The organism is Burkholderia sp. Bp8994 (genome assembly GCF_003853805.1).
In the GTDB taxonomy this organism is placed as follows: domain Bacteria; phylum Pseudomonadota; class Gammaproteobacteria; order Burkholderiales; family Burkholderiaceae; genus Burkholderia.
Genome location: NZ_QTQH01000004.1, coordinates 57,077 through 113,052 on the forward strand (window position 1 = coordinate 57,077; position 55,976 = coordinate 113,052).

General features: G+C 68.2%; 57 protein-coding genes (2 of these 57 running past the window's edge). 37 read left to right on the plus strand and 20 right to left on the minus strand.

The window, feature by feature from the left end; translation table 11 throughout:
- The 3 genes from DIE04_RS05160 to DIE04_RS05170 all read left to right on the plus strand — a co-directional run.
- Window positions 1–176, plus strand: the 3' portion of a protein-coding gene (locus tag DIE04_RS05160; RefSeq protein ID WP_044844206.1) for a ribonucleotide-diphosphate reductase subunit beta. Its footprint begins 1,036 nt before the window's first position; the window shows 176 of its 1,212 coding nt (coding positions 1,037–1,212); its start codon lies beyond the left edge, outside the window; its stop codon occupies window positions 174–176.
- 83 nt (window positions 177–259) lie between these two features.
- The gene (locus tag DIE04_RS05165; protein ID WP_082088468.1) at window positions 260–586 is read left to right on the plus strand and encodes a hypothetical protein; all 327 of its coding nucleotides are present in this window, start codon (window positions 260–262) and stop codon (window positions 584–586) included.
- 28 nt (window positions 587–614) lie between these two features.
- A complete protein-coding gene (locus DIE04_RS05170; protein ID WP_124520267.1) occupies window positions 615–1,322 on the plus strand; it encodes a histone H1-like DNA-binding protein in 708 nt (235 codons plus the stop codon).
- A gap of 215 nt (window positions 1,323–1,537) precedes the next feature.
- Here DIE04_RS05170 and DIE04_RS05180 read toward each other — a convergent pair whose 3' ends face one another.
- From DIE04_RS05180 to DIE04_RS05225, 10 genes are all read right to left on the minus strand, one after another.
- Window positions 1,538–2,011: a glycine zipper 2TM domain-containing protein gene (locus DIE04_RS05180; RefSeq protein ID WP_011883213.1), complete on the minus strand. Its 474-nt coding sequence runs from the start codon at window positions 2,009–2,011 to the stop codon at window positions 1,538–1,540.
- A 19-nt stretch (window positions 2,012–2,030) separates the two neighbouring features.
- A complete protein-coding gene (locus tag DIE04_RS05185; RefSeq protein ID WP_044844204.1) occupies window positions 2,031–2,969 on the minus strand; it encodes a carbohydrate kinase family protein in 939 nt (312 codons plus the stop codon).
- Between the two features lie 94 nt (window positions 2,970–3,063).
- Window positions 3,064–3,567: a thiol peroxidase gene (tpx, locus tag DIE04_RS05190; protein ID WP_044844203.1), complete on the minus strand. Its 504-nt coding sequence runs from the start codon at window positions 3,565–3,567 to the stop codon at window positions 3,064–3,066.
- A gap of 72 nt (window positions 3,568–3,639) precedes the next feature.
- Complete coding sequence (locus DIE04_RS05195; RefSeq protein ID WP_124520007.1) at window positions 3,640–5,031, minus strand: DUF3426 domain-containing protein; 1,392 nt, start codon at window positions 5,029–5,031, stop codon at window positions 3,640–3,642.
- A gap of 45 nt (window positions 5,032–5,076) precedes the next feature.
- Complete coding sequence (gene prmA / locus DIE04_RS05200) at window positions 5,077–5,979, minus strand: 50S ribosomal protein L11 methyltransferase (protein WP_124488236.1); 903 nt, start codon at window positions 5,977–5,979, stop codon at window positions 5,077–5,079.
- Window positions 5,980–5,981: 2 nt separating this feature from the next.
- Window positions 5,982–7,349 (minus strand): acetyl-CoA carboxylase biotin carboxylase subunit, encoded by a 1,368-nt coding sequence (accC, locus tag DIE04_RS05205; RefSeq protein ID WP_044844200.1) that lies wholly within the window; start codon window positions 7,347–7,349, stop codon window positions 5,982–5,984.
- An 85-nt stretch (window positions 7,350–7,434) separates the two neighbouring features.
- Complete coding sequence (gene accB / locus DIE04_RS05210; RefSeq protein ID WP_044844199.1) at window positions 7,435–7,908, minus strand: acetyl-CoA carboxylase biotin carboxyl carrier protein; 474 nt, start codon at window positions 7,906–7,908, stop codon at window positions 7,435–7,437.
- A gap of 64 nt (window positions 7,909–7,972) precedes the next feature.
- Entirely contained in the window at window positions 7,973–8,425 is a 453-nt protein-coding gene (aroQ, locus tag DIE04_RS05215; RefSeq protein ID WP_040143361.1) for a type II 3-dehydroquinate dehydratase, read from the minus strand.
- Window positions 8,426–8,619: 194 nt separating this feature from the next.
- Window positions 8,620–9,174 (minus strand): TlpA disulfide reductase family protein, encoded by a 555-nt coding sequence (locus tag DIE04_RS05220; protein ID WP_124488238.1) that lies wholly within the window; start codon window positions 9,172–9,174, stop codon window positions 8,620–8,622.
- Window positions 9,175–9,181: 7 nt separating this feature from the next.
- A complete protein-coding gene (locus DIE04_RS05225) occupies window positions 9,182–9,826 on the minus strand; it encodes a UDP-N-acetylmuramate--alanine ligase (RefSeq protein ID WP_124488239.1) in 645 nt (214 codons plus the stop codon).
- A gap of 232 nt (window positions 9,827–10,058) precedes the next feature.
- Between DIE04_RS05225 and mpl the strand changes: the two genes are divergently transcribed.
- The 18 genes from mpl (at window position 10,059) to DIE04_RS05320 (ending at window position 29,968) form a co-directional block, all read left to right on the plus strand.
- Window positions 10,059–11,444 carry a UDP-N-acetylmuramate:L-alanyl-gamma-D-glutamyl-meso-diaminopimelate ligase gene (gene mpl, locus DIE04_RS05230; RefSeq protein ID WP_059689100.1) on the plus strand — a complete coding sequence of 462 codons (1,386 nt, stop codon included), beginning with the start codon at window positions 10,059–10,061 and terminating at the stop codon, window positions 11,442–11,444.
- Window positions 11,441–12,010 (plus strand): YqiA/YcfP family alpha/beta fold hydrolase, encoded by a 570-nt coding sequence (locus tag DIE04_RS05235; RefSeq protein WP_044844196.1) that lies wholly within the window; start codon window positions 11,441–11,443, stop codon window positions 12,008–12,010. Before mpl ends, DIE04_RS05235 begins: the two co-directional genes overlap by 4 nt.
- Window positions 12,011–12,091: 81 nt before the next feature.
- Window positions 12,092–14,182: an RNB domain-containing ribonuclease gene (locus DIE04_RS05240; RefSeq protein ID WP_124520005.1), complete on the plus strand. Its 2,091-nt coding sequence runs from the start codon at window positions 12,092–12,094 to the stop codon at window positions 14,180–14,182.
- Complete coding sequence (gene aroE, locus DIE04_RS05245; protein ID WP_124488241.1) at window positions 14,179–15,045, plus strand: shikimate dehydrogenase; 867 nt, start codon at window positions 14,179–14,181, stop codon at window positions 15,043–15,045. Before DIE04_RS05240 ends, aroE begins: the two co-directional genes overlap by 4 nt.
- 14 nt (window positions 15,046–15,059) lie before the next feature.
- Window positions 15,060–15,797, plus strand: coding sequence for a monofunctional biosynthetic peptidoglycan transglycosylase (gene mtgA / locus DIE04_RS05250; RefSeq protein WP_124520003.1), 738 nt, complete (start codon window positions 15,060–15,062; stop codon window positions 15,795–15,797).
- Window positions 15,798–16,225: 428 nt separating this feature from the next.
- Window positions 16,226–17,836, plus strand: a complete 1,611-nt coding sequence (locus DIE04_RS05255; protein ID WP_124520001.1) for a S10 family peptidase — start codon at window positions 16,226–16,228, stop codon at window positions 17,834–17,836.
- A gap of 84 nt (window positions 17,837–17,920) precedes the next feature.
- Window positions 17,921–18,325 carry a hypothetical protein gene (locus DIE04_RS05260; RefSeq protein ID WP_044844191.1) on the plus strand — a complete coding sequence of 135 codons (405 nt, stop codon included), beginning with the start codon at window positions 17,921–17,923 and terminating at the stop codon, window positions 18,323–18,325.
- Window positions 18,326–18,672: 347 nt separating this feature from the next.
- Window positions 18,673–19,572: an IclR family transcriptional regulator gene (locus DIE04_RS05270; RefSeq protein ID WP_044844190.1), complete on the plus strand. Its 900-nt coding sequence runs from the start codon at window positions 18,673–18,675 to the stop codon at window positions 19,570–19,572.
- On the plus strand, window positions 19,569–20,594 hold the full coding sequence (locus DIE04_RS05275) for a 2-dehydro-3-deoxygalactonokinase (RefSeq protein ID WP_124519999.1): 1,026 nt from the start codon (window positions 19,569–19,571) through the stop codon (window positions 20,592–20,594). Before DIE04_RS05270 ends, DIE04_RS05275 begins: the two co-directional genes overlap by 4 nt.
- 22 nt (window positions 20,595–20,616) lie before the next feature.
- The gene (locus DIE04_RS05280; protein WP_044844188.1) at window positions 20,617–21,294 is read left to right on the plus strand and encodes a 2-dehydro-3-deoxy-6-phosphogalactonate aldolase; all 678 of its coding nucleotides are present in this window, start codon (window positions 20,617–20,619) and stop codon (window positions 21,292–21,294) included.
- Window positions 21,294–22,073 (plus strand): SDR family oxidoreductase, encoded by a 780-nt coding sequence (locus tag DIE04_RS05285; protein WP_124520043.1) that lies wholly within the window; start codon window positions 21,294–21,296, stop codon window positions 22,071–22,073. The genes DIE04_RS05280 and DIE04_RS05285 overlap by 1 nt, the downstream gene beginning before the upstream one ends.
- A 102-nt stretch (window positions 22,074–22,175) precedes the next feature.
- Window positions 22,176–23,171, plus strand: coding sequence for an arabinose ABC transporter substrate-binding protein (locus DIE04_RS05290; RefSeq protein WP_044844187.1), 996 nt, complete (start codon window positions 22,176–22,178; stop codon window positions 23,169–23,171).
- A 67-nt stretch (window positions 23,172–23,238) separates the two neighbouring features.
- Window positions 23,239–24,759: an L-arabinose ABC transporter ATP-binding protein AraG gene (gene araG / locus DIE04_RS05295; RefSeq protein WP_044844186.1), complete on the plus strand. Its 1,521-nt coding sequence runs from the start codon at window positions 23,239–23,241 to the stop codon at window positions 24,757–24,759.
- An 80-nt stretch (window positions 24,760–24,839) separates the two neighbouring features.
- Window positions 24,840–25,856 carry an L-arabinose ABC transporter permease AraH gene (gene araH, locus DIE04_RS05300; RefSeq protein ID WP_044844185.1) on the plus strand — a complete coding sequence of 339 codons (1,017 nt, stop codon included), beginning with the start codon at window positions 24,840–24,842 and terminating at the stop codon, window positions 25,854–25,856.
- A gap of 23 nt (window positions 25,857–25,879) precedes the next feature.
- Window positions 25,880–26,695, plus strand: a complete 816-nt coding sequence (locus DIE04_RS05305; protein WP_124488247.1) for an SDR family NAD(P)-dependent oxidoreductase — start codon at window positions 25,880–25,882, stop codon at window positions 26,693–26,695.
- Window positions 26,696–26,769: 74 nt separating this feature from the next.
- Complete coding sequence (locus tag DIE04_RS05310) at window positions 26,770–27,834, plus strand: aldose 1-epimerase (protein ID WP_124519997.1); 1,065 nt, start codon at window positions 26,770–26,772, stop codon at window positions 27,832–27,834.
- A gap of 39 nt (window positions 27,835–27,873) precedes the next feature.
- Window positions 27,874–28,701 carry an orotidine-5'-phosphate decarboxylase gene (pyrF, locus tag DIE04_RS05315; protein WP_124488249.1) on the plus strand — a complete coding sequence of 276 codons (828 nt, stop codon included), beginning with the start codon at window positions 27,874–27,876 and terminating at the stop codon, window positions 28,699–28,701.
- 208 nt (window positions 28,702–28,909) lie between these two features.
- Window positions 28,910–29,968 carry a haloacid dehalogenase-like hydrolase gene (locus tag DIE04_RS05320; RefSeq protein ID WP_124519995.1) on the plus strand — a complete coding sequence of 353 codons (1,059 nt, stop codon included), beginning with the start codon at window positions 28,910–28,912 and terminating at the stop codon, window positions 29,966–29,968.
- A 42-nt stretch (window positions 29,969–30,010) separates the two neighbouring features.
- Here DIE04_RS05320 and DIE04_RS05325 read toward each other — a convergent pair whose 3' ends face one another.
- Genes DIE04_RS05325 through thiL form a run of 3 tightly spaced genes read right to left on the minus strand, consistent with a single transcriptional unit; the run spans window position 30,011 to window position 32,112 of the window.
- Entirely contained in the window at window positions 30,011–30,511 is a 501-nt protein-coding gene (locus DIE04_RS05325) for a CinA family protein (protein WP_044844180.1), read from the minus strand.
- Window positions 30,512–30,542: 31 nt separating this feature from the next.
- Window positions 30,543–31,088, minus strand: a complete 546-nt coding sequence (locus tag DIE04_RS05330) for a phosphatidylglycerophosphatase A (protein WP_124488251.1) — start codon at window positions 31,086–31,088, stop codon at window positions 30,543–30,545.
- Entirely contained in the window at window positions 31,078–32,112 is a 1,035-nt protein-coding gene (gene thiL / locus DIE04_RS05335; protein WP_124519993.1) for a thiamine-phosphate kinase, read from the minus strand. The genes DIE04_RS05330 and thiL overlap by 11 nt, the downstream gene beginning before the upstream one ends.
- Window positions 32,113–32,212: 100 nt before the next feature.
- On the opposite strand from thiL, the gene DIE04_RS05340 reads away from it, so the two are divergent.
- The 3 genes from DIE04_RS05340 to DIE04_RS05350 all read left to right on the plus strand — a co-directional run bounded on the left by DIE04_RS05340 (window position 32,213) and on the right by DIE04_RS05350 (window position 35,942).
- The gene (locus DIE04_RS05340; protein ID WP_311766318.1) at window positions 32,213–34,555 is read left to right on the plus strand and encodes an NADP-dependent malic enzyme; all 2,343 of its coding nucleotides are present in this window, start codon (window positions 32,213–32,215) and stop codon (window positions 34,553–34,555) included.
- A 375-nt stretch (window positions 34,556–34,930) separates the two neighbouring features.
- Window positions 34,931–35,362, plus strand: coding sequence for a ribonuclease (locus DIE04_RS05345; protein WP_124519991.1), 432 nt, complete (start codon window positions 34,931–34,933; stop codon window positions 35,360–35,362).
- Between the two features lie 16 nt (window positions 35,363–35,378).
- On the plus strand, window positions 35,379–35,942 hold the full coding sequence (locus DIE04_RS05350) for a barstar family protein (RefSeq protein ID WP_044844247.1): 564 nt from the start codon (window positions 35,379–35,381) through the stop codon (window positions 35,940–35,942).
- A gap of 191 nt (window positions 35,943–36,133) precedes the next feature.
- Here DIE04_RS05350 and DIE04_RS05355 read toward each other — a convergent pair whose 3' ends face one another.
- The 3 genes from DIE04_RS05355 to speE all read right to left on the minus strand — a co-directional run bounded on the left by DIE04_RS05355 (window position 36,134) and on the right by speE (window position 38,408).
- Complete coding sequence (locus tag DIE04_RS05355; protein ID WP_124519989.1) at window positions 36,134–36,901, minus strand: 16S rRNA (uracil(1498)-N(3))-methyltransferase; 768 nt, start codon at window positions 36,899–36,901, stop codon at window positions 36,134–36,136.
- 17 nt (window positions 36,902–36,918) lie between these two features.
- Window positions 36,919–37,335, minus strand: coding sequence for a glyoxalase/bleomycin resistance/extradiol dioxygenase family protein (locus DIE04_RS05360; protein ID WP_044844175.1), 417 nt, complete (start codon window positions 37,333–37,335; stop codon window positions 36,919–36,921).
- 215 nt (window positions 37,336–37,550) lie between these two features.
- Window positions 37,551–38,408, minus strand: a complete 858-nt coding sequence (gene speE / locus DIE04_RS05365; protein WP_044844174.1) for a polyamine aminopropyltransferase — start codon at window positions 38,406–38,408, stop codon at window positions 37,551–37,553.
- A 215-nt stretch (window positions 38,409–38,623) separates the two neighbouring features.
- Between speE and tkt the strand changes: the two genes are divergently transcribed.
- Both tkt and gap read left to right on the plus strand, forming a co-directional pair.
- Complete coding sequence (tkt, locus tag DIE04_RS05370; protein ID WP_044844173.1) at window positions 38,624–40,696, plus strand: transketolase; 2,073 nt, start codon at window positions 38,624–38,626, stop codon at window positions 40,694–40,696.
- 87 nt (window positions 40,697–40,783) lie between these two features.
- Complete coding sequence (gene gap, locus DIE04_RS05375; RefSeq protein WP_006485712.1) at window positions 40,784–41,794, plus strand: type I glyceraldehyde-3-phosphate dehydrogenase; 1,011 nt, start codon at window positions 40,784–40,786, stop codon at window positions 41,792–41,794.
- Window positions 41,795–41,873: 79 nt separating this feature from the next.
- On the opposite strand, the gene DIE04_RS05380 is transcribed toward gap, so the two are convergent.
- On the minus strand, window positions 41,874–42,764 hold the full coding sequence (locus DIE04_RS05380) for a LysR family transcriptional regulator (protein WP_124488256.1): 891 nt from the start codon (window positions 42,762–42,764) through the stop codon (window positions 41,874–41,876).
- 150 nt (window positions 42,765–42,914) lie between these two features.
- Here DIE04_RS05380 and DIE04_RS05385 point away from each other — a divergent pair, with 150 nt between their 5' ends.
- Together DIE04_RS05385 and DIE04_RS05390 are read left to right on the plus strand one after the other, a co-directional pair.
- On the plus strand, window positions 42,915–43,688 hold the full coding sequence (locus DIE04_RS05385; protein WP_124519987.1) for an SDR family NAD(P)-dependent oxidoreductase: 774 nt from the start codon (window positions 42,915–42,917) through the stop codon (window positions 43,686–43,688).
- Window positions 43,689–43,703: 15 nt separating this feature from the next.
- Complete coding sequence (locus DIE04_RS05390) at window positions 43,704–44,762, plus strand: L-idonate 5-dehydrogenase (RefSeq protein ID WP_124519985.1); 1,059 nt, start codon at window positions 43,704–43,706, stop codon at window positions 44,760–44,762.
- Between the two features lie 95 nt (window positions 44,763–44,857).
- Here DIE04_RS05390 and DIE04_RS05395 read toward each other — a convergent pair whose 3' ends face one another.
- Window positions 44,858–46,057 (minus strand): MFS transporter, encoded by a 1,200-nt coding sequence (locus DIE04_RS05395; protein ID WP_124519983.1) that lies wholly within the window; start codon window positions 46,055–46,057, stop codon window positions 44,858–44,860.
- A gap of 314 nt (window positions 46,058–46,371) precedes the next feature.
- On the opposite strand from DIE04_RS05395, the gene cynR reads away from it, so the two are divergent.
- Window positions 46,372–47,262: a transcriptional regulator CynR gene (gene cynR, locus DIE04_RS05400; protein WP_124519981.1), complete on the plus strand. Its 891-nt coding sequence runs from the start codon at window positions 46,372–46,374 to the stop codon at window positions 47,260–47,262.
- A gap of 57 nt (window positions 47,263–47,319) precedes the next feature.
- Here the strand turns inward: cynR and DIE04_RS05405 are convergent, their stop codons facing one another.
- The gene (locus tag DIE04_RS05405) at window positions 47,320–48,042 is read right to left on the minus strand and encodes a FadR/GntR family transcriptional regulator (RefSeq protein ID WP_185500313.1); all 723 of its coding nucleotides are present in this window, start codon (window positions 48,040–48,042) and stop codon (window positions 47,320–47,322) included.
- A gap of 203 nt (window positions 48,043–48,245) precedes the next feature.
- Between DIE04_RS05405 and DIE04_RS05410 the strand changes: the two genes are divergently transcribed.
- From DIE04_RS05410 to DIE04_RS05420, 3 genes are all read left to right on the plus strand, one after another.
- Entirely contained in the window at window positions 48,246–49,565 is a 1,320-nt protein-coding gene (locus DIE04_RS05410; RefSeq protein ID WP_124488262.1) for a C4-dicarboxylate transporter DctA, read from the plus strand.
- A gap of 103 nt (window positions 49,566–49,668) precedes the next feature.
- Window positions 49,669–50,676 carry an allantoicase gene (gene alc, locus DIE04_RS05415; RefSeq protein ID WP_124488263.1) on the plus strand — a complete coding sequence of 336 codons (1,008 nt, stop codon included), beginning with the start codon at window positions 49,669–49,671 and terminating at the stop codon, window positions 50,674–50,676.
- A 14-nt stretch (window positions 50,677–50,690) separates the two neighbouring features.
- A complete protein-coding gene (locus DIE04_RS05420; RefSeq protein WP_044844245.1) occupies window positions 50,691–51,215 on the plus strand; it encodes an ureidoglycolate lyase in 525 nt (174 codons plus the stop codon).
- Window positions 51,216–51,425: 210 nt separating this feature from the next.
- On the opposite strand, the gene fur is transcribed toward DIE04_RS05420, so the two are convergent.
- A complete protein-coding gene (fur, locus tag DIE04_RS05425; protein WP_011350926.1) occupies window positions 51,426–51,854 on the minus strand; it encodes a ferric iron uptake transcriptional regulator in 429 nt (142 codons plus the stop codon).
- A gap of 142 nt (window positions 51,855–51,996) precedes the next feature.
- Here fur and DIE04_RS05430 point away from each other — a divergent pair, with 142 nt between their 5' ends.
- The 5 genes from DIE04_RS05430 to leuS all read left to right on the plus strand — a co-directional run.
- Window positions 51,997–52,803: an outer membrane protein assembly factor BamE gene (locus tag DIE04_RS05430; RefSeq protein WP_124488264.1), complete on the plus strand. Its 807-nt coding sequence runs from the start codon at window positions 51,997–51,999 to the stop codon at window positions 52,801–52,803.
- Window positions 52,804–52,868: 65 nt separating this feature from the next.
- On the plus strand, window positions 52,869–53,666 hold the full coding sequence (gene dapB, locus DIE04_RS05435) for a 4-hydroxy-tetrahydrodipicolinate reductase (protein WP_124488265.1): 798 nt from the start codon (window positions 52,869–52,871) through the stop codon (window positions 53,664–53,666).
- Between the two features lie 19 nt (window positions 53,667–53,685).
- On the plus strand, window positions 53,686–54,354 hold the full coding sequence (locus DIE04_RS05440; RefSeq protein ID WP_044844160.1) for a MotA/TolQ/ExbB proton channel family protein: 669 nt from the start codon (window positions 53,686–53,688) through the stop codon (window positions 54,352–54,354).
- A gap of 22 nt (window positions 54,355–54,376) precedes the next feature.
- The gene (locus tag DIE04_RS05445; protein WP_044844159.1) at window positions 54,377–54,832 is read left to right on the plus strand and encodes a biopolymer transporter ExbD; all 456 of its coding nucleotides are present in this window, start codon (window positions 54,377–54,379) and stop codon (window positions 54,830–54,832) included.
- Window positions 54,833–55,126: 294 nt separating this feature from the next.
- Window positions 55,127–55,976: the 5' portion of a leucine--tRNA ligase gene (leuS, locus tag DIE04_RS05450; RefSeq protein WP_124519977.1), read on the plus strand. 1,745 nt of this gene lie beyond the right edge of the window; only the first 850 of its 2,595 coding nucleotides appear in the window; its start codon is at window positions 55,127–55,129; its stop codon lies off the right edge, out of view.

Below are 55,976 nucleotides of genomic sequence, written 5' to 3' on the forward strand. Positions count from 1 at the left end.
ATCTGCGCTTCATCAGCAACCGCCGTTGCCAGCAGATCGGCCTCGACCCGCTGTTCCCGAACGAGGAAAACCCGTTCCCGTGGATGAGCGAGATGATCGACCTGAAGAAGGAACGCAACTTCTTCGAGACGCGTGTGATCGAGTATCAGACGGGCGGCGCGCTGTCCTGGGAATAACCCGCAGCAGCGAACCCGTCACATGATGTGAGCAGCCGGCGGCCTCTCGGCCCCGGCCCAAGGTTTAGGAGCAAGAACGCCTGATGCAAAGCATGCCCGGTGCCTTAACGGCCCAACGACATGATCGGCACTTTGCGAACCCTTCAGTGGGATGGGCAAACTTCCCTCCGGAAAAAGCGGACGGCCGTGTGGCGGTCCGCTTGATCAAGCGATTAGGGGTGGCGGCGCGAGGCGCGCCGGCTACCGACTTGATTTGGCGCGCGAGGCCATGGGGTCACGCGCGCCATACCGTATTCATTAGCGTAAGCGCGTGGTATCCGCGTACGCCGATGAATAGCCCGCTTCGAAGCGCACGTCCTGAACAGCGTCCGCGGGAAGCGGGTTTTGACGAAGGGTGTAGTTTGAACTGACTCTCATCTGAACCTGAAGGAGAACAACATGGCTACTGCCAAGAAGAAACCGGCTGCTAAGAAGGTTGCTGCCAAGAAGACCGTTGCGAAGAAGGCTGCTGCTCCGGCGAAGAAGGCCGCTGCGGTGAAGAAGGTTGCTGCGAAGAAGGTCGCGGTGAAGAAGGTTGCCGCGAAGAAGGCAGCACCGGCGAAGAAGGCTGCTGCGAAGAAGGTCGCGGCAAAGAAGGTCGCAACGAAGAAGGTTGCTGCGAAGAAAGTCGCGGTGAAGAAGGTTGCCGCGAAGAAGGCAGCACCGGCGAAGAAGGCCGCTGCGAAGAAGGTTGCAGCCAAGAAAGTCGCGGTGAAGAAGGTTGCTGCGAAGAAGGCAGCACCGGCGAAGAAGGCCGCTGCCAAGAAGGCCGCGCCGGCGAAGAAGGCTGCCGCCAAGAAGGCTGCGCCTGCGAAGAAGGCTGCTGCGAAGAAGGCTGCGCCTGCCAAGAAGGCTGCCCCTGCGAAGAAGGCTGCCGCTGCACCGAAGGCTGCTGCTGCACCGAAGGCTGCCGCTGTTCCGAAGGCTGCCGCACCGGCGAAGAAGGCCGCTGCTCCGAAGAAGGCTGCTGCTCCGAAGAAGGCCGTCGTGAAGAAGGCTGCACCGGCAACCACCGCGTCGACCGCATCGGTCGCGCCGGCATCGGGCGTGAAGACCGCGCTCAACCCGGCAGCGGCATGGCCGTTCCCGACCGGCAGCCGTCCGTAATCGCGGCTGACCAGCACTACCCGGACACTCACGCGGTGTCCGCGGGTTGAGTAGCGCTACTCAATCGATCCCGCCATCTGGCTCAGGTGGCGGGATTTTTTTCGTCCCTCTGCATCGATGGGCCGGCCGGCTGCCGGGCACGGACGAAAAAAAACGCATGTGCAGCTTCGCACATGCGTTCGACCGCGGCTTGCGCCGCGTGCTGAGGATGCTCGTTAGTGCGTGACGCGCGTGACGCCGCCGCTCGACAGCAGTCGCACCCGTTCGCCGGCGCGGAACACTTCGCCGCTCGCCGCCTGCGTGATCGAGCGCAGGTCGCCGTTGTCGAGGCGCACGGTGATTTCGACACCGTTCGCCGTGCTGAGGTTTTCGCCGACCGCGTTGCCTGCGACCGCGCCGACGAGACCGCCCGCGATGGCCGTCAGGATCGATCCCTTGCCGCCGCCGATCGCGCTGCCCGCGACTGCGCCGAGCGCGCCGCCGCCGAGCGTGCCGATCGCGCTGCCGCCGCCATCGGACTGGATGCGCACCGCACGGACGCTTTCGACGGTGCCCATGCGCACGGTTTGCTCGCGCTGCGCCTGGCCGACGCTATAGACATCTGCCGAGCCCGGCGCCGTGAAGCAGCCGGCGAGCGTCAGCGTGGCCGTCAGCATGGCAGCGAGCGTGAGGGTTTTCTTGGTCAACATCTTTGCTCTCCCACAATATTCATTTGAGACTGTACCCGAAGGCAGCCTCGAAGCGCGCGTCGATTTCGGCGCGCGTCAGTGCGTAAGTTTGAGGCCCCTGGTGGGCGATCTTGATCGAGCCCATCAGGCTCGCGAGGCGGCCCGTGGTTGCCCAGTCGAGGCCATTCTCGATGCCGTACAGCAGGCCGCCCCGGAAGGCGTCGCCGCAGCCGGTCGGATCGACGACACGCTCGGCTTGCACGACCGGAATCTGTTCTTCGCCGTTTTTGTGAAGAATGGTGGCGCCGCGCTCGCCGCGCGTGATGATCAACGCCTGAACCCGGCTGGCGATTTCCTGTTCGGACCAGCCCGTCTTGTCGCTGACGAGCTTGCCCTCGTAGTCGTTGACCGCAACGAAGGTGGCGAGTTCAATGATGCGGCGCAGCGTCGCACCGTCGAACAGCGGCAGGCCCTGGCCCGGATCGAAGATGAACGGGATGCCGGCCTTCGCGAATTGCTCGGCGTGCTGGACCATCCCGTCGAAGCCGTCCGGCGCGACGATGCCGAGCTTCACGCCCGACACTTCGTCCGCGCGGTTCAGGTGCGACTGCATCATCGCGCCCGGGTGGAATGCGGTGATCTGGTTGTTCTCGAGATCGGTCGTGATCATCGCCTGCGCGGTGTGCGTTTCGGGCACCACGCGTATGCTGGCCTTCGACAGGCCGAGGCTGTCGAGACGCTCGAGATAGCGATCGGCGTCGTTCGCGCCGACCGTCGCCATGATACGCGCGTCGCCGCCGAGCATGTGCAGCGCGTAGGCGATGTTCCCCGCGCAACCGCCGAATTCGCGACGCATCGTCGGCACGAGGAAGCTCACGTTCAGAAGGTGAACCTGGTCGGGCAGGATGTGCTCGCGAAACCGGCCTTCGAAGGTCATGATGTTGTCGTAGGCGAGCGAGCCGCAAATCAGCGTAGTCAAGGCGTGCGTTCCTGTAGAGAGCAAAGGGAGGCGGCTGCCCGGCCGGCGCGCGCAGGCCGTCGGGCCTCGCGCGGCAGGGACGGGCGGCTGCGGGTTACTTCAGTGCGGCGAGCGCTGCGTCGTAGTTCGGCTCGTCCTTGATCTCGCCGACGAGTTCCGCGTGGAGCACCTTGTCCTGCGCGTCGAGCACGACGACCGCGCGGGCCGTCAGGCCGTTCAGCGGGCCGCTCGTCACGTCGACGCCGTATGCGTTCGCGAACGCGCGGCCGCCGCGGAACGTCGAAGCCGTCACGACGTTCGCGAGGCCTTCGGTCGTGCAGAAGCGCGTGGCGGCGAACGGCAGGTCGCCGGACACGACCACCACGACCGTGTTGTCGAGCGACGACGCGGCTTCGTTGAACTTGCGGGTAGACGTCGCGCAGGTGGGCGTATCGAGGCTCGGGACGATGTTCAGCACCTTGCGCTTGCCGGCGAAGCTGGCGAGCGACAGGTCGGCGAGGTCCTTGCCGACCAGCTTGAAGTCGGGGGCTTGCGAGCCGACGGCCGGGAACGTGCCGGCGAGATCGATCGGGTTGCCACCCAGCGTAACTTTGCTCATGTTCGTGCTCCGAAATAGCGCGCCGCAGCGGCGCGCGGGTTGAGACGGCGCGCATGCGCGCGCCGCGGGGCGTCACGGATAGAAGATCTGGACGCGGAAATTCGAGGCGGGCGCGCCGTTCGTGTCGAGACGGACGACCATCGTCTGCGTCGTGCCGGGCGGCAGCCCGGCGTCGATCGGCATGCCCGGGCGCACGTAGTCGCGCGGCGCGAGCACGCGGCGCACGGTCACGTGATTCGTGTCGTCGAGCAGCGTCAGCTCGAGCGACGGGTAGGCGAGCGCGACGCGGTAGCGGTTCGTCAGCGGCACCTTCAACTCCAGCACGCGCGGGCCGTCGATCTGGCGCAGGTCGGCCGCGTCGAGCCGCAGGCCGTCGATCGCGCGCGGCGGCGTCACCTTGCAGCCGAGCGGCGCGCACGCCTGCCGGAACCAGCCCTGCGTGACGGGCCAGTAGATCATCACGGGTTCGCGCTGCCACCACGCGAGCTGCGCGACGAGCAGCACCGCGAGCACGGCCGCGACGAGGCCGCCGAAAAAGCCGCCGAGCGTTCCACGTCGCTGCTGCGCGCGCGGCTCGCGCGTCACGGCGAAGGGCGGGCGGTCGTCGTCGGACAGTGCGGCGGGGAAGGGGACGGCCGGCTGGGCGACCGGCTCGGCGGCCGGTTGTACGTCCGGTTCGGCACCGGGTTCGCTGGCGGCTGCGGCCGGTGCGGCGGCACGTTCGGCGTGGGTGTCGGGTTCGGATTTCGGTTCGAGTCCGGGCTCGGCTTGTACCGGCCTGAACGCGAAGCGCGGTTCGCGTGGCGCGTGCTCGTCGTCGGGCACGGCGAAGCGCGCGTTGCCGACCGGTTCGACGGGCGCTGCTGCGGCGGGTTCGATCGACGGCGTGGGCGCGACGAAGCGCGGTTCACGCAGGTCGGGTTCGGTGAGCGGCGTGAGCGGCGTGAGCGGTTCGTCGGTTTCGGGCGGCACTGCATCCGGTCCGGCCGATCGCGCGGCGACGGCGTGCAACTCGGCCGGCTGCGATGCGATCGGCGCCGGCGTGCCGGACAGGTGAACCACACCGGATTCCGTCGACGGCAGCGCAAGCGGGATCAGCGGCTCGGCGCGCACGGTCTCGACACTGTGCTGCAGGGACGGGTCGACGCCGCCATCGAGCCACGGCGCCCACATGTCCCAGCCTTCCGGCTGGTAATCGGAACCCGCTGCCGGTTCGACCGGTGCGTCGGAGGTGAAGAGCCGCGCGGGCGGGGCGTCGTGTTGCGGGTTGGCGGCGGCCGGCTCGACCGGCGCCGCTTCGGTCAGCGCGGATTCCGGCGGTGCCGGATCGGGTACGAGCGACTGCGATGCGTTGAAGACCTGCTGACAGTGTCCGCAACGCACGAGCCCGTCATGCAGCGCGAGCTGTTCCTGCTGCAGCCGGAAGACGGTTTCGCAATGAGGGCAGCGCGTCGCAAGAAGCATGTCGAGCCGGGCGGCCTGCTGGCCAGAGTGAAGGACAGCGCTATTCTAATGGCTTTCCCGCCGCGTTCCGGCGAGGCATACCCAACCTTCGTGTTCGCGCCAGACCGAGATGTCGACGTAGCGCGCATAGACGGCCGCGACTTCGTCCGCCTGGCGCGCGAGCACGCCCGACAGCGCGATGCGCCCGCCCGGTTTCACCTTCGATGCGAGCATCGATGCCATCAGTTTCAGCGGGTTCGACAGGATGTTGGCGACGACGATGTCGAATTCGCCGGCCGGGCACGCATCGGGCAGCCCGTACGTGACTTCCGCATGGTTGCGTTCGCTGTTCTGGCGCGCCGATTCGACCGCCTGCGGATCGATGTCGATGCCGACCACGGGGTTCGCCCCGCATTTCCGCGCGAGGATCGCGAGAATGCCAGAGCCGCAGCCGTAGTCGAGCACCGACTGGCCGGGCTTCACCGACTGTTCGAGCCATTCCATGCACAGGCGGGTGGTCGGGTGGCTGCCGGTGCCGAACGCGAGACCGGGGTCGAGTTCGAGGATCAGCGCGTCGGGGTCCGGCGCGTCGTGCCACGACGGCACGACCCAGATCCGCTCGCCGATCGGAATCGGCTCGAACTGCGACTGCGTGAGCCGCACCCAGTCCTGTTCCTCGACTTCGCGCACGTCGAACTTCGGCGTCTCGGCGACGCCGATCTCGTTCGCGGCCGCCGCGAGCAGCACGGCCGGGTCGTGATCGGGCGACAGCAGCGCGATCACGCGCGAGTGCTGCCACGCGGTGCGTTCGGGAACGAGGCCGGGCTCGCCGAAGAGCGGCTGTTCGTCGGGCGTGTCGGCGTCGGCGTCCTCGACGGACACCGACAGCGCGCCGAGGTCGAGCAGCGCGTCGGACAGCGCCTCCGCATGCTCACGGGCCAGTTCGACGACGAGTTCGCGATAGCTCATGCTTACGCTTCTTCCGGTGCGACCTGCTGCTTCTGGGCGAGCCGGTGTTCGAGATAGTGGATGCTGGTGCCGCCTTCGACGAACTTCGAGTCGATCATCAGCTCGCGGTGCAGCGGGATGTTGGTCTGGATGCCTTCGACGACCATTTCCGACAGCGCTATGCGCATCCGGCGGATCGCCTGGTCGCGCGTCGCGCCGTAGGTGATCAGCTTGCCGATCATCGAATCATAGTTCGGCGGCACGAAATAGCCATTGTACGCATGCGAGTCGACGCGCACGCCGGGGCCGCCCGGCGTATGCCACGACGTGATCCGGCCCGGCGACGGCGTGAACTTGAACGGATCTTCCGCGTTGATCCGGCATTCGATCGCATGTCCGCGGAACTCGATGTCGCGCTGGCGCAGCGCGAGCTTCTCGCCCGCTGCGATGCGGATCTGTTCCTGCACGATGTCGACGCCCGTGATCATCTCCGACACCGGGTGCTCGACCTGCACGCGCGTGTTCATCTCGATGAAGTAGAACTCGTTGTTCTCGTACAGGAATTCGAACGTGCCCGCGCCGAGATAGCCCATCTTCTTGCACGCGTCCGCGCAGCGGTCGCCGATGCGCTCGATCAGGCGGCGCGGAATGCCGGGCGCCGGCGCTTCCTCGATCACCTTCTGGTGACGGCGCTGCATCGAGCAGTCGCGCTCGCCGAGCCAGATCGCGTTCTTGTGCGCGTCCGACAGCACCTGGATTTCGATGTGGCGCGGGTTCTCGAGGAACTTCTCCATGTACACCTGCGGGTTGCCGAACGCACGGCCGGCTTCCTCGCGGGTCATGTTGACCGCGTTCACGAGCGCGGCCTCGGTGTGCACGACGCGCATCCCGCGCCCGCCGCCGCCGCCCGCTGCCTTGATGATGACCGGATAGCCGATCGCGCGCGCAATCTTCACGATCTCCTTCGGATCGTCCGGCAACGCGCCTTCCGAGCCCGGCACGCACGGCACGCCGGTCTTGATCATCGTCTGCTTCGCGGTGACCTTGTCGCCCATCATCCGGATCGTTTCCGGGCGCGGGCCGATGAACGTGAAGCCCGACTGCTCGACGCGTTCGGCGAAATCGGCGTTCTCGGACAGGAAGCCGTAGCCGGGGTGGATCGCCTCGGCATCGGTGACTTCCGCGGCGCTGATCAGCGCCGGCATGTTCAGGTAGCTCAGGTTCGACGGGGCCGGGCCGATACAGACGGCTTCGTCCGCGAGGCGCACGTACTTGGCTTCCTTGTCGGCTTCCGAGTAGACGACCACCGTCTTGACGCCGAGCTCGCGGCACGCGCGCTGGATGCGCAGCGCGATTTCACCGCGGTTGGCAATGAGGATTTTTTCAAACATAGCGAGTATTCGTCTCTTCGAGGGGCGCGCGAACGGCGCCTGGCGAGCATCGGCGGCGCGCGGCCGGACGGGCCGCGCGGCGGACTTAGCCGATCACGAAAAGCGGCTGGCCGTATTCGACGGCCTGGCCGTTCTCGACGAGGATTTCCTTGATCACGCCGGCCTTGTCCGACTCGATCTCGTTGAGCAGCTTCATCGCTTCGATGATGCAGATCGTCTGGCCTTCCTTGACCGTGTCGCCCACCTGGACGAACGGGTCCGCGCCCGGCGACGGCGCGCGATAGAACGTGCCGACCATCGGCGACGTCACGACGTGGCCTTGCGGGGCGGCCGGTGCGGCGGCGGCGCCTGCTGCCGGCGCGGCAGCGCCTTCGGTCGGCAGCGCGACCGACGGAGCGGGCGCGCTGACTTGCGGGGCATACCCAGCCGTCGGCTGCACGTAGACCGGCGGCGCGTTCTTGACGATACGCACCTTGCCTTCGCCTTCCGTGACTTCCAGCTCGGAGATGCCGGATTCGGAAACGAGGTCGATCAGAGTTTTCAGCTTACGAAGATCCATCGGGAATTCCCCTTTCAATACGTGAAAGCGCCGGTGGGACCGGCGCTGAATCTAGATCGCGAAATCAGCCGCGCGACGCGCCTTGCAGCTTGTCCAGCGCGTACTCGAGCGCGTACAGATAACCTTTCCAGCCGAGCCCGCAGATCACGCCTTCGGCCTGGTCGGAAAAGTAGGAGTGATGCCTGAACGCTTCGCGGCGGTGCACGTTCGACAGATGAACCTCGACGAACGGGATGCCGACGCCGGCGATCGCGTCCCGGATCGCGACGCTCGTGTGCGTATACGCGGCGGGATTGATCAGGATGAAATCGGTCTGTTCCTCCCGCGCGGCCTGAATGCGGTCGACGAGCGCGCCTTCATGGTTGCTCTGGAACGACGACAGTTCGGCGCCGGCTTCCTGGGCTCGCGCGGCAAGCGCCTGATCGATCTGCGCAAGCGTGACGCGGCCGTACACCTCCGGTTCCCGGGTGCCGAGAAGGTTCAGGTTGGGGCCGTGCAGCACCAGCAATCGTGTCATGGTCGCTTCTATTTCTGCGGAATTGCGCGAACTTTAGCGCTATTTAGAGAAATTTGTCTAGTTTTGCCGAACGGCCGGGCGCGCCGGACCTGCAAGAATTACCGGTGCGGCTGCAAAGTATCAGCGAATTCACGTGAAATTGCGGCGATCGACGTACAAATCGCTGCCAACGTGCGGGCCGCCGTTCAGGGCGATCACAACGCGTCGAGGGTCTTTTTCAGCTCGGCCGGTTGGATTTGTCCTAATTTTGTCTCGCGAATCTTGCCGGTTTCGTCGATGACGACCGTAAACGGCAGCGCGCCGGCGGTATTTCCGAAATTACGGGCCAGATCGGCGCCCGCATAACCGCTGACGAAAACCGGATAGTCGACCTTCACCTTCTGCAGAAAGTTCTTCACGTTCTGGTCGGAATCGACGCCGATCCCGATGAAGCGGATGCCTTTCTGCTTGTATTGGTGCGACAGCGCGACGAGCTCCGGCATCTCCTCGACGCACGGGCCGCACCACGACGCCCAGAAATTGACCACGACTTTCTGGCCCTTGAAGGAAGCGAGCGACGCCGGCTTGCCGTCGACGCCGGTCAGCGACGCGGCCCACAGCTGGTCGACCGGGCTGCCCTGCGCAGCGGGCGCGGCGACGGCGACGCCGTCATCGGCGCTGCCGCCGCGGAACCAGTGGCCGGCGGCGAGCCCGCCGGCGACGGCGGCGGCAGCGACCACCGCGAGCGGCAACATGCGTTTCATCATCATCGTTGAATCATTCCGGTTCGGAAGGGGCGTTGCTGGCTTCGACGAGCGCACGCAATGCGGCGGCGTCCGCGCGGGCGACCCGGCCGCGCGCGTCGGCCTTGACCGCGCCGCGCAGGTCGTCGCTCGCGTAGAGCGCGACGTGAATGCCGATCGCGTCCACGTCGCGCCGCGGGCGCCACAGGAAGCTGAGCGTCTCGACGTCGGCGCGACCGGCGAAATGCCGCGTCTCGGACACGTCGTACTGAACGTTCTGGTTCAGCAGGTAGATCGCGACGTCCTTCGGGTTGTCGGTGAATATCTGCAAATGGATGTCCGAATGCGCGTTCGCGGTGCCGTTCAGCACCGCGCCCGTCACGTACGGATTGAACTCGGCGAGCCGGCGCATCCAGTCGAGCGCGATCTCGCGCAGGCGGCGCAGTTCGTCCGGCTGCGTGTCGCTCTGGAACAGGGCGAGGTACTCGCGCAGTTCTTCCTCGATCAGGTCGTTATCCGGCAGCCATTCGCCGGCAACGCGCGTATCGCCGAACAGCTGGCGCGCGGCCTTGCGCTTCGCGCTGGCGTAATCGAGGCCGTCCTCCGCGATCAGGCGGGCGGCGGACTGGGCGATTTCCTCGCGGGCGCGCCGCGGGTCGACAAGAGGTTTGCGAGACATGATCCGGCAATCATACTCGATCGCGCGGCGGCCGAACGCGGTGCGGCCGCGCGTCGTCCGCCGTTCCGCGCGGCATCCGGATCCGTCGTTCGGGCCGCCGGGCACGGCGGGCCGTCAGTTACAATGACGGTCTTTGTGTCGCGGCGAAAGTCGTTGGCCGGGCGGCCTGTCCGGCGTGCCGCAGACCATCTTTCCGAATCGACGGCGCCCGGCGGCGCGAAAGCATTCATCTATGCACATCCACATTCTTGGCATCTGCGGCACCTTCATGGGCGGTCTCGCCGTGCTCGCGCGCGAGGCCGGCCACACGGTGACGGGTTGCGACGCGGGCGTCTATCCGCCGATGAGCACGCAGCTCGAGGCGCAGGGCATCACGCTGATCGAGGGCTACGGCGCCGAGCAGATCGACCTGAAGCCAGACCTGTTCGTGATCGGCAACGTCGTCACGCGCGGCAACCCGCTGATGGAGGCGATCCTCGATCGCGGCCTGCCTTATGTATCCGGCCCACAATGGCTCGGCGAACACGTGCTGGCAGGCAAGTGGGTGCTGGCGGTCGCGGGCACGCACGGCAAGACGACCACGTCGTCGATGCTCGCGTGGCTGCTGGAAGATGCCGGCCTGAACCCGGGCTTCCTGATCGGCGGCGTGCCGCTGAACTTCGGCGTGTCGGCGCGGCTGACCGATTCGAGTTTCTTCGTGATCGAGGCCGACGAATACGACACGGCGTTCTTCGACAAGCGCTCGAAGTTCGTCCATTACCGGCCGCGCACCGCGGTGCTCAACAATCTCGAATTCGATCACGCCGACATCTTCCCGGATCTCGCCGCGATCGAAACGCAATTCCATCATCTCGTGCGCACCGTGCCGGGCGTCGGCCGGATCGTGACCAACGGCCGCTCGGACGCGCTCGAGCGCGTGCTCGCGCGCGGCTGCTGGAGCGAGGTCGAGCGCTTCGGCGTCGATGGCGGCTGGCAGGCACTGCCGGCCGAGGACGGCGTACCGGTCGACGAGCGCTTCGCGGTGTATTCGCAGGCCGAGCGTGTCGGTGAGGTCGCGTGGCAGGTGCAGGGCGACCACAACCGGATGAACGCGCTCGCGGCGATCGCCGCCGCCCGCCACGTCGGCGTGCCGCCCGCGCAGGCCGCCGAATCGCTCGCATCGTTTCGCAACGTGAAGCGGCGCATGGAAGTGCGCGGCAGCGTGGATGGGGTAACCGTCTACGACGACTTCGCGCACCATCCGACCGCGATCGAAACCACGATCGCCGGCCTTCGTGCACGCATCGGCCGCCAAAACTCCCGTATTCTCGCCGTGCTCGAGCCGCGTTCGAACACGATGAAGCTCGGCGTGATGAAGGCGCAACTGCCGGCCAGTCTCGCCGACGCCGACCTGGTGTTCGGCTACGGCGCACCGACCGGGCGCGACGCGCTCGGCTGGAACCTCGGCGACGCGCTCGCGCCGCTCGGCGACAAGGCCCGCGCGTTCGACGATCTCCATCTCTTGGTGAAGTCGGTCGTCGAGGCCGCGCGTCCGGGCGACCACGTGCTCGTGATGAGCAACGGCGGCTTCGGCGGCGTGCACCAGAAGCTGCTCGACGCGCTCGGGAGCCGCGCGTGATCCTGTACCTGCACGGGTTCCGGTCGTCGCCGGAGTCGCAGAAGTCGCGGCTCCTCGCCGCGCGCATGGCCGAGCTCGGCCGCACGCCCGAATGGCGCTGCCCGTCGCTGTCGGTGTCGCCGCTCGAGGCGATCGCCGTCGCGGAAGCCGCGGTGGCCGGGGTGCGCGACGTGACGGTGATCGGCAGCTCGCTCGGCGGCTACTACGCGACCTGGCTCGCCGAAAAGCACGGCTGGAAGGCGGTGCTGCTGAATCCGGCGATCGTGCCGCAGCGCGACCTCGAGCAGCATCTGGGCGAACAGCCGCTGTGGCACGGCGGCGGCTCGATCGTCGTCGAACGCCATCACCTGCAGGAGCTCGACGCGCTGCGCGTGCCGGCGATTTCGCGGCCCGAACGCTACTATCTGTTCGCGGCGACGGGCGACGAAGTGCTGGACTACCGCGAGATGCTCGCCCACTACCCGGGCGCGAAAACGCGCGTGATCGAAGGCAGCGACCACGGAATCAGCGAATTTGCCGACTATGTCGACGACGTTCTCGCTTTTTGCGACGACCGAACGTCATGAACCCGGCGTCATGCCGATCGAATTCCCATCATCATGCGGCGCCGCCGATGCGGCGCCCGGCAGTCTGAACGAGAGTACTGAGTGAACGTTTTCTTCGAGGAATCGGGCAGTTTCAAGGCGGGCAGCGTGCTGTCGCGCCAGGGCGACGCGTTTCAAGTCGAGTTGCCCGGCGGGCGGCGGGCGAAGGTGCGCGCGAAAGACGTGCTGATCGAATTCGAGAAGCCGGCCGCGAGCGAGCTGATGCAGGAAGCCGACACGGCCGCGCAGCAGATCGACCTGGATTTCCTGTGGGAATGCGCGCCGGCCGACGAATTCGCGTATACGGCGCTGGCCGCGGAATACTTCGGCGCGACCTACGGCCCGGTCGAGCGCGCGGCGCTGGTGCTGCGGCTGCACGGCTCGCCCGTCTACTTCCGCCGCAAGGGGCGCGGCCAGTATCAGCGCGCGCCGGAAGAGCAGCTCAAGATGGCGCTCGCGTCGCTCGAGCGCAAGCGCCAGCAGGCGCTCGTCCAGGCGCAGTACGAAGAGGAGCTGAAGGCCGGCAAGCTGCCGGAAGCGTTCGCGGGCAAGGTGCTCGGGCTGCTCACGCGGCCGGACAAGAATGCGATCGAATACAAGGCGATGGAAGCGGCGGCCGGCGCGCGCGGCGTGTCGCCGGCGCGGCTGATGCTCGACTGCGGCGGCATCGCGTCGCCGCGTGCGCTGCACGAGGCGCGCTTCCTCGCGGAATTCTTCCCGCACGGCACGGGCTTCCCGGCCGTCACGGTCGGCCCGCTGCCGGACGACCTGCCGCGCGCGGACGTCGAGGCGTTCTCGATCGACGACATCACGACGACCGAAATCGACGACGCGTTCTCGGTCGAGCACCTGTCCGACGGTCGCGTGCGGATCGGCGTGCACATCGCGGCGCCGGCGCTCGGCATCGTGCGCGGCGACGCAGTCGACGCGATCGCGCGCGCGCGCCTGTCGACCGTCTACATGCCGGGCGACAAGATCACGATGCTGCCGGACGACGTGGTCGACGTGTTCACGCTGAAGGAAGGCGACTACCGCCCGGCGCTGTCGCTGTACATCATCGTCAACCGCGAGACGCAGGAGATCGTCGCGAACGAGACGCGCGCCGAACTGGTGTTCGTGAAGAACAACCTGCGCCACAACACGCTCGACGAGCTCGTCAACGAAGAGACGCTCGCCGCCGGCACCGGCGACTATCCGCACAAGGACGACATCGCCGTGCTGTGGCCGCTCGCGCAGGCGCTGTTCGAGAAGCGCCAGGTCGCGCGCGCGGGCTACGGCCTGAAGCGCGAAGTGCAGCGCAACACCGACTACAACTTCTACGTCGAAGGCGAGCACGTGACGATCACGCCGCGCCGCCGCGGCTCGCCGCTCGACCTGATCGTGTCGGAGCTCGCGATCCTCGCGAACTCGACGTGGGGCGCGTTCCTGCACGATCACACGGTGCCCGGCATCTATCGCTCGCAGCGCGGCTTCGGCGCGCCGGGCCCGAAGCGCACGCGGATGCAGACGACGGCCGCGCCGCACGAAGGCCTCGGTGTCGCGCAATACGCGTGGAGCACGTCGCCGCTGCGCCGTTACGTCGACCTCGTGAACCAGTGGCAACTGCTGGCATGCGTGCAGCACGGCGTCACCGCGAAGCTCGCCGCGCCGTTCAAGCCGAAGGACGCCGACCTGTACGCGGTCGTGCAGGGCTTCGACGACACCTATACCGCGTACGCCGACTACCAGCGCCGGATGGAGTACTTCTGGTGCCTGCGCTGGCTCGCGCAGGAGCAGAAGAAGCAGGTCGTCGCGAGCGTCGTGAAGGGCGACCTGGTGCGCCTCGAGGAAATTCCGCTGCTGCTGCACGTGCCGGGGCTCGGCGTGCATGCGCGCGGCACGCGCGTGCTGCTCGACGTGATGTCGCTCGACGAGCTGACGATCGAGGCGTCGGTGCGGCTGCTTAACGTGCTCGACGCGCCGACCGTGACGAGCGGCGACGCGTCCGACGACGAAGACGAGAACGAAGGCGGCGACGACACGCTGGTCGATGCGCAGGACGCGTCGGCGCAAGCCGAGGCTGAAGCACTGGCCGAAGCGGACGGCGCGACGGCCGCGGGCGACGAGGCCGCGACCGCCAACGGCCAAGATAGCGAAGAGGGGCGCGCATCGTGAACGCAGCCGCGTCGACGAGCGGCGCCGACCGCTATGTGGTGTTCGGCAACCCGGTGGCGCACAGCAAGTCGCCGTTCATCCACGCGCAGTTCGCCGCGCAGACGGGCGAGGCGATCGTCTACGAGCACCGGCTCGCGCCGGTCGACGGCTTCGAGGCCGCCGTGCGCGCGTTCATCGCCGAAGGCGGACGCGGTGCGAACGTGACGGTGCCGTTCAAGCTCGACGCGCACGCGCTCGCCGACACGCTGTCGCCGCGCGCGGCGGCGGCGGGCGCGGTGAACACGCTGCGCATCGATGCCGACGGCGGCATCTACGGCGACAACACGGACGGCGTCGGCCTCGTGCGCGACATCGAATCGAATCTCGGCGTGTCGCTCGCGGGCGCGCGCATCCTGCTGCTCGGCGCGGGCGGCGCGGCGCGTGGCGTCGTGCTGCCGATGCTCGAGCGCGCGCCGCTGTCGATCACGATCGTGAACCGCACCGCGAGCAAGGCCGAGGCGCTCGTCGGCCAGTTCACGCAGGCCGCGCACGATGCGGGCTGCGTACTGTCGGGCGGCGGCCCGGACGCCGTGCGTGCCGAGCCGTACGACGTGATCGTCAACGCGACGGCAGGCAGCCTCGATGCGGCGCTGCCGGCGTGCGACGCGGCCGCGTTCGGCGCGGGCACGCTCGCGTACGACATGATGTACGGCGCGCAGCCGACGGTGTTCATGCAGCATGCGGCGTCGCTCGGCGCGCGCACGGCCGACGGGCTCGGGATGCTGGTCGAGCAGGCGGCCGAATCGTTCTTCATCTGGCGCGGCGTGCGGCCGGACGGCGCACCGGTGCTGGCCGCGCTGCGCCAGGCGCTCGCGGCTGCCTGAGCGGAGCGCGGCACGTGGTGGCGGTAAGCGGCACGCAGCGCACGCGCACGGTCGGCGCGACGCGCTGGCTCGTCTATGCGGGTTCGGTGTTCGCGGGCGCATGGCTCGCGACGCAGCTGTTCTATCTCGTGCAGATCGCCGCGTGGTCGTTCATCAATCCCGGTTCGACCGCGTTCATGCGGACCGACGCATGGTGGCTGTCGCGCGACAAGCCGCCCGCGCGGATCCAGCACCAGTGGGTGCCGTACGACCAGATCTCGCGCAACCTGAAGCGCGCGCTGATCGCGTCGGAGGATTCGACCTTCGCGACCAACAACGGCTACGACGTCGACGCGATCCTGCAGGCATGGGAGAAGAACAAGGCGCGCGGCCGGATCGTCGCGGGCGGTTCGACGATCACCCAGCAGCTCGCGCGCAACCTGTTCCTGTCGCGCGAGAAGAGCTACATCCGCAAGGGGCAGGAGCTGATCATCACGTGGATGCTCGAGACGGTGCTCGACAAGGAGCGGATCTTCGAGATCTACCTGAATTCGGTCGAATGGGGTCGCGGCGTGTACGGCGCCGAGGCCGCCGCCCGTTATTACTACAGGATTCCCGCGAGCCGGCTCGGCGCATGGCAGTCGGCGCGCCTCGCGGTGATGCTGCCGAAGCCGCGCTGGTTCGACGCGCACCGCGGCTCGGCCTACCAGGCGCAGCGCGCGGCCGTCATTGCCCGCCGGATGGGCGCGGCCGAACTTCCGCAATCGCAGTGAGCGGCGCACGCGCGCCGTCGCATTGTCCGTTCCGTCGCCGGTGCGCCATTGGTGCACTGCAGCGCATTCGTGATGCCCGCATTTCGGGCCGCATCCATTAGACGAATTCGTCTATTTCGCTTTGCTGAGCAATGCCCGCACGCGCGGAATTTTGTTTGTCGATATGGCACGAAATCCGCGTGATTTTTAGTGCTCCGGAGTAAACACGAAAGCAATCGAAAGGCGACTGAAAAGCGACGGTTCGCGAATCGAAGCATTCCTGAAAGGTGTGCACTGCACCGGCCATCGATCGAATATTTCCAAATTTTTCAAAGCCGACCCGCTCGCGTATATTGGCCGGCGCCTCGGCTTATCGGCCGCAATCGAGGCGGGGGGCGGCTCACCCGGCTGCTCGACACAAAAAAACATTCGAGAGAAGGAAAGCAACGATGCCAGCGAGCAAAGCGAAGCTGTTGTTGGGAGTTGTGTTCTCTTCGCTGATTCTGACGGCCTGCAACGACGACGTGACCCCGTCCTCGGCAGCAGGTACCGACAATTCAGCCGATCCCGCCGCTCAGGTGGACAGGCCGTACAACGATCCCAACAGTTATTCATCGAGCGCGAGCGCGTCGCTCGACGCGTCCGCCGCGGTCGAAAAGGCCGCCGTCACCCATCACCAGATCACGCTGAACGGCAAGACGATTCGCTACACGGCCACCGCCGGCCATCTCGTCGCGCGCAATCCGCAGACGGGCGCGCCCGAAGCCTCGTTCTTCTACATCGCGTACACCGCGGACAACCAGCCCGCGGCGAAGCGGCCCGTCACGTTCCTGTACAACGGCGGCCCCGGTTCCGCATCGGTGTGGCTGCATCTCGGCTCGTTCGGTCCGAAGCGGATCCAGACGGGCGACCCGAACGCGAATACCTCGACGTTCCCGTTCGTCGACAACGCGGAAAGCCTGCTCGATACGACCGACCTCGTGTTCGTCGATGCGATCGGGACCGGCTTCTCGGAGGCGATCGCGCCGAACACGAACCAGACGTTCTGGGGTGTCGACCAGGACGGCGGCGCGTTCCGCGACTTCGTGATGCGCTACATCGCCGTGAACCAGCGCAACGATTCGCCGAAATACCTGTTCGGCGAGTCGTACGGCACGCCGCGCACCGACGTGCTCGCGAACCTGCTCGAGACGGCCGGCGTGAAGCTCGACGGCATCGTGCTGCAGTCGTCGATCCTGAACTACAACGCGAACTGCGACATGGCGAGCGACTATGTCGGCAACTCGAACAACGGGGCGAGCCCGGTGAGCTGCGCGGGCTTCGTGCCGTCCTACGGCACCGTCGGCGCGTACTACCAGCTCGACAATCCGAACCCGTCGAGCCTGCCGCAGTACGCGGACCAGATGCGCCGGCTGACGGCCGGCAGCTACACGCCCGCCGTGAACGCCTATCTCGCGAGCCACACGCCGCCTGCGCCTGCGCTCGTCACGACGATGGTGAATTCGACCGGCGTGAAGCAGTCGCTGTGGAATGCTGACTTCAACGTGGTCCCGACCTTCTTCGACAACAGCTTCCAGGTGGCGCTGATCCCGGGCACGCTGATCGGCCGCTACGACGCACGCGTGAACGTGCCGTCGTCGAGCCCGCTCGCGGCGGACGGGGACCCGTCGAGCACGTTCATCACGAAGCCGTTCACCGACACGATCGGCAACTACCTGCCGAACGTGCTGAAGTACAGCGCGCAGTCGGCGTATTCGCTCAGCAGCAATGCGATCGAGACCTGGGACTGGACGCACGACGGCCTCGCGATGCCCGACACGATTCCCGATCTCGCGGCTGCGCTGACGCTGAATCCGTCGCTGAAGGTGCTGTCGCTGAACGGGTATCACGACATCGCGACGCCGTTCTACCAGACCGAGCTCGACCTCGCGCGGCTCGGCACGCAACCGAACCTGACGATCAAGGACTATCAGGGTGGACACATGGTCTATCTCGACGATACGTCGCGTCCGCAGGAGAAAGCCGACCTCGTGACTTTCTACAACGCGGCCGCGCACTGATGCGATGTGCGGGCCTGGCGACGCGCGCCCGCGGCGGCGCCGTTCGCCGGCCGTCGACGACCTCATTCCAGACTGGAGCCTGACATGAAGAAACGTTTCATCGTCGTTGCCGCGGCGCTCGCATGCGCCGGGGTTGCAGCATCCGCATCGGTGTCCGCGTTCGCTCAGGCGAGCGACGCCGCCACCCCGGCGCGCGCGCGCCAGGCGCAGCTCGGCGATCCATACGTGCCGCCGGCCGCGCGCAAGCCGACCGCCGGCACGCAGACGACGGGCGCCGCGCTGCACGCGCAGGTGGTGCGCAAGCTCGCGCGGCAGTTCGGCGCGGCCGACACGCAGAACACCGGCTCGATCACCGAAGCGCAGGCGCGCGCGGCCGGCCTCGGCTACGTCGCGAACCACTTCCGGCAGATCGACGCGAACGGTAGCGGCCGCGTGTCGTTCTCCGACGTGCAGCGCTACATGCAGGCGCGCAGCACGAACCAGCAGTAAGCGCGCCGCGCGCGGATAACGGGGGCGGGACCCGCAACGTGTCGGGTTCCGCCCCCGTGCGCATGGCGCGGCGGTTCCGCGCCGAATGCCGCGGCTTCCGTCGCTTTTCTCATTATCTGGACAACGCACTCAAATATTGGAGGCGAGTGCGTGCGCTCCTACAATCCGAAGCACATCGACAGCTTCGGACCCACGCATCGCGCGGCGCCCGACGCACACGGAGACACCTTCCATGACGTTCGCCGGGCGCTTTCCTCGGTGCATCGACCGCCGCGTTGCCGCGACGCCGGACTTCGTTCCGGCCTCGCGACAGCGGCTAGACCGATTCCGCTGAAGAAGCCCGTTCCATGACCAAGATGCCCGATACCCTTGCTCTCGACGCCCGGCGCGCGACGCCGGACGATGCGCCGCTGACCGACAGCATCGGCGCGACCAGCACGCCGCTCGACCTCGCCGCGCAGCAGGCCGGCACGCAGACGCTGCTGCGCGGCCTCGCGATCCTCGAAGCGATCGCGAACGGCGCGCGCGACATGCGCGCGATCGGCGCCGCGCTCGGCACGACGCGCAGCACGACGCACCGTCTCGTCAGCAGCCTCGTGCAGGCGCGCTACCTGCGCCAGGTGCAGGGCGGCTACCTGCTCGGCCCGAAGCTGATCGAACTCGGCACGATCGCGCTCGAGCAGATGCCGCTCACGGCGGTTGCACGGCCGCACCTCGAGGCGCTCGCCGAAGCGACGCTCGACACGATCCACCTCGGTGTGCGCGACGGCGACGACGTGCTGTACATCGACAAGATTCCCGGCACGCGCGGCCTCGAGATGCGTTCGCGTGTCGGCCACCGGATGCCGCTCGCGTCGACCGGCATCGGCAAGGCGATGATGCTCGACCTCGATCCGGACCGGTGGCGCTCGCTGTTCGAAGCCGCGCGGCGCGCGCTGGCCGGCGTCAATTTCAAGCCGGACAACCGGCCCGAGACGAGCGCGTTCCTGCAGCGCATGGCGCATTACGCGGCCGGCGGCTACACGTTCGACCTCGAGGAAAACGAAGCATCGATCCGTTGCGTGGCCGCACCGATCCGCGACGCGTCGGGCGCGATCGTCGCCGCCGTATCGGTCGCGAGCACGATCCCGTACATGCCGCACGACCGGATGGACGAACTGATTCCGCTCGTGCAGCGCGAAGCGCGAGCCATTTCCGCGGAACTGGGCTGGAGCCCGCCGCAGGGTACCCGCAGGATCAAACGATGACCCACTCGACCCGGACCGCTCCGGACGCCAACACCGCCACCCCGTCGCTGATCGCGCTCGACTGGGGCACGACGTCGCTGCGCGCGTATCTGTTCGACGCGCACGGCGCGCTGCTCGACACGCGCAGCCGCGCGGCAGGCGTGATGCACGTGCCGGCCGGCGGCGCGCGTGCCTTCGACGTCGTGTTCGAGGAAGCGTGCGGCGACTGGCTCGACCGCGCGCCGGGCGTGCCGGTGCTGGCGGCCGGGATGGTCGGCAGCGCGCAGGGCTGGCGCGAGGCGCCGTACGTCGCGGTGCCGGCCGGCGCCGACGCGCTCGTCGCGGGGCTCGTCACGGTGACGACGGCGCGCGGCACGACGGTGTCGATCGTGCCGGGCGTGATCGCGACGGGCGAATTGCCCGACGTGATGCGCGGCGAAGAAACGCAGATATTCGGCGCACTCGCGAACGATCCGATGCTTGATGCCGATCGTTCAGGGGTACTGATCGGCTTGCCGGGCACGCATGCGAAGTGGGCATGGGTGAAGGACGGGCTCATCGAGCGCTTCCAGACTTTCATGACGGGCGAGCTGTTCGCGGCGCTGCGCGATCACACGATCCTCGGCCGCACGATGCGCGCGAGCGCGTCGCCAGATCGCGCGGCGTTCGCGCGCGGTGTCGCGGTGGCCCGCGGCGCGCAGCGCGCGGGGCTGCTCGCAACGATCTTCAGCACGCGCACGCTCGGCCTGACCGACCGGCTCGCGCCCGATGCGCAGGGCGACTATCTGTCCGGGCTGCTGATCGGCCATGAGCTGAACGCGCTCGACGCGATGCTCGCGGAGCGCGGTGTCGCGCTCGCGAACCAGCCGCTGCTGCTGATCGGCGACGACGGATTGTGCGCGCGCTACGTCGACGCGCTGAGCGTATTCGGCTGCACGCATGCACGCGTCGTCGCACAGGCGACCGAGCGCGGCATGTGGTGGATCGCGTCGCGTGCCGGACTCGTGCGCGCGGATGGCGAACCCGTCTGCGCCGACCAATGAACCGATTGAAGAGGAACCGCCGATGTCGTCCGACCTTACGCTGCCCGCGCCGTACACGCCGCACGCCGCGCTGATGCGCGCGTTCGACGCGTGCCCGCTGATCGCGATCATGCGCGGCATCGCGCCCGCGGAAGCTGTCGACCACGGCCTTGCGCTGCATGAAGCCGGCTTCCGGATCGTCGAGGTGCCGCTGAACTCGCCCGATCCGTTCGGCAGCATCGCGGCGCTGCGCCGCGCGCTGCCCGACGACATGATCGTCGGCGCGGGCACCGTGCTGCGCGCCGAATTCGTCGACCGCGTGCAGGACGCGGGCGGCACGCTGATCGTGATGCCGCACAGCGACGCGGCGGTGATCCGCCGCGCGCGCGAGCGCGGGCTCGCGAGCGCACCGGGCGTCGCGACGCCGACCGAGGCCTTCGCCGCGCTCGCGAACGGCGCCGACGTGCTGAAGATGTTCCCGGCCGAGCAGCTCGGCGTGCCCGTCGTGAAGGCGTGGCGCGCGGTGATCGACCGCGCGGTGCCGCTGCTTCCGGTCGGCGGGATTACGCCGGACAACATGCAGCCGTTCCTCGCGGCAGGCGCCAACGGCTTCGGCCTGGGTTCGGCGCTGTACCGGCCCGGCCAGTCGGCGGACACGACCGCGGCGAACGCACGCGCGTTCCAGGCCGGCCTGCGCGCGGCGCGCGGCGGAGCCGCATGATGGAACGCCTCGCGGGCAAGGTCGCGATGGTGACGGGCGCGGGCCGCGGGATCGGCGCTGCGATCGCGCAGGCGTTCGCGCGCGAGGGCGCGGCCGTCGCGCTCGTCGACCTCGACTTCGCGCAGGCGCAGCGCACGGCCGCGGCGATCACCGACGACATCGACGGCGCGCGCGTGCTGGCGCTGCATGCGGACGTCGCGCGGCAGGACTCGGTACGCGACGCGCTCGCGCAGACCGAAGCGGCTTTCGGCCCGCTCGACGTGCTGGTGAACAACGCGGGCATCAACGTGTTCGCCGATCCGCTGACGATGACGGACGACGACTGGCGCCGCTGCTTCGCGGTCGACCTCGACGGCGTGTGGCACGGCTGCCGCGCGGCGCTGCCGGGCATGGTCGAGCGCGGCCGCGGCAGCATCGTGAACATCGCGTCGACGCATGCGTTCCGGATCATCCCGGGCTGCTTTCCGTATCCGGTCGCGAAACACGGCGTGCTGGGCCTCACGCGTGCGCTTGGCATCGAATACGCGGCGCGCAACGTGCGCGTGAATGCGATCGCGCCCGGCTACATCGAGACGCAGCTCACGCGCGACTGGTGGGATGCGCAGGCCGACCCGGCCGCGGCGCGCGCCGAGACGCTCGCGCTGCAGCCGATGAAGCGGATCGGCAAACCGGAGGAAGTCGCGATGACGGCCGTGTTCCTCGCGTCCGACGAGGCGCCGTTCATCAATGCCGCGTGCATCACCGTCGACGGCGGGCGCGCGGCGCTGTACCACGACTGACGCAACGATTCGACAGACCGCACGTGCGACGGCCGCGCGCACGCTGCGTCGAAACCAACAAGCGGCTGCATTCCGTTCGATGAAGACAAGGAGACACTGGAGATGAAACGCAGAACGTTCGTAACGCTGGCCGCCGCGGCCGCGGTGGTGATGGGAAGCCCGGTGGCGCACGCGGCCGACCCGGTCAAGATCGGCTTCCTCGTGAAGCAGCCGGAAGAGCCGTGGTTCCAGGACGAATGGAAGTTCGCCGAGATCGCGGCGAAGGACAAGGGCTTCACGCTCGTGAAGATCGGCGCGCCGTCGGGCGAGAAGGTGATGAGCGCGATCGACAACCTGTCCGCGCAGAAGGCGCAGGGCTTCATCATCTGCACGCCTGACGTGAAGCTCGGGCCGGGCATCGTCGCGAAGGCGAAGTCGCACAACCTGAAGATGATGACGGTCGACGACCGCCTCGTCGACGGCGCGGGCAAGCCGATCGAGGCGGTGCCGCACATGGGGATCTCCGCGTACAACATCGGCAAGCAGGTCGGCGACGGCATCGCGGCCGAGATCAAGAAGCGCGGCTGGAACATGAAGGACGTCGGCGCGATCGACATCACCTACGAGCAACTGCCGACCGCGCACGACCGCACGAGCGGCGCGACCGATGCGCTGGTGGCCGCCGGCTTTCCGAAGGCGAACGTGATCGCGGCGCCGCAGGCGAAGACCGATACCGAGAACGCGTTCAACGCGGCGAACATCGCGCTCACCAAGAACCCGCAGTTCAAGCACTGGGTCGCCTACGGCCTGAACGACGAGGCCGTGCTCGGCGCGGTGCGCGCGGCCGAAGGGCGCGGCTTCAAGGCGGACAACATGATCGGCATCGGCATCGGCGGTTCCGATTCGGCGTTGAACGAGTTCAAGAAGCCGCAGCCGACGGGCTTCTACGGCACCGTGATCATCAGCCCGAAGCGCCACGGCGAGGAAACCTCCGAGCTGATGTACACGTGGATCACGCAGGGCAAGGCGCCGGCGCCGCTCACGCTGACCACCGGCATGCTCGCGACGCGCGACAACGTGTCGAAGGTGCGCGAGGAGATGGGGCTTGCCTCGAAGTAAGCGGCACGCCGGCCGCCGCAGCGATGCGGCGGCCGGCGATCGATGGATCTGCAAGTGGGGAGACGACGTGTCAGCGGCACTGCGTTTTGACAATATCGGCAAGGTATTTCCCGGCGTGCGCGCACTCGACGGCATCTCGTTCGACGTGCACGCGGGCGAGGTGCATGGCCTGATGGGCGAGAACGGCGCGGGCAAGTCGACGCTGCTGAAGATTCTCGGCGGCGAATACCAGCCCGATGCGGGCAGCGTGCTGGTCGACGGCCAGCCCGTGCATTTCTCGAGTGCGGCCGCGTCGATCGCGGCCGGCATCGCGGTGATTCACCAGGAACTGCAGTACGTGCCCGACCTGACGGTCGCGGAGAACCTGCTGCTCGGCCGCCTGCCGAATGCGCTCGGCTGGGTGAGGAAGGGCGAGGCGAAGCGCCACGTGCGCGAGCGGCTCGCGGCGATGGGCGTCGATCTCGATCCGGATGCTAAGCTCGGCCGGCTGTCGATCGCGCAGCGGCAGATGGTCGAGATCTGCAAGGCGCTGATGCGCAATGCGCGCGTGATCGCGCTCGACGAGCCGACGAGCTCGCTGTCGCATCGCGAGACCGAGGTGCTGTTCAAGCTCGTCGACGACCTGCGCGCGCAGGGCCGCGCGCTGATCTACATCTCGCACCGGATGGACGAGATCTACCGGCTGTGCGATGCGTGCACGATCTTTCGCGACGGGCGCAAGATCGCGTCGCACGAATCGCTCGCCGACGTGCCGCGCGAGCGGCTGGTCGCCGAGATGGTCGGGCGCGAAATTTCGGATATCTACCATTACGCGCCGCGCGCGCTCGGCGACGTGCGGTTGTCGGCGGAAGGCGTCGATGGCCCGGCGCTGCGCGAACCCGCGAGCTTCTCGGTGCGCGCGGGCGAGATCGTCGGGTTCTTCGGCCTCGTCGGCGCGGGACGCAGCGAGCTGATGCGGCTCGTGTACGGCGCCGACCGCCGGCGCGCGGGCACGCTGACGCTCGACGGCCGGCGTATCGACGTGAAGCGCACCGGCGACGCGATCCGTCACGGCATCGTGCTGTGTCCGGAAGACCGCAAGGAGGAAGGGATCATCGCGATGGCGTCGGTCGCGGAGAACATCAACATCAGCTGCCGCCGTCATTCGCTGCGTGCGGGCCTGTTCATCGACCGCAAGACCGAGAGCGAAACGGCCGACCGCTTCATCCAGCGGCTGAAGATCAAGACGCCGAACCGGCGGCAGAAGATCCGCTTCCTGTCGGGCGGCAACCAGCAGAAGGCGATCCTGTCGCGCTGGCTCGCGGAGCCCGACCTGAAGGTCGTGATCCTCGACGAGCCGACGCGCGGCATCGACGTCGGCGCGAAGCACGAGATCTACGACGTGATCTACCGGCTCGCGGAGCGCGGCTGCGCGATCGTGATGGTGTCGTCGGAGCTGCCGGAAGTGCTCGGCGTGTCCGACCGCATCGTCGTGATGCGCGAAGGGCGGATCGCGGGCGAGCTGCCGCGCGAACGGGCGAACGAGCATGCGGTGCTGAGCCTCGCGCTGCCGCAGACGAGCGTCGTCGAGGCGGCTGACGCAGTGTGAGGTCGCCGCGGGCGACGCAGGACATTCGAATCGATCACGCGCGGCGCGGGCCGCGCGATGCAGGAGCAGGAGACACAACCATGCAAGTCAGGGAAAACCTCGCCAGCGCAGCCGTGAAGCCGTCGGCCGACGCGCTGGTTCCGCAGCAGAGCGACCGCCAGAAGTGGTGGCAGCACCTCACCGAATACAGCCTCATTGCGATCTTCGCGGTGATGTTCTTGACGATGTCGCTGACGGTCGATCACTTCTTCTCGATCGACAACATGCTCGGCCTCGCGCTGTCGATCTCGCAGATCGGGATGGTCGCGTGCACGATGATGTTCTGTCTGGCGTCGCGCGACTTCGACCTGTCGATCGGCTCGACCGTCGCGTTCTCGGGCGTGCTGTGCGCGATGGTGCTGAACGCGACCGACAACACGTTCGTCGCGATCGTCGCGGCGGTCGCGGCAGGCGCCGCGATCGGCTTCGTGAACGGCGCGGTGATCGCGTACCTGCGCATCAACGCGCTGATCACGACGCTCGCGACGATGGAAATCGTGCGCGGGCTCGGCTTCATCGTGTCGAAGGGGCAGGCGGTCGGCGTGTCGTCGGATACCTTCATCGCGCTCGGCGGGCTCACGCTCTTCGGCGTGTCGCTGCCGATCTGGGTCACGCTGCTGTGCTTCATCGTGTTCGGCGTGCTGCTGAACCAGACCGTGTACGGCCGCAACACGCTCGCGATCGGCGGCAACCCCGAGGCGTCGCGTCTCGCGGGGATCAACGTCGAACGCACGCGCGTGTACATCTTCCTGATCCAGGGCGCGGTGACGGCGCTCGCCGGCGTGATCCTCGCGTCGCGCATCACGTCGGGCCAGCCGAACGCCGCGCAGGGCTTCGAGCTGAACGTGATCTCCGCGTGCGTGCTCGGCGGCGTGTCGCTGATGGGCGGCCGCGCGACGATCTCGGGCGTCGTGATCGGCGTGCTGATCATGGGCACCGTCGAGAACGTGATGAACCTGCTGAACATCGACGCGTTCTACCAGTACCTGGTGCGCGGCGCGATCCTGCTCGCGGCCGTGCTGCTCGACCAGCTGAAGAACCGCGGCGTACGCGACTGACCGATTCCACGGAGACGATTCGCATGACCATCGAAACTTCCGCGCCGGATCCGCGCGCCGCGAGCGACGCGCGTTATGCGCGCTACCCGAGCCTCGAGGATCGCGCGGTGCTGATCACGGGCGGCGCGACCGGCATCGGCGCGGCGTTCGTCGAGCACTTCGCGCGGCAGGGCGCGCGCGTGGCGTTCGTCGATCTCGACGCACAGGCGGGCCAGGCGCTCGCGGAAAGCCTCGCGCAGGCGCCGGACGTACGTCACGCGCCGCTGTTCCTCCCGTGCGACCTCACCGACATCGACGCGCTGCGCCATGCGATCGACACGATCCGCGTACGGATCGGCGCGATCGCGGTGCTCGTGAACAACGCGGCGAACGACACGCGCCACGCGATCGGCGACGTGACGCCCGCGTCGTTCGACGCGGGCATCGCGGTGAACCTGCGCCACCAGTTCTTCGCCGCGCAGGCGGTGATCGACGACATGAAGCAGCGCGGCGGCGGCGCGATCATCAATCTCGGCTCGATCAGCTGGATGCTGAAGAACGGCGGTTATCCCGTCTACGTGATGGCGAAGGCCGCCGTGCAGGGCCTCACCCGCGGGCTCGCGCGCGATCTCGGCCCGTTCGGGATCCGCGTGAATTCGCTGGTGCCCGGCTGGGTGATGACCGACAAGCAGCGCAGGCTGTGGCTCGACGACGCGGGCCGGGCGGCGATCAAGGCCGGCCAGTGCATCGACGCCGAGCTGCTGCCGGACGATCTCGCCCGGATGGCGCTGTTTCTCGCGGCCGACGACAGCCGGATGATCACCGCGCAGGACGTGGTGGTCGACGGCGGCTGGGCCTGATTGCCGATGTCCGTGTTCGCGCGGCACCGCGCGACGATCCGTATCGCTTCATCGACGAAGCAAAGGAGTTCACCATGACCGCCACGTCCTCGCGCGCATCGTCGTCGTCCACGAGCCAGTCGCGCCGTGCGCGCCTGGCTGCCGCCGCGCAGCCGGTCAGCGCCGGCCCGCAGACCGCCACGTTCGCGCAGGGCGTCGGCGCCGCGCATGCGGCGGGCGTCACGCTGTCGAACGCGGCGCTGCGGCTCGACGTGCTGCCCCACCTCGGCGGCGGCATCGCGCGCTTCGACTGGCGCGGCGACCACGGTGCGCTGGTACCGGTGTTCCGACGCTGCGAACACCCGGAGACGGCGACGGACCCGAACGCACTCGCGTGCTATCCGCTGCTGCCGTATTCGAACCGGATCGGCAACGGTCGCTTCGAATGCGACGGGCGCAGCGTCGCGGTGCCGCGCAACCGCCGCGACGAGCCGCTGCCGATCCACGGCGACGGCTGGCTCGCGCCGTGGCAGGTGGACGACGCGACCGACACCACGCTGCAGCTGTCGCTCGATCGCGCGAGCGGCGCGCCGTACGCGTTTCGTGCGATCCAGTCGTTCGCGCTCGACGACACGACGCTGTCGATCGCGCTGACGATCGAGAATGCTGGGCGCGCACGGCTGCCGTTCGGGCTCGGCTTGCACCCGTTCCTGGTGCGCGACGACGCGACCGAGCTGGCTGCGGCCGCGGGCGGCCTGTGGCTGTCGGGCGCGGATTTCCTGCCGGTGCGGCACGTGTGCGTGCCGCCGGCCTGGCAGTTCGGCGTCGCGTATCCGTTGCCGGCGACGCTCGTCAATCACGCGTTCACCGGCTGGGGCGGCCACGCGACGGTGAGCTGGCCGCGCCGCGGGCTGTTGCTGACGATCGCGGCCGACGCCGATGCGTACGTGCTCTATACGCCGCCCGGCGAGTCGTTCTTCTGCTTCGAGCCGGTCGATCATCCGATCAATGCGGTGAACCTGCCGGGCGGCGCGGCCGCGCACGGGATGACGCTGCTCGCGCCGGGCGAGCGGCTCACGCGGCGTTTCGCGTTCACCGTCGAGCGGGCCGATGCACGGGTCGACGCCGCCGTGCGCGAAGGCCGCCGGCGACGCGGGTAAAATACGCGGTCTATCAACGGTTTGCCGCGAGTATCCGCCATGTCTTCCCCGCTTACTTTCATCGAATCGCTGCGCGCCGCGTGGCAGCGCACGAATTCGCTGCTGTGCGTCGGCCTCGATCCCGAGCCGTCGCGTTTTCCCGTGCAGTTCGACGGCCAGCCCGACGCGATCTTCGAGTTCTGCCGGCAGATCGTCGACGCGACCGCGCAGTACGCGAGCGCGTTCAAGCCGCAGATCGCGTACTTCGCCGCGCATCGCGCGGAAGATCAGCTCGAGCGGCTGATCGCGCACATCCACCTCCAGCATCCGGGCCTGCCCGTGATCCTCGACGCGAAGCGCGGCGACATCGGCAGCACCGCCGAGCAGTACGCGCGCGAAGCGTTCGAGCGCTATCGCGCGGACGCGGTCACCGTGAACCCGTACATGGGCTACGACTCGGTCGAGCCGTACTTCGAGCATGAAGGCAAGGGCGTGATCGTGCTGTGCCGCACGTCGAACCCGGGCGGGTCGGACCTGCAGTTCCTCGAAACGGGTGGCCGGCCGCTGTACCAGGTCGTGGCCGACCTCGCGGCGAACAAGTGGAATGCGAAGAACGGCCAGCTCGGCCTCGTGGTCGGCGCGACGTTCCCGAAGGAGATCGAGATCGTGCGCGGGATCGTCGGCGACATGCCGCTCCTGATCCCCGGCATCGGCGCGCAGGGCGGCGACGTGCAGGCGACCGTCAACGCGGGCCGCACCGCCGACGGCAGCGGGATGATGATCAACTCGTCGCGCGCGATCCTGTACGCGAGCAAGGGCGAGGATTTCGCCGAAGCCGCCGCGCTCGCCGCGCAGAAGACGCGCGATACGATCAACGCGCATCGCTGAAATATCGCTGAGCCACAGGCCGCCCGCCCGGGCGGCCCTTCAATGCCGAACCCGCATCTGCGGGCCGCGCGCCTGCCTCGCGTGTTTGCCGTCCTGGCGCACGCGAACAACTTCCCGTCGCTTGCGCACCGCATGCCCGCGCCACAATCGCGCGATGCTGCCGCTTGTCATCGATCCGTCACCAGAATGTCATAAAAGGAGCGGCGCCATGCCCAAGCTGTCCCGACGTCTTCTGAGCGCGCTTGCCGCGTCGTTGTGCATGTCGTTCGCCCACGCGGCGGACCTGTCGCACTGGCCGGCGGACAGCGCGAAGGCGCTGAACGCGATGATCGCCGCGCACGCGAACCGCGGCGACTACGCGGTGTTCGACGCCGACAACACGACCTATCGCTACGATCTCGAGGAGTCGCTGCTGCCGTATCTCGAGAACCGCGGCGTGCTGACGCGCGACTCGCTCGATCCGTCGCTGAAGCTGATCCCGTTCAAGGATTCGGCCGACTACAAGGAGTCGCTGACGAGCTACTACTACCGGCTCTGCGAGATCGACGACCTGGTCTGCTACCCGTGGATCGCGCAGGCGTTCGCGGGGCTGTCGCTGGCCGACCTGAAGCGCCATGTCGACGCGATGCTCGCCGACGGCAAGCCGGTGCCGATCCGCTACTGGCAGGGCGACAAGGTCGTCGACGGCACCGCGAACCCGCCGCGCTTCTTCCGCGGCATGCAGGAGCTGTACAACGCGCTGCACGAGAACGGTATCGAGGTGTACGTGATGACCGCCGCGCACGAGGAGCTCGCGCGGCTTGTGCTGTCCGATCCGAAATACGGCTACAACGTGAAGCCGCAGAACGTGATCGGCGTGACGACGCTGCTGCGCGACCCGGCGACGGGCGCGCTGACCACGTCGCGGCTGCAGATCAAGGCCGGCAAGTACGACGAGGCCGCGAACCGCAATCTCGTGATCACGCCGTTCCTGATGAATCCGATGACGTGGTACGAAGGCAAGCTCGGCTCGATCGCCGGCTGGATCGACCAGTGGAAGAAGCCGGTGCTCGTCGCGGGCGACACGCCGAAATCCGACGGCTACATGCTGCTGAACGCGACCGACGTCGCGCGCGGCGGCGTGCGCGTGTGGGTGAACAAGAAGGACAAGCAGATGGCGCAGATCCGCGCATGGTCGGACGAATCGGCCGCGCAGCAGAAGGCGCTCGGCCTGCCGGTCACGGCGGACAAGAACTGGATCGTCGTGAAGCCCGACGCGATCCAGTAAGCGGCGAGGGGCGGCGGCCGCCCCTGCCGTCGCGCGGGGGAATCAGCCTTCGCGTTCGTCGAGCAGCTTGAGCAGCCCGCGCAGCGCATGCGCGGCCGCCTGCGTGCGGATCTGCTCGCGGTCGCCCTTGAACACGAGCGTTTCGACGTCGGTATGCAGCCGGTTGCTCCATGCGAACGACACGGTGCCGACCGGCTTCTTCTCGCTGCCGCCCGCCGGGCCGGCGATGCCGGTGACCGACAGCGCGACCTGCGCGCGGCTGTTGCGCAGCGCGCCCTCGGCCATCGCGCGCGCGACCGGCTCGCTGACGGCGCCGTGTTTCTCGATCAGGTCGGGCGGCACGCCGATCATCTCGATCTTGGCCTGGTTCGAGTAGGTGACGAAGCCGCGCTCGAACCACTGGCTGCTGCCGGAGATGTCGGTGATCGCGGCGGCGATCATGCCGCCCGTGCAGGATTCGGCGGTGGCGAGCGACAGGTGCTCGTCACGCAGCTTGTTGCCTGCGCGGATCGCAAGCTGATGGACGACGGAATCGGTTGGCATGCGCGTCGGGAAACGGGAGTCGGGAAATCGGTCAGCCGACGACGGAGCGCCAGAACGCGATCACGAGCAGCGTCATGAACGCGGCGATCAGGTCGTCGACCATGATGCCGAGCCCGCCTTTCACGCGACGGTCGAAATAGCGGATCGGCGGCGGCTTGAGCATGTCGAAGCAGCGGAACACGACGAACGCCCACAACTGGCCGATGAAGGTCGCGGGCGTGACGAACAGCATCACGAGCCAGATCGCGACGATCTCGTCCCAGACGACGGCGCCCGGATCGCTCGTGCCCATCCTGCGTGCGGTGAAACCGGTGACCCACGTGCCCGCCGCGAAACCGACCGCGATCAGCGCCCACCATTCGGGCACCGTCAGGTAGCGGTTGAGCACGACGAACGCGAGCCAGCCGAACAGCGTGCCGAACGTGCCGGGCATGAACGGCGCGAGCCCGCTGCCGAAGCCGAGCGACACGATGTGCGCCGGGTGCGACAGCATGAAGCGCACGGTGGCGCGCCGCGGCGCGTTGCGGGCGGCGCCTGGCGCGGCCGCGGATTGCGCGGTCGTCGGGTCAGTCTGCATGGAAGTGGTCGAAACCGTGCAACGTGAGAGTCAGGGGCGCGCCGGCGGCGTCGTGCCACGCGATCGCGGGCTGCTCCGACGGCGAGGACAACGCATGTATTGTACCGACTCGCGTGACCGGAACCCCGGCGCTCGCGCCCGCTGCCTCGACCGCGGCGCGGGCCGCGGCCGGCGCGGTGAAGCACAGCTCGTAGTCGTCGCCGCCGGCCAGCGTGCAGCTTCGCTGCACGTCGGGCGGCAGCGTCGCGAGCGCGGCCGAGCGCGGAACCGCGTCGGCGTCGATCTCGGCGCGCACGTTCGAGCGGGTCAGGATGTGCCGCAGGTCGCCGGCGAGGCCGTCCGAGATGTCGAGCGCCGCATGCGCGACGCCCGCGAGCGCGAGCCCGAGCGCAATGCGCGGCTCCGGGCGCTCGAGTGCCTGCCGGAACGCGGCGGCTTCGGCCGCGCCGGCGCTCCATTCGCCGCGCGCGAGCCCGAGCCCCGCGCGCGCGTCGCCGAGCGTGCCGGACACCCAGACGTCGTCGCCGTCGCGCGCGGCGTCGCGCCGCAGCGCCGCATCCGGCGCGACTTCGCCGAACACGGTCACGCACAGGTTCAGCGGCCCGCTCGTCGTGTCGCCGCCGATCAGCTCGCAGCCGAACCGCTCGGCGAGCGCGAACAGGCCGTTGCTGAACGCCTCGAGCCACGCCGCGTCGGCGCGCGGCAGCGCGCACGCGAGCGTGAACGCGCGCGGCTCGGCGCCCATCGCCGCGAGATCCGACAGGTTGACCGCGAGCGTCTTGTGGCCGAGCGCGTCGGGCGCGACGTCAGGGAAGAAGTGGCGGCCCTCGACCAGCATGTCCGTCGAAATGGCCAGCAATTTTCCGGATCGCGGCGCGATCAGCGCGCAATCGTCACCGATGCCGAGCGTCGACGCACGCGCCCCCCGGGCCGCGCGGCGCGCGAAGAAGCGATCGATCAGCGAAAACTCGGACAGGGCGGCTGGCACGGCGGAGGAACCCGGAAGCGGTGAAAGGAATGGCATTGTACGCAGCGAGCGGTGCCGTTCCTGCACCGTTCAGTACATTTATGTCGCGGCTGTCGCACCCGAATCGCCGGTCTGACGGCCTTCGATTGGCGCTACAATGCCGTCGAACAGTCATTCTAATCCGCCCGCCACGAGACACATGTCGACCCAAGCCTCCTCCAAAGCCAAGCTCCGCGAAGCCGCTCTCGACTATCACGAATTCCCGACTCCGGGGAAGATCGCGATCGCACCGACCAAGCAGATGATCAACCAGCGCGACCTCGCGCTCGCGTATTCGCCGGGTGTCGCGTATGCGTGCGAGGAGATCGTCGAGAACCCGCTGAACGCCGCGCGCTTCACCGCGCGCAGCAACCTGGTCGGCGTCGTCACGAACGGCACGGCGGTGCTGGGGCTCGGCAACATCGGCCCGCTCGCGTCGAAGCCGGTGATGGAAGGCAAGGCGGTACTGTTCAAGAAGTTCGCCGGCATCGACGTGTTCGACATCGAGCTGAACGAGTCGGACCCGCACAAGCTGGTCGACGTGATCGCCGCGCTGGAGCCGACCTTCGGCGGGATCAACCTGGAAGACATCAAGGCGCCGGACTGCTTCATCGTCGAGCGCGAAGCGCGCAAGCGGATGAAGATCCCGGTGTTCCACGACGACCAGCACGGCACCGCGATCGTCGTGGCCGCGGCCGTCACGAACGGCCTGAAGGTCGTCGGCAAGGACATCAAGAAGGTGAAACTCGTCGCGTCGGGCGCTGGCGCGGCCGCGCTGGCCTGCCTGGACCTGCTGGTCGACATCGGCCTGCCGCTCGAGAACATCACGGTGACCGACCTGGCCGGCGTGGTCTACAAGGGCCGCACCGAGCTGATGGATCCGGACAAGGAGCGTTTCGCCCGGGAAACCGAAGCCCGCACGCTGGCCGAGGTGATCGACGGCGCGGACATCTTCCTCGGCCTGTCGGCCGCCGGCGTGCTGAAGCAGGAGATGGTGAAGGGCATGGCCGAGCGCCCGCTGATCCTCGCGCTCGCGAACCCGACGCCGGAAATCCTGCCGGAACTGGCGCTCGAAGTGCGCCCCGACGCGATTCTCGCGACCGGCCGCACCGACTACCCGAACCAGGTCAACAACGTCCTGTGCTTCCCGTTCATCTTTCGCGGCGCGCTCGACGTCGGCGCGACGACGATCACGCGTGAAATGGAAATCGCGGCCGTCAACGCGATCGCCGAACTCGCGCAGCACGAGCAGAGCGACATCGTCGCGACTGCCTACGGGATCCAGGACCTGTCGTTCGGGCCCGAATACCTGATTCCGAAGCCGTTCGATCCGCGCCTGATCGTCAAGATCGCGCCGGCCGTCGCGCAGGCCGCGATGGACGGCGGCGTCGCGACGCGCCCGATCGAGGACATGGAAGCCTACAAGCAGCACCTGCAGCAATTCGTGTATCACAGCGGCACGACGATGAAGCCGATCTTCCAGCTCGCGCGCAGCGCGCCGGCGGAGAAGAAGCGGGTCGTGTTCGCGGAAGGCGAGGAAGAGCGCGTGCTGCGCGCCGTCCAGATCATCGTCGACGAGAAACTCGCGAAGCCGATCCTGATCGGCCGTCCGTCGGTGATCGAGCACCGTATCCAGCGTTACGGCCTGCGCCTCACGCCGGGTACCGACTTCACGGTCGTCAACACCGAGCACGACGAGCGCTACCGCGATTTCTGGCAGACGTACCACAAGATGATGGCGCGCAAGGGCATCAGCGAGCAGCTGGCCCGTGTCGAGATGCGCCGCCGCACGACGCTGATCGGCTCGATGCTGGTGAAGAAGGGCGAGGCGGACGGGATGATCTGCGGCACGATCAGCACCACGCACCGCCACCTGCACTTCATCGACCAGGTGATCGGCAAGCGCCCGGGCTGCAGCGTGTACGCGGCGATGAACGGCCTCGTGCTGCCGGGCCGCCAGATCTTCCTGGTCGACACGCACGTGAACGTGGATCCGACCCCGGAGCAACTCGCCGAGATCACGATCATGGCTGCCGAGGAAGTGCGCCGCTTCGGCATCGAACCGAAGGTCGCGCTGCTGTCGCACTCGAACTTCGGCACGAGCAACGCGCCTTCGGCGCAGAAGATGCGCGATACGCTCGCGATCCTGCAGGAACGTGCGCCGGAATTGAAGGTCGACGGCGAAATGCACGGCGACGTCGCGCTCGACGCGGCGCTGCGCAAGGAAATCCTGCCGGAATCGACGCTGGAAGGCGACGCGAACCTGCTGATCCTGCCGAACATCGATGCCGCGAACATCGCGTACAACCTGCTGAAGACGGCGGCCGGCAACAACATCGCGATCGGGCCGATCCTGCTGGGCGCGGCCCAGCCGGTGCACGTGCTGACCGAATCGGCGACCGTTCGCCGCATCGTCAACATGGCGGCGCTGCTGGTCGCCGACGTGAACGCCGCACGCTGAGCGGAATGAACGCGCGGCGCCGGTCGAACCGCTGCCGCGCGGCGGGCAAAATTGTAAACAAAAGCAAAAAGAGGCGTGCCCGCAATGGGCACGCCGCGGGCAGGGCGCAAACGCGCTTCCCATAAGCAACAGCGGCATCTCTCCCCCTAGGCTAGCGAGCGTGGCAAGGAGGCAGGTCTTGCCATGCGAGAGATGCCGCGGATATTTTATCTCATGTAAGATAAATGTAGTCTTTTTTCGGTGAAAAATGCGCGATTCCGGGCGGAGCCAGCCTTTCGGTTCCCAAACGAACATTGATTCGCGCGGACAATAGCGCTACGCTAACGCCTTTGGTTGGTCGTCAACTACTTGATTTAACAGCGGGAACCCTGGTTCATGGCACGCAAGTGGCTCCGCAACGGCGCGCTCGCGTCCGTCTTCGCGATGTTCGCGATGGGTATCGTCGGTACACCGACGGGCAGTCTGGTTTCCGCCGCTTTCGCACGGCAGGCCGTTTCGGCCGACCTGGCCGTCGGCGGGGTCGATACGATCCCGACCGCCCGCCTGCCGCGCGAGGCCGTGACCACGCTTGGCCTGATCGGCGCCGGTGGCCCCTATCCGTACGAGAAGGACGGCGTCGTCTTCGGCAACCGCGAGCGGATCCTGCCGAAGGCGAAGCGCGGCTACTACCACGAGTACACGGTGCCGACGCCGCGCGCGCGCAATCGCGGCGCGCGCCGGATCGTCTGTGGCGGGCCATTGCGCCGGATCGACAACTGTTATTACACGGACGACCACTACAACAGTTTTAAACGTATTGTTGAATGACTTCGGGATGAACGGCATGAGCGACTCCATCTACGCGCACGATACGGCGGCGGCGGAACTGTTCGCGGCCGGCGACGGCAACCTGTTTCAGCGCGTGATCCAACTTCACGCGGCGGCACAGGCAGGCGTCGCGGCGGAGCAACAGGAAGCCGAGCCCGGGCTTTCATCGAACGAGGAGCCTATGAGCCTTTTCACGACCGTGCGACCCAATCTCGTGCAGTCGATCCGCGCGTTCCGCGTGCAGGATCTCGCCGACGAAGCCGGCCGGCTCGGCCAGCATTTCCTGTACGCGTATTGCGGTGCCGCGCAGTCGAAGCAGGAAGTGATGGAGACGATCGCGACGTCGTTCCTGTTTCCGAAGCATTTCGGCAAGAACTACGACGCGCTGTACGACTGCCTGACCGACCTCGTCGCGAAGGCCGGCGCGCAGCCAGGTTTCGTGATCGTTCTCGAAGGGTTGCCGATCGCGCAGAAATTCGACAAGGAAGGGCGCGAGACGCTGCTCGACGTGTTCCGCGAAGCCGCCGAGTTCTGGGCCGAGCGCAAGGTCGCGTTCCGCGTGTTCTATTCGTTCGCGTAAAGCGCGGATCCACTGGCCGCCCGAGCGCGGCCGATTCGGCAAAAAGCCCGCATCGCGCGGGCTTTTTTGCGTCTGCGTTCCGGCCGATGGGCGCCGGGAAGTCACGCGCGGCGTCGGTCCGAACGTGCGTCAGGCATCGGGCCGGCGTCGGTCGTTTCGGGCGCATGCCACGCCGGCCGCGCCCCGACGCATCACCATCCGCCCCAGCGCGCGGCCAGCGCCGCCAGCACGGCCGCGCCGGCCGTCTCGGTGCGCAGCACGCGCGGGCCGAGCGACAACGCGGTGAACCCGTGCGCGCGGGCCGCGTGTTCCTCGTCGGGCGACAGCCCGCCTTCGGGCCCGATCAGCAGCGTGACGGCCGCCGCGGGCGGCGCGTCGGGCAGCGACGCAAACGGGATGCTCGCGCGCGGCGACAGCAGCAACCGCAGCTCGCCGTCGGCCGGCGCGGCCGGCAGCGTATCGAGCCACGCGCCGAAGCCGCGTACCGGCGCGACGTCGGGCACGCGGTTGCGCCCGCATTGCTCGCACGACGCGCGCACGACGCCGCGCCAGTGCGCGACGCGCTTGTCCGCGCGCTCGCCGGACAGTTTCACGACGCCGCGCGCCGTCGACAGCGGCACGACCGCCGCGACGCCGAGCTCGACGGCCTTCTCGATCACCCAGTCCATCTTGTCGCCGCCGGCGATGCCTTGCGCCAGCGTCACGCGATAGGGCGGCTCGGCCTCGGCCGGATCGAACCCTTCGAGCTGCGCGAGCGCGCCGCGCTTGTCGATCTCGACGAGCCGCGCGCGGTACTGGCCGCCGCTGCCGTCGAACAGCGCGAGCGCGTCGCCGGGCTGCAGCCGCAGCACTTGCGCGTGCCGCGCGACGTCGGCCGGCAACGCGAGCGTCGTATCGGCGCGCAGCGCCGCTTCGACGAAGAAACGCGGCACGGCCGCGGTGGTGGTGGCTTCACTCATGCGTATCGCGGCTCCGTTCATGCAGCCAGGCGGCGCGCGAGCGCCCAGCGGTAGCCGTCGAGATCCTCGATCTGGGCGAAGCGGTCGCCCCAGAACTGATCTTGCGGCGAGGTCAGCGATTGCGCGCCCGCGTCGAGCGCGCGCTGCCAGGTTGCGTCGACGTCGTCGACATACAGGTAGAAAGACTGCGGAGCGGTTGCGTGCGCACTCTTCGGCGTGAGCGCGATCGAGCCGAATGCGCCTTCGGGCGCGAACATCACGATCAGCTGCCCGCGGTAGGTCATCTCGACGTGCATGATCGCGCCGTCCTCGTCGAGGACGTCGCGCAATTCGAAGCCGAAAGCGGCCTTGAAGAACTCGATGGTCGCGTGCGCATTGCGCACGGCCAGGTAAGGCGTCAACCAAGGCACGTTGGCCGGACGTGGATCGGTCATGAAATCTCCTGTCGAACGGGGTTGGCGCTTGAGCGGTGACTCCGGTCCCATGCTTTGCAGTCCAACGGATATTGGCGCGCGGGTGCCCGGGGCGGCACCGCGCCGGGCAGAGGATACGCAGGCGGGCCGCCTGCGTCGCGCCGGGCCCGCGCGTGGCGGGTCGGGCGCGCGAGAAAGCGCGGCCCGCCCGCGGAGCGATGCGTCCGCCCGGAAGCTCAGCGGCGAACGCCCAGTGTATCGCGCAGCGCGCGCGGCAGGGCAAAGAGGGCCGCATGGAGTCGCGCGTCGTAGTAGCGCAAGCCCTGCACGCGGCGTGCGGCGAGCCGTTCGTCGATGTCGTGAGCAAACAGAGCGGCCGCGTCGAGCGTGTCGCTCGCGATCGCCATCAGCCACTGGGATCCGTACAGCGGCACGTGCGCGGACAGCGGATCGACGACCGCGAAGCTCGCGCGCAGGTCGTCGAGCAGCGCGGCGATGCGCGCCGTGTGGAACACCGGCGAGCCGAGATGCATCGAGATCGCGCCGCACGGCGTGAGGATCCGCTTGAGCCGCGCGTAGAACTCGCGCGTATAGAGGCCGGCCGCCGGCGAGTCGGGCGGCGTGAGGTCGAACACGACGAGATCGAAATGCTCGACGGTCGACGCGACGAAATGCGCGGCGTCGCCGATCACGATCGCGACGCGCGGGTCGTCGAGCGCGCCCTGGTGCACGTCGTCGAGATAGCGGCGCGCCATGCCGACGACCTCGTCGTCGAGCTCCGCGACGACGATCCGCTCGATGCACGCGTGCTTGAGCAGCTGACGCGCGGCACCGCCGTCGCCCCCGCCGAGCACGAGCGCCTTCCTCGGGCACGGGTGCGCGAGCGCGGCCGGGTGCGTCATGCACTCGTGGTACACGTATTCGTCGCCGACCGACGTCATCGGCCGGCCGTCCAGCGTGAACAGGCGGCCGAGCTGCGGGGTTTCCCAGACCTCGATGTGCTGGTGCGGCGACGCGACGTGCGCGAGCCGGCGTGCGTTCGGGAAGCCGTACGCGACGTCGGGCGTGGGATGGAAGAGAAGGGTCGTGTTCACGGGCGGGCCGCTCGGGCAGACAGTTCCGACGTCTGAATTATAGGAGGCGGGCGGTTTGGCGGAAAACCGTGCCGGAACACTACGCGCCGACAAGGGAAATGTCAGCCCATCTGTTAAAATGACGAGCTTTGCAGCCCCGTCCGTAGGCTCCGTCCGCTTCGCGTCCGTCAGGCGCCGCACTGCGCGCCGGGAACGATTGACGCTCGAGCTTCCGGATGCCGCCGTGCCCCCGTTTCCTCGACTCGTTCTCCGGACTCGACATGACGACTTCGTCTCCCGCCTCCACCACCCTGATGGCCAATGCGATCCGTGCGCTCGCGATGGACGCCGTCCAGCAAGCGAACTCCGGCCACCCCGGCATGCCGATGGGCATGGCCGAAATCGGCGTCGCGCTCTGGTCGCGCCACCTGAAGCACAACCCGACGAACCCGCACTGGGCGGACCGCGACCGCTTCGTGCTGTCGAACGGCCATGGCTCGATGCTGCTGTACTCGCTGCTGCACCTGACCGGCTACGACCTGCCGATGGAAGAGCTGAAGAACTTCCGCCAGCTGCACTCGAAGACGCCGGGCCACCCGGAATACGGCATCACGCCGGGCGTCGAGACGACCACCGGCCCGCTCGGCCAGGGTCTCGCGAACGCGGTCGGCATGGCGCTCGGCGAAGCGCTGATGGCCGACGAGTTCAACCGTGACGGCGCGAAGATCGTCGATCACCACACGTACGTGTTCCTCGGCGACGGCTGCCTGATGGAAGGCATCTCGCACGAAGCCTGCTCGCTCGCGGGCACGCTGAAGCTGAACAAGCTGATCGCGCTGTACGACGACAACGGCATCTCGATCGACGGCGACGTCGTGAACTGGTTCCACGACGACACGCCGAAGCGCTTCGAAGCGTACGGCTGGAACGTGATCCCGAACGTGAACGGCCATGACGTCGACGCGGTCGACGCGGCGATCGCGAAGGCGAAGCTGTCGGACAAGCCGACGCTGATCTGCTGCAAGACGGTGATCGGCAAGGGCGCCGCGACCAAGGCGGGCGGCCACGACGTGCACGGCGCGGCGCTCGGTGCGGAAGAAATCGCGAAGACGCGCGCGGCGCTCGGCTGGACCTGGGAGCCGTTCGTGATTCCGCAGGAAGTCTATGCGGCATGGGACGCGAAGGAAGCCGGCAAGCGCGCCGAGACCGAATGGGACGCGACGTTCGCCGCCTATCGCGCGAAGTTCCCGGCAGAAGCCGCCGAATTCGAGCGCCGGATGGCCAACAAGCTGCCGGCCGACTGGGCCGAGAAGGCTGCGGCGATCATCGCCGGTGCGAACGAGCGCGCCGAGACGGTCGCGACCCGCAAGGCGTCGCAGCAGGCGATCGAAGGGCTCGCTGCCGCACTGCCGGAGCTGCTCGGCGGCTCGGCCGATCTGACCGGCTCGAACCTGACCAACTGGAAGGCATCGAAGGCGGTCCGCGCGAATCCGGAAGGCGCGGGCGTGCTGCTCGGCAACCACATCAACTACGGCGTGCGCGAATTCGGCATGAGCGCCGCGATCAACGGCCTCGCGCTGCACGGCGGCCACAAGCCGTTCGGCGGCACGTTCCTGACGTTCTCCGACTACAGCCGCAACGCGCTGCGCGTCGCGTCGCTGATGAAGGTCCCGTCGATCTTCGTGTTCACGCACGACTCGATCGGCCTCGGCGAAGACGGCCCGACGCACCAGTCGATCGAGCACGTGTCGAGCCTGCGCCTGATCCCGAACCATGACGTCTGGCGTCCGGCCGACACGGTCGAGACGGCCGTCGCCTGGACCCACGCGGTTGCCGCCGATCGTCCGTCGAGCCTGATCTTCAGCCGCCAGAACCTCGCGTTCAACCCGCGCACCGACGCGCAGATCGCCAACATCGAGAAGGGCGGTTACGTGCTGAAGGACTGGGACGAAGAGATCGTCGCGCGCAAGATCATCCTGATCGCGACGGGCTCGGAAGTCGAACTCGCGATGAAGGCCGTCGAGCCGCTCGCGCAGCAGGGCATCGCGGCCCGCGTCGTGTCGATGCCGTCGACCAACGTGTTCGACCGCCAGGACGCCGAATACCGCGAACGCGTGCTGCCGCACGGCGTGCGCCGCGTCGCGATCGAAGCGGGCGTGACCGCGTTCTGGCACAAGTACGTCGGCCTCGAAGGCGGCGTCGTCGGGATCGACACGTTCGGCGAATCGGCGCCGGCCGGCGTGCTGTTCAAGTACTTCGGCTTCACCGTCGAGCACGTCGTCGAGACCGCGAAGGCCGTGCTGGCCTAAAAGCATTCGCGACGCGCGCCACCCCTCGCGCGCGTCGCACCGTGAAGCTGCACGAAACGAATTTTTTCAGCCATCAGGAGATAGACCATGACGATTCGCGTCGCAATCAACGGCTACGGCCGTATCGGCCGCAACACGCTGCGCGCGTTCTATGAAAACGGCAAGAAGCACGATCTCGAGATCGTCGCGATCAACGACCTGGGCGATGCGAAGACCAACGCGCACCTGACCCAGTACGACACCGCGCACGGCAAGTTCCCGGGCGAAGTGTCGGTCGACGGCGACTACCTCGTCGTGAACGGCGACAAGATCCGCGTGCTGGCGAACCGCAACCCGGCAGAACTGCCGTGGGGCGAGCTGGGCGTCGACGTCGTGATGGAATGCACGGGCTTCTTCACGACGAAGGAAAAGGCGAGCGCGCACCTGAAGGGCGGCGCGAAGAAGGTCATCATCTCGGCGCCGGGCGGCAAGGACGTCGACGCGACGATCGTCTACGGCGTGAACCACGACGTGCTGAAGGCCGAGCACACCGTCATCTCGAACGCATCGTGCACGACGAACTGCCTCGCGCCGCTCGTCAAGCCGCTGAACGACAAGATCGGCCTCGAAACCGGCCTGATGACGACGATCCACGCATACACGAACGACCAGGTGCTGACGGACGTCTACCACGAAGACCTGCGTCGCGCGCGTTCGGCCACCCACAGCCAGATCCCGACCAAGACGGGCGCTGCGTCGGCCGTCGGCCTCGTGCTGCCGGAACTGAACGGCAAGCTCGACGGCTACGCGATCCGCGTCCCGACGATCAACGTGTCGATCGTCGACCTGTCGTTCATCGCGAAGCGCGACACGACGGTCGAGGAAGTCAACGCGATCATGAAGGAAGCATCGGAAGGCGCGCTGAAGGGCATCCTCGGCTACAACGACGCACCGCTGGTGTCGATCGACTTCAACCACAACCCGGCCTCGTCGACGTTCGACGCAACGCTGACCAAGGTGTCGGGCCGCCTCGTCAAGGTGTCGAGCTGGTACGACAACGAGTGGGGTTTCTCGAACCGCATGCTGGATACGGCAGTCGCATTCGCGAACGCGAAGTAATCCCGCACGTCGCGCGGCCGCCGCACGGCGGCCTGCGTGGCGAACGAGCCCGGCCCGGAATTTTTCCCGGCCGGGTTTTTTATTGCGCGGCGTTCGCCGTCACCTGCTCGAGCGCGTCGACGAACGCGCGCTTCAGCGGGCTGTCGAGGTCGGTCCACGCGAGGCCGATGCCGCTGCGGTGGCCGGCCAGGTCGAGCGGCCGCGCGAGCACGTTCGGCGGCAGCGCGCTCGCGGCTTCCGCCGGGATCAGCCCGATCCCCATGCCGGCCGCGACGAGTGCGAGCATCGTCGTGAATTCCCCGAACTCCTGCGCGATCTCGAGCGTCGTGCCCGCGCGACTCAGCGCGAGCAGCATGTCGTCGTGAAAGCCGGGCGCGTAGCGGCGCGCGAGCACGAACGCGGGCTGGCCGCGCAACGCGGACGGTGAAATCGTGTCGTGCGCGGCGAGCGGATGGTCGAGCGGCAGCGCGACCACGAAGCCCTCCTCGAGCACCACGCGCGTGTCGATGCCCGCATACGCGGCCGGCAGCCGGATCATCCCGAAATCGATGCGCCGGTCGCGCAGCGCGGCGATCTGGTCGGGCGTCGGCAAATCCTTCAGTTCGAGCGCGATCAGCGGATAACGCTCGCGCATCGTGCGCAGCACGGCCGGCAGCAGCGCCGGCAGCACCGACGACACGAACGCGATGCGCAGCGTGCCGATCTCGCCGCGGCTCGACAGCCGCGCCATCTGCTCCGCGCGCGCGGCCTGCTGCAGCGTCGCCCGCGCTTCGGGCAGGAACACGCGCCCCGTATCGCTGAGCTCGACCTTGTGACGGTCGCGCTCGAACAGGCGTGCGCCCAGCTCCTCCTCGAGCGCCTTGATCTGCATGCTCAGCGCGGACTGCACGATGAACAGGCGCTGTGCAGCGCGCCCGAAATGCAGTTCTTCCGCGAGCGTGACGAAGGCGCGCAATTGCTTGAGTTCCATTGTGGGCGGGCGGCAGCGAACGGTGATCGGATTTCATGATAACCGGATCAAAAATGACCATTGGCGCGACGCCCGGCCGAGCGCCGAAGATACCCTCGACGCGAGACCGGCCGCGACCGGCGGTGGGCTCGATGGCACGGGGAGAGATGGATGAACAACGCACTTGACCGGTTCCGCCTGGATGGCCGCCGCGCACTGATCACGGGTTCCGGACGCGGGATCGGCCTGACGCTCGCCCGCGGGCTCGCGGAGGCCGGTGCGGCGATTGTGATCAACGATCGCAATGAGGAGAAGGCCGCGACGCTCGCGCGCCATTTCCGCGAGGAAGGCTTCGCGGCCGACTACGCGGTGTTCGACGTCGCCGAGCACGCGCAGGTGCGCGCGGCGGTCGACGATTTCGAGGCGCGCGTCGGTGCGATCGACATCCTCGTGAACAACGCGGGCATCCAGCGCCGCGCGCCGCTCGACGCGTTCGACCCGGACGACTGGCACGCGCTGATGCGGGTGAACCTCGACGGCGTGTTCAACGTCGCGCAGGCGGTGGCGCGCCACATGATCGCGCGCGGCCGCGGCAAGATCATCAACATCTGCTCGGTGCAGAGCGAGCTCGCCCGGCCGACGATCGCGCCGTATGCTGCGACCAAGGGCGCGGTGCGGATGCTGACGAAAGGCATGTGCGCCGACTGGGCGCGCCACGGCATCCAGGCGAACGGCCTCGCGCCCGGCTATTTCGAGACCGAGCTGAATCGCGCGCTGGTCGACGACGCGGCGTTCTCCGACTGGCTGTGCAAGCGCACGCCGGCCGGCCGCTGGGGGCAGGTCGACGAGCTGTGCGGCGCGGCGATCTTCCTCGCGTCGGCCGCATCCGATTTCGTGAACGGCCAGACGCTGTTCGTCGACGGCGGGCTGACCAGCGCCGTCTAGAAAAGGAGGAACGTCATGCGTATGCGTTGCATGTGTCTCGTGATCCACGGGCCGAACGACCTGCGGCTCGAGGAGCAGGACGCGGGCGAGATCGGCCCGGGCCAGGTGCGCGTCGAGGTCGCGATGGGCGGCATCTGCGGCTCCGATCTCCATTACTTCCGGCACGGCGGCTTCGGCGCGATCCGGCTGCAGCAGCCGATGGTGCTCGGCCATGAAGTCGCCGGCACGGTGGCGGCGGTCGCGCCGGACGTGACGTCGGTGAAGGTCGGCGATCGCGTCGCGGTGAATCCGAGCCGCCCGTGCGGCGCATGCCGCTACTGCCTCGAAGGGCTGCCGAACCAGTGTCTCGACATGCGCTTCTACGGCAGCGCGATGCGCATGCCGCACGTGCAAGGCGCGTTTCGCAACGCGCTCGTGTGCGATGCCGCGCAGTGCGTGAAGGTGGCGGACCATGTGCCGCTGTCGCTCGCGGCGCTCGCCGAGCCGTTCGCGGTCGGGCTGCATGCGGTGTCGCGCGCGGGCCCGTTGATCGGGCGGCGCGTGCTCGTGTCGGGGTGCGGGCCGATCGGCGTGCTGGCGGTCGCGGCGGCGCGGGTGCACGGCGCGGCGGAGATCGTCGCGACCGACGTGGTCGATGCGCCGCTCGAGATCGCCCGCGCGCTCGGCGCCGACCGTACGATCAACGCGGCGGCCGATACCGGCTGGGTCGCGCGCTACGGTGCCGACAAGGGCACGTTCGACGTGATGATCGAGTGTTCGGGCAATGCGCGCGCGCTGCGCGACGGTCTCGACGTGATGCGGCCGCGCGGCGTCGTCGTGCAGCTCGGGCTCGGCGGCGACGTCAGCCTGCCGCAGAACGTCGTGGTCGCGAAGGAGCTGTCGATCTGCGGCTCGTTCCGCTTCCATGCGGAATTCGCGCTCGCGGTGCAGCTGATCAATGCCGAGCGCGTCGACCTGCGCCCGGCCGTGACGGGCGTGTTCCCGATGCGCGACGCGAACCGCGCGTTCGAGCTGGCCGGCGACCGGCAGCGCGCGATGAAGGTGCTGATCGATTTCGCGGACGCGGCGGCATGATCTCCTGCTGATGGCGCGCGACGGCGAACAAGGCAAGGAAGGCACGCCCACGATTGGCGGAGCGTGCCTTTTTCATCGGCTGGTGCGAAACCGGATCATTGCGTGACTTGACGCGCGCCGATGCGCTGCGACGCGAGCCACAGGGCGATCAGCACGCCCGCGAGCGCGGCGCCCGCGATGCACACGCCGCGCCAGCCGTCGATGCCGTACGCGACGCTCGCCGCGAACGATCCGAATGCGCCGCCGACGAAGTAGCTCGTCAGGTAGATGGTCGTCACGCGGCTGCGCGCGTGGCCCGCGAGTGCATAGATCACGCTCTGGTTCGAGATGTGCATGCCCTGCACGCCGACGTCGAGCAGCAGGATCCCCGCGATCAGCGCGACGAGCGAATGCGCGCCGGCCGCGATCAGCGCGAACGACGCGAGCACGGCCGCCGCGAACAGGCCGGTCGCCGCGTTGCCGTGGCCGCGATCGACGAGCCGGCCGGCCGACGTCGCCGCGAGCGCGCCCACCGCGCCGACGATCCCGAACAGGCCGATCTGCCCTTCGGAATAGCTGTACGGCGGCTGGCTCAACAGGAACGTGAGGCCGGTCCAGAGCAGGCTGAAGCACGCGAACACGAGCGCGCCGTAGGCCGAGCGCAGCGCGATCAGCGGCTGCGCGCGCACCAGCGCGACGAGCGAGCGCATCAGCGCCGCGTAGTCGAGCCGCGCGTGGCGGCGATCCTTCGGCAGCTTCACCGCGAGCACGCCGGTCAGCGCGAGGATCATCGCCGCGGCGATGCCGTACACCGCGCGCCAGCCGAACCCGTCGGCGATCGCGCCGGCCGCGACGCGCGCGAGCAGGATGCCGAGCAGCAGCCCGCTCATCACGGTGCCGACCGCGCGGCCGCGCGTGCGCGCGTCGGCGAGCGACGCGGCGAACGGCACGAGCAGCTGCGTCGAGCAGGTGACGAAGCCGAGCGCGATGTTCGCGACGACGAACATCGTGAAGTTCGTGCTGAACGCGACGGCGGCCAGCGCGATCACGTTGAGCACGAGCAGCCGCACGATCAGCGTGTGGCGGTTGACCGCGTCGCCGAGCGGGACGATCAGCAGCAGGCTCGCCGCATAGCCAAGCTGCGTCAGCGTGACGAGATAGCCGAGTTCGGCGGGCGGGCGGCCGAAGCTGTGTGCGATCGCGGCGAGCAGCGGCTGCGCGTAATAGATGTTGCCGATGACGATGCCGCACGCGCAGGCGAACAGCAGCGTCATCGCGCGGGTCAGGGGAGGATGGTTGTCTTGATGCGGTTCCATGGTCGCGAAAGAAACAGCGGTGCCGGCCGGCGGCGCGGGCCGTCGGCAACGCGGGGTTGCGGAAATCGGGGCCGGCGTCGACGGAACGGCGATGCGCGCGATGCGCGCCGGGCGGCGCGTGGCCGGTGCCCGGTCGAGGCGGCGGCACAACGTCGTGCCGCGGGCGGGGGAAGGCGGGCCCGGGCGGGCCGCTCCGGTGCGGCGGCCAGGCGGCGTGCTCGGGAGCGGATGTGCGTATGATGCGGGAACCGCACCATAGCGTCCAAGACTGGATCCTTATGGTATCCATTGGTTCTACCAATACCCGGGCCGCCATGCTACTCCGCCACATCCGCTATTTCCTGGCCGTCGCCGAGCAGCGCAGCTTCACGCGCGCGGCCGATGCGCTGCACGTGTCGCAGCCGACGCTGTCGCAGCAGGTCCGCCAGCTGGAGGACATGCTCGGCGTGCAGTTGTTCGACCGCTCGGGCCGCACGGTGCGGCTCACCGAATTCGGCGAGGTCTATGCGCGCCACGCGCGCGCGGCGCTGCACGAGCTCGACACCGGGCAGCGAGCGCTGCACGACGTTGCCGATCTCGGCAGCGGTTCGCTGCGGCTCGCGATGATGCCGACCTTCGCGGCCTACCTGAGCGGCTCGCTGATCGACGCGTTCCATGCGGATTTCCCGAACGTCGCGCTGACGATCGACGCGATGCCGCAGGAGCGCATCGAGGCGCAGCTTGCCGACGACCGGCTCGATGCGGGCTTCGCGTTCATGCCGCCGCGCGCGCCCGACATCGACGCGCTGCCGCTGTGGGACGAACCGCTCGCCCTGGTGACGGGCCGCGCGCACCGCCTCGCCCGCCACCGCCGCGCGCTGAGCCCGGCCGAACTCGCCGGCGAGCCGCTGGTGCTACTGAGCCGCGCGTTCGCGACGCGCGCGAGCATCGACCGGTATTTCATCGAGCAGGGTGTGCAGCCGAGGATCGCGATCGAGACGAATACGGTCAGCGCGGTGCTCGAACTCGTGCGCCGCGGGCGGCTCGCGACGGTGCTGCCCGACGCGATCGCGCGCGAGAGCGGCGACTTGTGCGCGCTGGAACTCGATCCGCCGCTGCCGTCGCGCACGGCCGCGCTGCTCACGCGCAAGAGCGCGTACCGTAGCGTCGCGGCGCGCGCGTTCATCGAGCGCGCGCTCGCGTATCGCGCTCCTTCGGGGGGATGACCGGTACGACCGGCGAACCGCTGCCGCGCCGGCCGCGACCGTAGGCCGGCGGCTGCGTCAGGTGCCCGGCGTCGGGAAGAAGATGCCCGCGCGCTGCGCGGCGTTCGCGATGTGCATCTCGATCGCGGTGCCGGCCGCGGCCGCATCGCGGGCGATCAGCGCGTCGACGATCGCGCGGTGCTCGTGCCACGTCGACAGCAGCAGCTCGCGCCGGTAGAACGGCATGCGCTGGCTTTCCTTCATGATGTCGGCGCTGCTGCGCAGCACCGACTCGATCGCCGCGTTGCCCGCGAGATGGATGATCCGCATGTGGAAGTCGAAGTCGAGCTGCGACGCTTCGTCGAGCGCGCTGTCGGTCAGCGCGACGTGCAGGTCGGCGAGGTTGTCCTCGAACCACGCGATGTCGTCGTCGGTGACGACGTGCGCGGCCATCCGCGCGGCGAACCCTTCGAGCGCATAGCGCATCTGGTACGTATCGGGCGGCGACGACTGCTCGGCGAATTGCCACGGATGCGCGGCCGACGCCTGCGCGCTTTCGACGTACACGCCCTTGCCGGCGCGGATGCGCAGCATCCCGAGCGCCTCGAGCGTCGACAGCGCCTCGCGCAGCGACGCGCGGCTGATCTCCAGCTCCTCGGAGAGCTGGCGCTGGGCCGGCAGCAGGCTGCCGACCGGATACACGCCTGCCTCGATCCGGTCGCGGATCGTCGCGATGGCGGCGTCGGTCACGGTGTGCGGAACGTTTTTCATGATGTGAACGATGGCCGGTCTGACCGGCATTGTAATCCGCACGCGCGCGGTGCACGACCGGCCTACGGGAAAGCCACGATCCGCCCCCCGCACGGTGCGGGGCACAGGGGCGGGAAATCCCTATTTTGTCCGTCCTTGACTCGACTATATCGGCTTCCTACTATCCACCATAACATCACTGGTCTTACCAGTATGAACAGACGAAACTGCAACCGTTGGATCGGGAGAGCGCCGTGTCGAAATTCCTCAATTCGCTGTTTGGCCGGGTAGTCGTCGCATTGATCCTGGGGGTCGCGCTCGGCGCGTTCTTCCCGCATTTCGCCGAGTCGCTACGGCCGCTCGGCGACGGCTTCCTGAAGCTCATCAAGATGGTCATCGGCCCGATCGTGTTCTGCGTCGTGGTCAGCGGGATGGCCAATGCGGGCGACCTGAAGAAGGTCGGCCGGGTCGGCCTGAAGGCGGTCGTCTACTTCGAGATCATGACGACGCTCGCGCTCGGCATCGGGCTCGTCCTCGCATGGGTCACGCGCCCGGGCGTCGGCATGAACATCGACCTGCGCTCGCTCGACGCGGCCTCGCTCTCGACGTACGCGAAGAACGCCGAAAGCCTGAAGGACACGGCCGGCTACCTGATGAAGATCATCCCCGAGACCGCGATCGACGCGTTCGCGAAGGGCGACATCCTGCAGATCCTCGTGTTCGCGGTGCTGTTCGGCTCGGCGCTGTCGCTGCTCGGCGACAAGGCGCAGCGCGTCAATTCGCTGATCGAGGAACTGTCGCACGTGTTCTTCCGCATCATCGGCTTCATCATCAAGCTCGCGCCGCTCGGCGTGCTCGGCGCGATCGCGTTCACGACCGGCAAGTACGGCGTCGCGTCGCTCAAGCAGCTCGGCTACCTCGTCGCGGTGTTCTACCTGAGCTGCTTCGTGTTCGTCACGGTCGTGCTCGGCGCGGTGATGCGTCTCGCGGGCTTCTCGGTGTTCAAGCTGATCCGCTACCTGCGCGAGGAACTGTCGATCGTGCTCGGCACGGCGTCGTCGGACGCGGTGCTGCCGCAGGTGATGAGCAAGCTCGAATACATGGGCATCAAGGATTCGACGGTCGGCCTCGTGATCCCGACCGGCTATTCGTTCAACCTCGACGGCTTCTCGATCTACCTGACGCTTGCGGTGCTGTTCATCGCGCAGGCCACCAACACGCCGCTGTCCACGCACGACCTGATCGTCGTGCTGCTCGTGTCGCTCGTCACGTCGAAGGGCGCGCACGGGATTCCCGGTTCGGCGATCGTGATCCTCGCGGCGACGCTGTCGGCGATTCCCGCGATTCCGGTGCTCGGCCTCGTGCTGATCCTGCCGGTCGACTGGTTCGTCGGCATTGCCCGCGCGCTGACCAACCTGATCGGCAACTGCGTCGCGACGGTGGTCGTCGCCGTGTGGGAGAACGACATCGACCGGGCCCGTGCGAAGCGCGTGCTGAACCGCGAACTGCGCTACGTGGCCGACGAAGCCGGCAGCGCCGCGCCGGTCGCCGGCGACCAGGCCCACGCGCTCTGAGCGCACCCGCGCGCGAAGCGGCCTCCCGGGCTGCTTCGCGCGAACGAATGTCCCGCGGCCGGCGCGTCGATGCGCCGGTCCTTGCCAAAATAATGGAGACGACATGGCAGCCCCCATCCTCGATCCGAACGCGCCGGCCTTCACGCGGCGCTACATGAACCTCGCCGACCCGCGCCTGGGCGCGCAGGCGCTCTTCGCCAGCGACGAATTCTTCGCGCCGAAGGAGCGCATGCTGAATCCCGAGCCGGCCGTCTTCATTCCCGGCAAGTACGACGACCACGGCAAGTGGATGGACGGTTGGGAAACGCGCCGCAAGCGCACCACCGGCCACGACTTCTGCGTGGTCCGGCTCGCGCGGCCGGGCGTGATCTACGGCGTCGATCTCGATACGAGCCACTTCACCGGCAACTTTCCGCCGGCCGCGTCGATCGAGGCCTGTGCGGTGGACGGCGACACGCCGCCGGACGACACCGAATGGCGCACGATCGTCCCCGCGACGACGCTGCAGGGCAATTCGCATCACTACGTGAGCGTCGACGATGCGCAGCCGGTCACGCACCTGCGCGTGAACCTGTATCCGGACGGCGGGCTCGCGCGGCTGCGCGTGTACGGCCAGCCGCAGCGCGACTGGCGCCACGTGCCGGCGGGCGAACTCGTCGATCTCGCGGCGATCGAGAACGGCGGCTACCTGGTGGCCGCGAACAACCAGCACTTCGGTCCGGCCTCGCAGATGCTGATGCCGGGGCGCGGCGCGAACATGGGCGACGGCTGGGAAACGCGGCGCCGCCGCGAGCCCGGCAACGACTGGGCGATCGTCGCGCTGGCGCGGCCGGGCATCATCCGGCGCGTCGAGGTCGATACGGCGTTCTTCAAGGGCAACTTCCCCGACCGCTGTTCGCTGCAGGCCGCGCACGTCGCCGGCGGCACCGACGATTCGCTCGTCACGCAGGCGATGTTCTGGGCCGAACTGCTCGGCGAGCAGAAGCTGCAGATGGACCACGTGCATACGTTCGACCAGCTCGCAACGCTCGGCCCCGTCACGCACGTGCGCTTCAACATCTTCCCGGATGGCGGCGTGTCGCGCCTGCGTCTGTGGGGCGAGCCGGCTTGAAGGAGGGCATCGGCATGAGCGGACCACATATCCTGCGCGTCGAGCGCCTGACCCGCGAGGCCTTCGCGCCGTTCGGCGACGTGATCGCGCTCGAAGGCGCGCGGCACTTCCCGATCAACGGCGGCACCACCGAGCGCTTCCACGATCTCGCGACGATCGACGTCTGCGCGGACGGCGGCCGGCCGCTCGTCAGCGTGTTTCGTGCGCAGCCGCGCGCGCTGCCGGTGGCGATCACGCTGATGGAGCGCCATCCGCACGGCAGCCAGGCGTTCATCCCGCTGGCGGCCGTGTCGCGCTATGCGATCGTCGTCGCGCCGGCCGGCGAGTTCCGGCCCGACGCGATGCGCGCGTTCCTCGCCGAAGGCTGGCAGGGCGTGAACTACGCGAAGGGCGTCTGGCACCATCCGCTGCTCGCGCTCGACGCGGTCAGCGACTTCGTGATCGTCGACCGTGGCGGCCCGCAGCCGAACTGCGACGAGATTCCGCTCGACGACGCGTGGGCGCTCGAGTTCGAGCCGGCGTGCGCGAGCACGGCCTGACGCGCGAAGGTAGGGTCAGGGGTTGAGCGGATTCGAGTGGATCGAGCGCCGCGCGCCGGCGACACGCGGCGCCTCGTCCCGCACAATCGACCGAAAACGTTCCCGACCCGGCCCGCACGCGACGTGCGGGCCGTTTTTCCATCCCGAAAACAACACGGCCCGGGCGGCGAGCTGCCGGCCGGGCCGTCGCGCGTGCGCGCAGGGTGCGGATCAGTGCTTGCGGTGCGGGCAGTTCTCGGTCGTGCAGGAGCCGTACATCGCGAGCGAGTGTTCCTGGAGCCGGAAGCCGCGTTCCTTGGCGATCGCTTGCTGGCGGCCTTCGATCTCGGCATCGAAGAATTCCTCGACGCGGCCGCAATCGAGGCAGACGAGGTGATCGTGGTGCGAACCTTCGTTGAGCTCGAACACGGCCTTGCCGGATTCGAAGTTGCTGCGCGTGAGCAGGCCGGCCTGCTCGAACTGCGTCAGCACGCGGTAAACGGTGGCGAGCCCGATGTCGAGCTGCTCGTTGAGCAGGTTGCGGTAGACATCTTCGGCCGTCAGGTGACGCACCGGGCTTTGCTGGAAGATCTCGAGAATCTTGAGGCGCGGTAGGGTGGCCTTTAGCCCGATATTCTTGAGATCCGTCGGATTGGTCATGGCTAGGCATCCCTAGAGTACAATGCAGGGCTTCAATGTTACCGGCTTTTCGCCGTTCCAGAAACACGCGCGACCCGCGACGCGGGCCAGCTCGGTGACGGAAATGTTCCCGGAATCCCTTTCGCACTATCAGAGGAGTCGCATGCGGAGTGCCATCATCGCTGCCGCCGCCGTTGCCGCGCTGGCTGGTTGTTCGTCGTACGACAGCGTGACGCAGCGCATCGCGCAGAGCATCACGCCCTATCGGATCACTGTCGTGCAGGGCAACTTCGTGTCGCAGGAGAAGGCCGCGCAGCTGCAGGCCGGGATGACGCGCGAGCAGGTGCGCGCGTTGCTCGGCACGCCGCTGCTGTCGGACATGTTCCATGCCGACCGCTGGGATTACCTCTTTTACTTCAAGCGCGGCTCGACGTCCGTCGTCCAGCAGCGCGACCTCGTGCTGACGTTCTCGGGCGATCGCCTCGCGAGCTGGACGGGCGCCGAGAACCTGCCGTCCGAACTCGACCTGCTGGCCGATATCGACGGCGACCGCGGCGGCAAGAAGGCGAAGGCCGCGGCCGCGGCGAAGAAGGCGTCCGAAGCCGCCGCTGCCGCGGCTGCGGCGAGCGCCGCGCAGGCGACCGCTGCCGCGAGCCCGTCCGTCGAGCCGGTTTCCGGCGCGGCGGTCGACCAGGATGCGAACGCCCAGGCGGCGCGCGCGGCGAACCGCGCGACCAACCAGGTGTCCGGGCAGGGCACGACCGCCCGCCGCTTCACGCCGTCCGCGCAGGCCTCGGGCGGCGCGCCGGTGCCGGGCGGCCAGCCGCCGGGCGCCGCGCCGGCGATCCAGCCGCAGTTCCAGTTCCATCGCCCGCCGCAGCCGAACGCGTCGAACGAGGCGTCGCCGCCGGTCGGCCCGCAAGGCTCGGACAACCTGCAGAACCAGCCGCTCACCGCGCCGGCCCAGTAAGCGGCCGGCGTGCGGAAACAGGGCGGCATGCGCCGCCCGCCTTTAGACCTGTCGTGTAGAAAGCCATGAAGATTGCGATTGCCGGTGCATCGGGCCGTATGGGCCGGATGCTGATCGAAGCCGTTCTCAACGATTCCGACGCGCAGCTCGTCGGCGCGCTCGACCGCGCCGATTCGCCGTTCCTCGGCCAGGACGCGGGCGCGTTTCTCGGCAAGGAAACCGGGATCAAGCTGACCGACGACCTCGACGCCGTGTTCGCGCAGGCCGACTATCTGATCGACTTCACGCGGCCGGAAGGCACGATCGCGCACGTCGCGGCCGCGCTGCGCCACGACGTGAAGCTCGTGATCGGCACGACCGGCTTCACCGCCGAGCAGAAGGCCGAGCTGCAGGCCGCGGCAGGCAAGATAGGCATCGTGTTCGCGGCGAACATGAGCGTCGGCGTGAACGTCACGCTGAAGCTGCTCGAATTCGCGGCGAAGCATTTCTCGCACGGCTACGACATCGAGATCATCGAGGCGCACCACCGTCACAAGGTCGACGCACCGTCGGGCACCGCGCTGATGATGGGCGAGGCCGTGGCCGGCGCACTCGGGCGCTCGCTCGACGACTGCGCGGTGTACGGCCGCCATGGCGTGACGGGCGAACGCGACCCGTCGACGATCGGCTTCGCGGCCGTGCGCGGCGGCGACATCGTCGGCGATCACACCGTGCTGTTCGCCGGGATCGGCGAACGGATCGAGATCACGCACAAGTCGTCGAGCCGCGTGTCCTACGCGCAGGGCGCGCTGCGTGCGGTCCGCTTCCTGTCGGCGCGCGGCGCCGGCCTGTTCGACATGCAGGACGTGCTCGGCCTGCGCTGACCCTCACGGGGAAACTCCGATGGCGATTCCCACCGGCGTTGTCCACTACCTCGAAAGCGGCGATGCGATCACGCACGCCGTCGCCTACGTGCTGCTGGCGATGTCCGTCGCCAGCTGGTGCTTCCTCCTCATGAAAGCCTGGCTGCTGGTCCGTGCGAAGCGGCAGGGGCCGCGCGCGCTCGCCGCGTTCTGGCGCGCGCCGTCGCTCGATGCGGGCATCGCCGCGCTCGCCGGCACCGATCGCGAGCGCGTGTTCGTGCCGCTCGCCGAAGCCGCGCGCGATGCGGCCGACGAACACGATCCGGCCGCGCTGGCCGCGCGTGTCGAGCGCAGCGAACGCGTGCTGCGCGCGCTGCGTCACGCGATGCTGCGCTCGCAGCGGCGTCTCGAGTTCGGCCAGGTGCTGCTCGCGTCGATCGGCAGCACCGCGCCGTTCGTCGGGCTGCTCGGCACCGTCTGGGGCATCTACCACGCGCTCGGCAGCATCGCCGCGAGCGGGCAGGCGCAGATCGAGAACGTCGCGGGGCCGGTCGGCGAGGCGCTGATCATGACCGCGTTCGGGCTCGTCGTCGCGATCCCCGCGGTGCTTGCCTACAACATCCTCGGGCGGCTCGTGCGGCAGCTCGCCGAGGAACTCGACGGCTTCGCGCGCGACCTGCACGTATTCGTGTGCGCGCAGGGCGCCTGACGCGCGGCCGGGAGGAACGACCATGGCATTCGGCGGGCTGGAGCACCACAAGACGTCCGCGCCGATGGCGGAGATCAACATGACGCCGCTGATCGACGTGATGCTCGTGCTGCTCGTCATCTTCATCATCACCGCGCCGCTGATGACGCACGCGATCCGGCTCGACCTGCCGAAGGTCGCGGCCGGCGTTGCGCGCGACACGCCGCAGTCGGTCACGCTGTCGATCGACGACGCCGGCAAGCTCTACTGGGACGACGCGCCCGTCGCACTCGACGCGCTGCCGGCGCGCTTCCGGGCCGCCGCCGCGGGCGCCGCGCCGCCCGAGCTGCGGCTGCGCGCCTCGCGCGCGACCCGCTACGACGTGATCGCGCAGGTGATGGGCGCCGCGCAGGCCGCCGGGCTCACGCGGATCGGCTTCGTCACCGACGTGCCGCCGGCGGGCGCCGCCGCGCCGGCCGCCGCGGGCGCGACCCGCTGACCGGCTGACGCACCGGGCGCTCGCGCCATCCGTGTCGTCCCGCAGGCAAGAATGCGGGCCGGCCGGCGAGACCGGCCGTACCGCCCGCCACGAACGGTATAATCGTCGTTTTCGCCCGGTTGGCAGGGTTTCGCCGGGTAACCTGGAGACCCTCCGGGTTATCCGGCGAATATCCGGATCATGAGGCAGGCACGAGAACCGTGAGCCTGCCCCCGCCGCCGGGCTGCCCGATTTCGTCCACTTCCGCGTGCCCGCCTCGTGGCGCGCCGCTTAAAGCCTAGTCCGAACCACACCATGCACGAGAGATACGTACCCGCCGACGTCGAAGCCGCCGCTCAGGGCGACTGGCGCGCAGCCGATGCCTACAAGACGAAGGAAGATTCGCAGAAGCCGAAGTTCTACTGCGTGTCGATGCTGCCGTACCCGTCCGGCAAGCTGCACATGGGTCACGTGCGCAACTACACGATCAACGACGTGATGTACCGCTATCTGCGGATGAACGGCTACAACACGCTGATGCCGATGGGCTGGGACGCGTTCGGGATGCCGGCCGAGAACGCCGCGATGGCGAACGGCGTGCCGCCCGCGAAGTGGACCTACGACAACATCGACTACATGAAGGGCCAGATGCAGTCGATGGGCCTCGCGATCGACTGGTCGCGCGAGATCGCGACGTGCAAGCCCGACTACTACAAGTGGAACCAGTGGCTGTTCCTGAAGATGCTCGAGAAGGGCATCGCGTACAAGAAGACGGGCACCGTGAACTGGGATCCGGTCGACCAGACCGTGCTCGCGAACGAGCAGGTGATCGACGGCCGCGGCTGGCGTTCGGGCGCGCTCGTCGAGAAGCGCGAGATCCCGATGTACTACCTGCGGATCACGCAGTACGCGGATGAACTGCTGAACGACCTCGACGGCCTCGGCTGGCCCGAGCGCGTGAAGATCATGCAGCAGAACTGGATCGGCAAGAGCTTCGGCGTGAACTTCGGCTTCCCGTACGAACTCGACGGCGAGCAGAAGCTGCTGCGCGTGTTCACGACGCGTGCCGACACGATCATGGGCGTCACGTTCTGCGCGATCGCGGCCGAGCACCCGCTCGCCACGCGCCTCGCGCAGGGCAAGCCGGAACTGCAGGCGTTCATCG

Coding starts and splice junctions, on each gene's coding strand:
- DIE04_RS05355 (WP_124519989.1), bottom strand. CDS start 36,901: ATGAGTGAAGCCACCACCACCGCGGCCGTGCCGCGTTTCTTCGTCGAA.
- alc (WP_124488263.1), top strand. CDS start 49,669: ATGGCAGCCCCCATCCTCGATCCGAACGCGCCGGCCTTCACGCGGCGC.
- DIE04_RS05270 (WP_044844190.1), top strand. CDS start 18,673: ATGACCAAGATGCCCGATACCCTTGCTCTCGACGCCCGGCGCGCGACG.
- DIE04_RS05445 (WP_044844159.1), top strand. CDS start 54,377: ATGGCATTCGGCGGGCTGGAGCACCACAAGACGTCCGCGCCGATGGCG.
- tpx (WP_044844203.1), bottom strand. CDS start 3,567: ATGAGCAAAGTTACGCTGGGTGGCAACCCGATCGATCTCGCCGGCACG.
- DIE04_RS05330 (WP_124488251.1), bottom strand. CDS start 31,088: ATGCAGACTGACCCGACGACCGCGCAATCCGCGGCCGCGCCAGGCGCC.
- DIE04_RS05380 (WP_124488256.1), bottom strand. CDS start 42,764: ATGGAACTCAAGCAATTGCGCGCCTTCGTCACGCTCGCGGAAGAACTG.
- DIE04_RS05385 (WP_124519987.1), top strand. CDS start 42,915: ATGAACAACGCACTTGACCGGTTCCGCCTGGATGGCCGCCGCGCACTG.
- DIE04_RS05170 (WP_124520267.1), top strand. CDS start 615: ATGGCTACTGCCAAGAAGAAACCGGCTGCTAAGAAGGTTGCTGCCAAG.
- DIE04_RS05285 (WP_124520043.1), top strand. CDS start 21,294: ATGGAACGCCTCGCGGGCAAGGTCGCGATGGTGACGGGCGCGGGCCGC.
- DIE04_RS05180 (WP_011883213.1), bottom strand. CDS start 2,011: ATGTTGACCAAGAAAACCCTCACGCTCGCTGCCATGCTGACGGCCACG.
- aroQ (WP_040143361.1), bottom strand. CDS start 8,425: ATGACACGATTGCTGGTGCTGCACGGCCCCAACCTGAACCTTCTCGGC.
- DIE04_RS05345 (WP_124519991.1), top strand. CDS start 34,931: ATGGCACGCAAGTGGCTCCGCAACGGCGCGCTCGCGTCCGTCTTCGCG.
- DIE04_RS05195 (WP_124520007.1), bottom strand. CDS start 5,031: ATGCTTCTTGCGACGCGCTGCCCTCATTGCGAAACCGTCTTCCGGCTG.
- DIE04_RS05280 (WP_044844188.1), top strand. CDS start 20,617: ATGTCGTCCGACCTTACGCTGCCCGCGCCGTACACGCCGCACGCCGCG.
- DIE04_RS05320 (WP_124519995.1), top strand. CDS start 28,910: ATGCCCAAGCTGTCCCGACGTCTTCTGAGCGCGCTTGCCGCGTCGTTG.
- thiL (WP_124519993.1), bottom strand. CDS start 32,112: ATGCCATTCCTTTCACCGCTTCCGGGTTCCTCCGCCGTGCCAGCCGCC.
- DIE04_RS05340 (WP_311766318.1), top strand. CDS start 32,213: ATGCCGTCGAACAGTCATTCTAATCCGCCCGCCACGAGACACATGTCG.
- DIE04_RS05390 (WP_124519985.1), top strand. CDS start 43,704: ATGCGTATGCGTTGCATGTGTCTCGTGATCCACGGGCCGAACGACCTG.
- prmA (WP_124488236.1), bottom strand. CDS start 5,979: ATGAGCTATCGCGAACTCGTCGTCGAACTGGCCCGTGAGCATGCGGAG.
- dapB (WP_124488265.1), top strand. CDS start 52,869: ATGAAGATTGCGATTGCCGGTGCATCGGGCCGTATGGGCCGGATGCTG.
- cynR (WP_124519981.1), top strand. CDS start 46,372: ATGCTACTCCGCCACATCCGCTATTTCCTGGCCGTCGCCGAGCAGCGC.
- DIE04_RS05360 (WP_044844175.1), bottom strand. CDS start 37,335: ATGACCGATCCACGTCCGGCCAACGTGCCTTGGTTGACGCCTTACCTG.
- fur (WP_011350926.1), bottom strand. CDS start 51,854: ATGACCAATCCGACGGATCTCAAGAATATCGGGCTAAAGGCCACCCTA.
- DIE04_RS05305 (WP_124488247.1), top strand. CDS start 25,880: ATGACCATCGAAACTTCCGCGCCGGATCCGCGCGCCGCGAGCGACGCG.
- DIE04_RS05420 (WP_044844245.1), top strand. CDS start 50,691: ATGAGCGGACCACATATCCTGCGCGTCGAGCGCCTGACCCGCGAGGCC.
- araH (WP_044844185.1), top strand. CDS start 24,840: ATGCAAGTCAGGGAAAACCTCGCCAGCGCAGCCGTGAAGCCGTCGGCC.
- DIE04_RS05290 (WP_044844187.1), top strand. CDS start 22,176: ATGAAACGCAGAACGTTCGTAACGCTGGCCGCCGCGGCCGCGGTGGTG.
- DIE04_RS05310 (WP_124519997.1), top strand. CDS start 26,770: ATGACCGCCACGTCCTCGCGCGCATCGTCGTCGTCCACGAGCCAGTCG.
- DIE04_RS05165 (WP_082088468.1), top strand. CDS start 260: ATGCAAAGCATGCCCGGTGCCTTAACGGCCCAACGACATGATCGGCAC.
- mpl (WP_059689100.1), top strand. CDS start 10,059: ATGCACATCCACATTCTTGGCATCTGCGGCACCTTCATGGGCGGTCTC.
- tkt (WP_044844173.1), top strand. CDS start 38,624: ATGCCGCCGTGCCCCCGTTTCCTCGACTCGTTCTCCGGACTCGACATG.
- DIE04_RS05395 (WP_124519983.1), bottom strand. CDS start 46,057: ATGGAACCGCATCAAGACAACCATCCTCCCCTGACCCGCGCGATGACG.
- DIE04_RS05220 (WP_124488238.1), bottom strand. CDS start 9,174: ATGATGATGAAACGCATGTTGCCGCTCGCGGTGGTCGCTGCCGCCGCC.
- DIE04_RS05260 (WP_044844191.1), top strand. CDS start 17,921: ATGAAGAAACGTTTCATCGTCGTTGCCGCGGCGCTCGCATGCGCCGGG.
- pyrF (WP_124488249.1), top strand. CDS start 27,874: ATGTCTTCCCCGCTTACTTTCATCGAATCGCTGCGCGCCGCGTGGCAG.
- DIE04_RS05225 (WP_124488239.1), bottom strand. CDS start 9,826: ATGTCTCGCAAACCTCTTGTCGACCCGCGGCGCGCCCGCGAGGAAATC.
- accB (WP_044844199.1), bottom strand. CDS start 7,908: ATGGATCTTCGTAAGCTGAAAACTCTGATCGACCTCGTTTCCGAATCC.
- DIE04_RS05325 (WP_044844180.1), bottom strand. CDS start 30,511: ATGCCAACCGATTCCGTCGTCCATCAGCTTGCGATCCGCGCAGGCAAC.
- DIE04_RS05440 (WP_044844160.1), top strand. CDS start 53,686: ATGGCGATTCCCACCGGCGTTGTCCACTACCTCGAAAGCGGCGATGCG.
- DIE04_RS05405 (WP_185500313.1), bottom strand. CDS start 48,042: ATGCCGGTCAGACCGGCCATCGTTCACATCATGAAAAACGTTCCGCAC.
- DIE04_RS05350 (WP_044844247.1), top strand. CDS start 35,379: ATGAGCGACTCCATCTACGCGCACGATACGGCGGCGGCGGAACTGTTC.
- accC (WP_044844200.1), bottom strand. CDS start 7,349: ATGTTTGAAAAAATCCTCATTGCCAACCGCGGTGAAATCGCGCTGCGC.
- DIE04_RS05275 (WP_124519999.1), top strand. CDS start 19,569: ATGACCCACTCGACCCGGACCGCTCCGGACGCCAACACCGCCACCCCG.
- DIE04_RS05430 (WP_124488264.1), top strand. CDS start 51,997: ATGCGGAGTGCCATCATCGCTGCCGCCGCCGTTGCCGCGCTGGCTGGT.
- gap (WP_006485712.1), top strand. CDS start 40,784: ATGACGATTCGCGTCGCAATCAACGGCTACGGCCGTATCGGCCGCAAC.
- DIE04_RS05255 (WP_124520001.1), top strand. CDS start 16,226: ATGCCAGCGAGCAAAGCGAAGCTGTTGTTGGGAGTTGTGTTCTCTTCG.